Genomic DNA, 57,671 nt, shown 5'->3' on the forward strand with positions numbered 1-57,671 from the left:
AAATTTACATTGTCCCTTGTTACTAATACATTGTCCCCCGTTTTAAAATGGTATACAGAAGCATGTGTCGGGTTAGTTAATGTGTATTCCTTCTTTTTGAGAACAATATTTTTGTCGCTGTTGGGATCATATTCAAAATCAGCTGTACTGAAAGGGAACTGACCTAATTTTGTATCATTTAAAAAACTGTATTGTTCAAGAATAGCAAAGACTCTTTCTTGATAAGCGTTTAGATTTTTCTTACCACTGGACTTATAAAGAGGGCTGTTTACAGGCTTTATGCCGTTGTAAGCCATGACAGGGAAGTACCAATTTTCAATTATCTCTGGTCCAGCAGCTTTTATTTTAGGAAGAGTCGTACTACGATACATGCTGTTAAGAATTTCAACGCCTGCTTGAATATTGTAGTAGATATCGTATTTCAATTTTTGTTGATCATATTTTGTTTGATTTGTAATTTGCATAATGCCGATTCCGCCATCTTGTGCGATTATAGGCTGGCCATTTCCATCAAATTGTTTCCAACCACTTTCTTGTGTGGCCACGGCTTTTACAACTTCGGGAGGTATCTTTGCTTCTAATGCTGCATTTGTCAGCAAGCAATTCATATGTTGGAGAGAGGGATTTTGATTCGGCTTAATTTCACCATACGGTCCGCATTTGGATGACCATGTTGACTCTGCAGAGGCTTCTTCATAAGACCAACTCAGGAGCATTAAACAAGTCAATAACCCTGCTCTCAGTAAGAGTGATTTCATTCTTTTATTCTCCAATCTATTTAATTTCAATATTTATATAGTTCATTTTATCATAATAGATTGGTATTTTTCTATAATTTGAGGGGGCACTGTAGAAAAAAGGAATACTATCCCATAGTGTGATGTGGTGATTTTTGTATCCCACATTAACGGGTAGTAATCTCCCGACCTCAAAGTTCGACAAGAAGAAAAGAAGTTGGGTGGGGGATAAACTGTCCAAAAAACCCCAATTGGTGAGGACTAATTTTCAGTAGGGATAAAGAAAATCCCACTGATTAAAGTTTCACTTTATAATCATCAGTTTCTTTTTCAACATTAAGAGGTAGCGCTTCGACATTTTTTAATAAACGATTGGTGTTAGTGGATTGATTTCCGTTAACATGGATTATGTGAATGAAAAAAACCTTCAGTAATCAATCTGAAGGGTTTTTTCTAGATACATTGAATATCAATACGTGACCTGCACTCGTTTTCTCTCTTTGTTTTCACTTGGCATGGGACAGGAAAAGGATCTAACCGTTTCTATGCATGGCCGGATGCTCTCTCCCACCTAAAAAGAAAGGTTTTATGTCGGTTTTTTAATTTGTATTTATATAGGATATATAGTCATTAATAAACAGAATGTACTATTTAAAAATACATAAAATATATTAAAAACATAGTACAAATCTATTATCCACTTAATAGATTTAAAATCCTATAGGTTTTGGAGGAAGACATATGCAAAAAAAAGTTCTTTTGTTTACGGATTTAGGAATTGACGACGCATTTGCTATTTTATACACCTTTTTTCGTAAGGATATTCAACTGGTAGGCATTGTAGCTGACTATGGAAATGTATCAAGGGAAAAGGCTATATGGAATATTAACTATTTAAAGTATATTGGGGGAAGGCAGGAGATACCTGTTTTTCTTGGTGCTTCTGTCCCTTTAACAGGTATAGCTGTTAAGTCTTTTCCAGAAGTGCATGGGGAAGCTGGGCTAGGACCTATTATTCCTCCTCAGATCACTTCGTCTGTTTATCCTATTCATGATATTTATCAGATTATAGATTCCAACTTGGACAATCTAACCATTATTAATCTAGGAAGACTTTCTTCTTTGGCAACCGCATTTGTTTTAAACTTAGCTAAGATGCAGGATGTGAAGGAATACATTTGTATGGGAGGGGCTTTTTTTTATCCCGGAAATGTGACAGCTGTGGCAGAAGCTAACTTTTACTCAGATCCTTATGCAGCAAATCTAATTCTGCAGTATGCTAAGAATTTGACAATTATTCCGTTAAACGTTACGCAAAGCGCGATTGTTACACCTGAAATGGTACAACAAATCGATGCGTTTCATCGTAACACACAGGATCCAGTAGGACTCATCATTAAACCTATGTTGGATTACTATTATAATTTCTACTCTAAATCGAATCCCGATATACAAGGAAGTCCTGTGCATGACTTTGTAACAATATGGTATCTGTTAAACCCAGATGCGGTTCGCCTCTCAAAAGTACCTATTAAAGTAATACCTGATCAAGGAGAGGGGTTCGGTCAAAGTATTGCCGATTTTCGTTTTACGACAAATCCAGGTTATAAAACACATAGTGTGGCTTTTCAGTTTGATTATGAAAGATTTAGGAGAGATATTATGGAAACCTTCTTAAAGAAGAGACTGTAGCGCATGTTAGATAAAGTGAAGCTTTCGATAACGGGCGTTATGTAAAATACATACAAATAGGAGAGACTGAATGACACAAGAGTATAATCTGTTACGTTTGTTAGAAATAATTCCAAAGGTCAAAACGGGTACAAGATTTATCTTAGGGATAGATGGCCTAAGTCGCTCAGGAAAGACAACACTTGTGAAGAAACTTAGTGAAAAACTTCAGGAAGAATTAATTCATGTATCTATCTTTCACATAGATGATCACATCGTTGAGCGAAAAAAATGTTACAATACTGGTAATGAAGAGTGGTTTGAACATTATTACTTACAATGGGATGTAAAATGGCTGCAAGGCAATTTATTTAAAATCTTAAAAACATCTAAAGGGATCCGTCTTCCTTTCTATGAAAGTAAAATGGATACACATGAAATTAAGAATATAGCACTGCCTGAAACAGGAGTTATCATAATTGAGGGCGTCTTTTTACAGCGTAAAGAATGGAAAGACTCCTTTGATTGCTTAGTTTATTTAGATTGTCCACGAGACCAAAGGTTTTCCCGTGAAAGTAAATACACACAAGAAAATCTTGCAAAGTTCAAACAAAGGTACTGGACGGCGGAAGAGCATTATTTAAAAACTGAATTCCCTAAGGAACGGGCTAATTTAGTTTTAGAAGCATAGTAAAATCGATATAAAGAGCTAATTGCCGAGAGTGAGGTCTTATGTAAATTAACTTTGTATATCCTGTTCATTTTGGATTGGTGATAAAAGGAAGGGGCTGATTTGCTATGAGAATTCAAGATTCTATTTATGGAGATTTTGTTTTAGAGCCAGTTCTTGCAGAATTGATCTATACTAAACCCATTCAAAGACTTAAAAATGTTCATCAAGGTGGAGCAAGTTATTTAGTAAATTCAAAATGGAATGTAACTCGGTTTGATCATTCTGTTGGTGTCATGTTATTAATCAAAAAGTTAGGTGGCTCTATGGAAGAACAAATAGCAGGATTATTGCATGATATTTCGCATACAGCTTTTTCTCATGTAGTAGACTTTGTTTTAGATAATGCAGAGCAAAATTATCATGAACAAATATTTGAGGAAATTCTTATGTCATCTGAAATTCCTTCCGTTTTAAAGGAACATGGGATTAAACTTGAATCTATATTACCGATAGAAAGATGGTCTTTATTAGAACAGCCACTCCCTTTGCTTTGTGCAGACCGCATAGACTATACACTTCGTGATTTGGCTACGTATAACATGATTCCTTTAGACAAAGTTTCCTATTTTGTAGATACCTTAAGAATCATTGACCAAAAAATATGTGTGGAGTCTATTGATGCAGCAGAATGGTTTGTAGAAGCTTATTATACCGAAGTGATTGACTTTTTTCTGCATCCATTAAACGTATATGGATATGCTATGCTAACAGATATATTAAAAATAGCGATGAAGAAGCAAATCATTCAATTGAATGATTTATTATTAGATGATTTTACTGTATGGAAGAAGTTGCTTAATAGTCGTGATGATGAAGTTTTAAGTAGAATAAGGAATCTTGATAAGAAAGTGATAAGCAATGAAGATGATTATGACATACATCAAAAGAAAAAGGTCCGAATCATTGACCCTTTAGTTCTTGTAGGGAATAGTCAACTTAGGAAGGCTACAGAACTTTCTAATAAAGTAGTAGAATTAAACCAAAAAGCTTTGGGAAAATCATTAAAAGGAACATTTGTTAAAGTTCTAGATGCGTAGGGTTTCGTTACATGTATATAAATCCATTTTGATTTTTCGACATATAAGCCGCGGCTATGGATAACAAAAGGTGACCTGCACTCGTTTTCTCTCTTTGTTTTCACTATGTCTGGGCAGGAAAAGGATCTGACCGCCTCTATGCATGGCCAGATGCTCTCTCCCAACCTAAAAAGAAGGGTTTTATGTCGGTTTTTTAATTTGTATTTATATAGGTGGGGCCTTGATTATGAGACGAAAGATAGCCTCGTAAAGACTTCCTTTTTCAATGGTTGCATAAAAATATCGGTATTAACACAATCTATTAATAAAGCCATAATATAAAGAATTGAAACACATTTTTAAATTTTTTGTTGACTTTTTTATTTTTTTGTATAGAATAATCATTAATAAAATGTTTCAGAGATGTAACAACAAAACGACTGTGAAAGGAAGAGTAGTAATAGGACGTAGTCAAAGCGAATCGGGGGCGGTGTGAGCCTGATACGAAGCCTGTTATGAAGAACCTCCTGGAGTCGCTAACCGAAATCCTTTAGAGGGAAAGTAGACTTAGCCGGGTACTTCGCCGTTACAAGAAGAACAGTATCGAGATCTCTCTAATCTCCGTACTGAATAAGTGAGCAACCTCTGTTGCTAATTTGGGTGGTACCGCGGAACCAAAGCCTTTCGTCCCAGTTTTTTGGGAAAGAAGGGCTTTTTTTATTGGTTTCTTTCCACTACATCCAAACATTTTAGGAGGAAAACAACATGTATCAATCATTAATGACAGTAAGAGAGACACAAATCGCAATTAAGGAAGTTAAAACATTTTTTGAGGATCAATTAGCAAAACGCCTGGAGTTATTCCGCGTCTCTGCACCGTTATTCGTAACGAAAAAGTCAGGCTTAAACGATCACTTAAACGGTGTGGAACGTCCAATTGAATTTGATATGCTGCATTCAGGAGAAGAGTTAGAAATTGTACACTCACTAGCAAAATGGAAACGATTTGCATTACATGAATACGGATATGAAGCTGGTGAAGGTTTATATACAAACATGAACGCGATTCGCCGTGATGAAGAACTTGATGCAACACATTCCATTTATGTTGACCAATGGGACTGGGAAAAAATCGTCCAAAAAGAATGGCGTACAGTGGATTACTTACAAGAAACAGTACGAACAATTTATGGAATATTTAAAGATTTAGAAGATCATTTATTTGAAAAATATCCGTTCCTTGGTAAGTACTTACCGGAAGATATCGTATTTATCACATCTCAAGAGCTAGAAGATAAATACCCAGAATTAACACCGAAGGATCGTGAACATGCAATCGCAAAAGAACATGGCGCAGTCTTTATTATCGGAATTGGAGATGTACTTCGTTCAGGTGAAAAACATGACGGACGTGCCTCTGACTATGACGATTGGAAATTAAACGGAGACATCTTATTCTGGCATCCAGTATTACAAGCTTCATTTGAATTATCATCGATGGGTATTCGCGTTGATAGTAAATCGCTTGACGAACAATTAACAAAAAAAGGTGAAGATTTCAAACGTGACTACGATTTTCATAAAGGGATTTTAGAAGATGTACTTCCTCTTACACTAGGCGGTGGTATTGGACAATCGAGAATGTGCATGTACTTCTTACGCAAGGCACACATTGGTGAAGTTCAAACTTCTGTATGGCCTGATGATTTGCGTGAAGCATGTAAAAAGGAAAACATTCATTTGTTTTAAAAGAGGAAAGAAATCTCTTAAGTAAAAAAGATTTATTTTAGATGAGTCGTTTTCTATTTCTTAAAAAATAAGTAATAATTCTTACAAGGTTTGTACAGCTAAGATTTAGTAGTTTTTACTATATAATGAAGTAACTTAACGTTGTTTTGTGGAATCAATATACAAAACACCCAAAATATCCAAGAATGTCTTTTCTCATACCGATGAGATTCTCTTCCGTTTTTCTGTAGAAGGATGAACAATCGAGACGAGGCACTTGATTATTTTGGGTGTTTTTTGTCGAGTTTTATAAAAATGAAACATGATAAGGGGTCAAAAGATAAGGAAGACAATTGTATGATAGACTGGAAATTGATAGAAACGGATGTAACGTTAAAATATATAAATCCATTTCGGTTTTTCGACATATAAGCCGCGGCTATGGATAACAAAAGGTGACCCGTACTCGTTTTCTCTCTTTGTTTTCACTTGGCATGGGGCAAGAAAAGGATCTGACCGCTTCTATGCATGGCCGGATGCTCTCTCCCACCTAAAAAGAAGGGTTTTATGTCGGTTTTTTTAATTTGTATTTATATAGATATAATGTGTAGTATGCCAAAACGGTAGAATAAAGGGAAAACAATAAGCATATTAGGGAAGCGGGCTAATTATTTGTTTCATTGATGTTTCTAAATGTTAAATATGGAAAGAAATGAGGAGAAGAATATGTTACACAGTTTACGAGCAATAGAAGAAGCACAAAGGGGAAACTTACATGTCAAAGAAGCGAATTTATGGTTGGGATTTTTATTAGAAGAACACGGAACTGTAAGTGTAGAACGGAATTATCGTAGTGCATTAGATTATGTGGAACGAACGCTGCGGCATTTGGAAAAGATGGATGTGTCATATGGTATTCGTTTACGTGTGGAAACTGTTCTATGCTGGAGCGAAGTATCAAAGTGTGGTTCTGTTACACAACGTAATAAGTGGAAAGAATTAGGGGTTTCGTTTTTGGCGCATAATGAAGACTCAGCTTGGATTTATAGACGTTATTTTCCATATGATGATGTAACGGTTGCTCTCATCCGTACACATGGCTTGGTAGGACAAGTTCTGCGAGGAGAAGTATCCATGAGTTCCCATGAAGAATTGGTGAGATTATGGAAGCAGGGAATGATTCAGATAGAGGAACTTCGAGAAGTACTTCGAGTTTTAAATGAGTGCATTATTACTGGGGTATCGTCTGAGCTATGGGGGCGAGTACAAGGTGATGTATATGAACGTATTGATCAGATTCTCTGCGGAGAACTTGTCGAATATAGTGTGAAGGAACGAATTCGCCGGTTACGTACCGTTGCTTCTCCCAATGATAAGCACTTTGAACAAGAATATGCTGTAATCATGAATGATGCGCTGGAAGAAATGTTTACTACTTTATTTCATTATGACCTTTGGTATGTAGAAGCGGCATTAACTCACTTCAATTTTGAAGAATTCGTAAAAGTATTCGCTTTAACATATCAACGTGCCATTCATACGAATGTGGACCATATTAGTTTTCAGCCTCTTATGGATGCACTGTATTATGAGAGAGACGGAGAGAGACACTTAAATATATATGCCAAACGTGCGATTGAAAAGGTACTTCGAAGTGTATCGCTGGTCGAATTGCTGAATATAAGTCATATACCAAAAACAGAAATGTATCCAGAATTAACAGAAACAGAAAATGTGTTGACAGTTGGGTTTGGAACGAGTGAAGTTGGAAAAACGCTAATTGAATTTTGTTTAGCTTGTAAAAAAGAAAATAATGCTCATTATGAGCAAGCTGTCATGATGTTATGTGAAATATTTGGTTTACGCCGCGATGCGTTTGATCGCTTGGAAAATGAAGAAGAGTATCTTGCACATATGAATGGAAATGTAGATGAAAAAGCTGCTGTTCTTCCGTATGTTGTAGGAGATACGATAGTAGAAATTGGTCCTGGCGGGGGCGCCATGATGAATAAATTCAAAGAGGCTTATCCTGATAAGTCGATTATTGGTGTGGATTTATCACAAAACGTAATTGAGAAGTTAACAAATGATAAATACGAAAAGGGACACGGTTGGGATGTAACGTTAGGGGATGCTTTAAATCTTGCGGATACCTTCGAACCAGAAAGCATTTCTACTGTTCATTGCGGTTCTGTGAATCATGAAATCTTTTCATATGGAGAAACAGACGGCAAGAAGTTCAATATTGCCACAATGAAAAGATTAGTGGAGAGTGTCTTTCAAGTTTTAGAGCCTGGTGGGCGTTGGATTATAAGGGATGGAGTAAAAACAGAAAGTGATGAATGGTGTGAACTGCATTTTCATGATGAAACGGCGATGCCTTTCTTGCGAAATTATCAACGTGATTTTAAAGGGCGCCAAATTGCTGTAGAGGTGTTGAGTGTGGAGAGAGTACGTATGCCGATAAACGATGCAATGGAATTTTTATATACATATACGTGGGGACAAGAGGCGTATCCGCATGAAGTACAAGAACAATTTGGTGTATTCACACTTCAAGAGTATATTGATTTTATAGAGGATGTCGTAGGTTCAGAGAATGTAAAGGTGATAGAATCGAAACAGTATCTCTTAGCAGGTTACAAAGAACATCTCTCTCCCAAGGTCACACTGTATGATAAACATGGTGAACAGAAGTCATTACCAAGTAGCACATGTTTACTAGTGTTTGAGAAAAGCTAAATCGAAAAAAATTTTGTGAAAGAAAAGCATGTCTAATATTCCTTGTTCATCATCTACTAAAAGGATATTTTCTGTGCGCATTATGTATCCGCCTTTACATATTTTTTATTGTAATTTATCCCGCTATTTGCGTGTAGTAAGGCCTCTACCTCAAGATTATAAGGAAACTAAAGAAGAGAGGTGAGAGCTAATAATCAGTGGGGATAAAGAAAACCCCCACTGATTAAAGTTTCACTGCATAAAAGAATTGGGAATTGTTTGAGAATGTGTGTAAGAAAGTTTTTGTCCCGCTACTCAAGATTCAGAGAGAAACAAAGAAGGTAGGCGGGGGATAACTGCCCGTAAAAAACCGATTGGTGAAGGCTAATTATCAGTGGCGGATGAAGAAAAAAATCACTGATGGAAGTTTCATTTTATGGCATAAAAATAACAACAAAGAAGATACTCTTTGTTGTTATATATGAAAACGATTATAGAGTTAATTTGTTTGTAACATTGGATGAATTTTTGCCATAAACGATTGATGAAGTGCTTCTACACCATCCACTAAATGAAGGCGATCAATAACGACAGATACTTTAATTTCAGATGTACTTACCATTTTAATATGAATATTTTCTTCTTTTAATGTAGAGAACATGTCAGCAGCAACACCTGGATTGGACACCATACCTGATCCAACGATTGATACTTTTGCTAAATGATTTTCATGCTCTACAGATTCATAGTGAAGTGCTTTTTGAGTTTGTTCTAATACTGCTAGTGTTTCTTTTAAGTCATTGGAATGAATAGAGAAGGATAAATGTACAGTTCCTTCATTTGTAATGCTTTGAATAATGATATCAACATTAATGTGAGCATTAGCTAATGTAGAGAAGATGGTTGCAAGTGAGCCTTGCTCTAATCCTTTAATAGTTACGCGTGTAATATTATCTTCAAATGCAATACCTTTTACGATTGATTGTTGTTCCATGTTACATTCTCCCCTTACGATTGTTCCGTTTTCTTGTTCCATACTTGAGCGAACTTCTAATATTACGTTATGATTTTTCGCAAATTCAACTGCACGTGGATGAAGTACGCCAGCACCGAGATTTGCCAGTTCTAGCATCTCATCATAAGAAATTTCATCTAGTTTATAAGCGTCTTTTACAACGCGTGGGTCGGTCGTGTAAACTCCTGTTACATCTGTATAAATATCGCATTTTTTTGCTTTAAGTGCAGCAGCTAATGCAACGGCAGTTGTATCAGAGCCACCGCGGCCAAGTGTTGTAATTTCTTTTTCTTCACTTAATCCTTGGAAACCAGCGATAATTACAATTGTTCCTTCTTGTAAATATGATTGAATGCGTTCTGGGTTAATATCAGTAATCCGTGCACTACCATGTACAGATTCTGTTGTAATACCAGCTTGCCATCCTGTTAGTGAAATTGCCGCATAACCTTTTGCTTGTAGTGCCATTGTTAATAAGGAAATGGTTACTTGTTCACCAGTTGTCAGAAGTATGTCCATTTCACGTTTGCTAGGATTTTCCGTAATAGCAGTAGCTAGTGAAACTAATTCATCGGTGCTTTTCCCCATTGCGGAGACAACAGTGACAACACCGTGCCCTCGCTCATATTCTTCAATGATTAAATCTGCTACATGTTGAATGCGCTGAATACTTCCGACTGAAGTACCACCAAATTTTTGAACAATCGTTTCCATTGCATATTCCTTCTTTCGTCCATATTTGTTAAAAGGTCAGGAAAGGTGTGACAACACATAAGAGAGAAATCTAGAAATCCCCTTTATTCCTGTAGTTACCGGAAAGAAAATAAAAAAACACCATCTCAAATAAGTGAGGATGGTGCTGTTACAGGAAAAGGGAAACAGAAAAAGGAGCTAATAAAAAAACCGCCAAAAAAGGGAATATCATATAAAATGTGATATCTCTTTTTTGTAGATAGCTCTTCATACATACACGTCTGTATATATGACAGTTCTGTTTCTATTCGAAAACAGCCCCAATTGATATGTGCAGAGAAACTTATCAATTTCGGCAACACTTCCTTTCTTCTAAATTCATCGACATCTCTGTGTCTCCTTTAGAATACTTATAAGCGTTGCAACCTCTATCTCACGTTTTGGGCGAGAGTGTTTGGTTTATGAAGTTATTGGTAACATTTGTTTTATAATAATGAAAATATTTCAGGAAATCAAGTGGTTCATTAATATTCAGAATATTGAACCTATTATTATTGAAAAAATAATAGGTTTATCACTGAGAAGCTGAACTATATAAATACAAATTAAAAAACCGACATAAAACCTTTCTTTTTAGGTGGGAGAGAGCATCCGTTCATGCATAGAAGCGGTCAGATCCTTTTCCTGCGCCAGACATAGTGAAAACAAAGAGAGAAAACGGGTGTAGGTCACCTTTTGTTATCTATAGCCGCGGCTTATATGTCGAAAAATCAAAATGGATATATAGAGTAATAAGAAATTTCTATGCATATCCTAAGCTAATAGGGGAATGAATATTTCTTCACTATGCATAATATTAAGCAAGCACTTGTAAATCAAGCGTACTAAAGAGAAACGGTGATTTTACATACGCTATTTGCGGGTTAATAATCAGTGGGGGATGAAGAAAACCCCCACTGATTGAAGTTTCACTTTATAAATAACTCAACTTTTGCTAAGACGGATTATGTAAATACAAAATCCCTTCAGCACCTCCGTTTTGCTTTGAAAAGCTGGATAAACTGCATGGCAGAGTGACGCATTCAACAATGGTTTGACAGCTTCACATTTGGACCGAGTGCCGTTATGAGGAAGATTGCGAAAACACTTTTGAGTCGAAAAGAAGCATTCCTTGCCTGTGCCATCCATCCTTATTCAAATGGGATTACAGAAGGAACAAACAATAAAATCAAGCTACTCAAGCGTCGAGATTACGGCTATCGCAACATGGAACGATTCAAATTGCGAATTCGTCTTGAAACTGGTAGCTTATTCAAACATGTCAACTACAACTTATGGTGATGAACCAAATAATAGAAAGTATGTTAAAAAAGTTTAGCGGAAATATAATTTTACATATAAATGAATTATATAGATAATATGAATGGAGGGGTGTAAATGAAAAAGAAAAAACCAATTTATGTTCAAACTGAAATGGCAACATCAATGGACGAACTTTGGAAATATACACAAGATCCGAAGCTACATACAGAGTGGGATGCACGTTTTACCGGCATATCATATTTAGAGAAAAAGGAAGGCGAGCCACAACGTTTTTTATATAAAACAAAAATCGGTTTTGGGCTTGAAATAGCTGGAGAAGGAGAATCGATAGGAGAATTACAAAAAGAAACGGGAGAGCGAATTTCTTCGCTGAAATTTTGGACAGACAGCAAGTTATCATTGATACAAGTAGGAAGAGGCTATTGGAAGTATACGCCGAATGGAAAAAACATTAGCTTCGAAACGCAGTATGATTATGACACAAGGTTCGGAAGTATAGGGAAATTCATAGATTTATACATATTTCGCTCGCTATTAGGTTGGGCAACGGCATGGAGTTTTGATGCTTTAAAATTATGGTTAGAAAAGGGATTTCATCCACGCTTATTATTACGAAGAGCGGTTACGTATTGGCTCGTTTGTTTCTTATTTTCATTTGTTTGGATCTATCAAGGGCTAATTCCGAAAGTGTTGTTTGCTCATCCGGAAGAGGTACGGATGCTTTCTGTTCTTATTGGTTCAACTGATAATAGTATATTAGCTATTAAAATGATTGGATTTTTAGAAATATTGTTTGGAATCATGTGGTTGTTACCTTTTCAAAAGAGGAAGTTATTTTTATTTCATATGACCATTCTATTGGTTTTGATAGCTGCAGCAGGATTCACAAATGTTGCTAGTTTTATACAACCATTTAATCCAATTACCTTAAATATTACACTAATTGGATTATCAATCATTGGCTATATGAATAGTAGTGACTTACCACGAGCAAAACATTGTAAGAGAAATAGAAAGGGGTAAACATGTGCCTAGCATCTATGAAACATTATTAGGAGAATCCTATCATCATTTACACCCAAAATTACAAAAACGTTATGCAATTACGGAAGAACATAGCTTTATAGGAGAAGGGCGAATGGATGAAATTACAGAAGGTTCTGTTGTTGCAAGAACGATCTTAAAAGTTGCAGCAAAGTTCCGGATGTTCTTTTCAGAAAGAGGCGAAGAAGTGCCATTTACGATTCATAATACTGCAGAGAAGGATCATAAAGGTGAAGTATTTGTAAGGTGGAACCGTATGTTTCTATTTGGAACAAAAAAGCGTTATTTTAATGCCATTATGTACTTAAATGATGAACAAGATGAAATTGTTGACTATTTTGGTGAACCGCATTTGCTTGTATCAACGCTTGCGTTTCATGTTGATGAAAAAGGAGCGATTCATATTGCATCGAAAAAGCAATGGTTCTACTTATTTGGAATGAAAATACCATTGCCAAAGTTCTTATACGGAGAGGCAAAGATTACAGAGAGCTATGATGATGAATTGGATTGTTATCGAATTCATGTACAAGTCCGAAATCCATTGTTAGGACCGCTTTTCTCTTATAAGGGAACGTTTATGGAAAGGGATACAAATTTATGAAAAATATAGCTATTGGACTTATATGTTACATCATTTTTCTGATAGTGGAATGGCCAAAGTTACATCCCGTTGAATCCATCATTTTATTATCGATTCTTCTATTTATACCAATGTCATTTTGTATTGTTGATAAGTATAAAAGAGATGGATCTATATTACCATTACATAGGTTTGTATCGCTCCTATATCCAGTGGCAGCGATTAGTGCAATGCTTGCTTTTGTAACAAATCAATTTTTCTTTGCGATTATTTGGTTCTTATATACAGGTATCATTGCTTTATTCGGATTAAGTAGATTGCTAGAAAGAGGATGGAGGCCGCTAGAAGAAACGGCAATTGATAGTGGTTTTATCTACTTGTTTTTAGGTGGTTTTTGGTTCTTTGCCTCGGTAGCAAACATACCAATTATGCAGTTTAGTTCAGATATTGTTTTGCTAACAGCAGCTCATTTTCATTATTCTGCTTTTCTACTTCCTTTATCTGCAGGTTTGCTAGGTAGAAAACAACAGAAGAAAAATAAACTGTATGTGGTCATTACGTTTATTATCGTCATCTCTCCGATGACAGTAGCACTTGGTATTACCTATTCGAGGACATTTGAATTTTTTGCCGTACTTATTTATCTTATTTCGCTTTACGCTTATGGTGTTTTCGTGTGGAAAACGAAATTTACCTTTATGAGTGCGGAAATTCTTCTTATTATTTCGTCTAGTACACTTATGATTACGATCTTCTTTTCGCTTTTATACTCATATGGGAACTTCCGGCAAGTCATGACCATTACGATTGCTCAGATGGTTTGGATTCATGGAGTGGTGAATGGAATTGGTGTGGCATTGCCTGTGTTTGTTGGCTGGATGATTGAAAAAAATGCTCCGATATACATACATTATGGAAAACCGATGAGTCATATCAAAGGGAAAAGGAAAGTTGGAGAGAATGTTTTGTTACAAAATGATCTAGTAGAGAAGAGAGAATATACAGGTCTTGTAAATAAAATGACAGACTTTCATGGTAAGCAGTTTGATGCAAGGAACGTATTACCACGTATCGTTGATTTTTATGAGCATACGAAAAACTATGAATTAAAAGCGAATATTCATTGGGCACGTTGGTTTCAGCCTTTTGCCTTCCTATACGAAAAAATAAGTCGACGTGTGCAGCAAATTCATTTAGGAACGGGGAATCAGTGGGAAACCATGCACGGTAACATCGTTGCTATAAAAGATGATAAAGACGGTAGAAAAGATGTAAGAGCGTGGGTTCGGAAAAATGAACAAGATGAAACGATCTTTGTCGCGCTCTATTCTCTGCACGAATATAATGGGGAAACGTATATGAATATTGCGCTGCCATTACCATATTCGAATATGACCGGTATTTTAAAACTACGTAATCATAACAAGGATCTTATTATTACGAGCCGACTAAGAAAAAGTGCAAGAGGGGACGAAGGCATTTATTTACATAGTCGTTTCTTTACGATTCGCTTACCGTTATCCGAAACGTTTACGATAAAAGAAAAAGATGAAACAACTTTAACAGCACATCATCAAATGTGGATATTTGGTGTGAAATTTTTGGAGATTGATTATGAGATTGAAAGAGTGAAAAATCTTCGTTAATGAGGATGGGGTGTGTAAGTTGGATAATTTATATAAATACAAATTAAAAAACCGACATAAAACCCTTCTTTTTAGGTGGGAGAGAGCATCCGGTCATGCATAGAGGCGGTCAGATCCTTTTCCTGCCCCATGCCAAGTGAAAACAAAGAGAGAAAACGAGTGCAACCTTTTGTTATCCAAAACCGCGGCTATATGTCGAAAAATCAAAATGGATTTATATATAAGTAAAGAGCCTTCGTATACTTCAACATAACCTAAAAAATGCCTTTGGTATCAGACCATAGGCATTTTTTATTTGACCATCAGTAATTCTTAAGAATTCTTAAGAAATTCCCCACAAGAAACTTAAAAAATTTCTGAGAAGATAATAACAGATACTAAGAGATAGGGGATGAAGTTATGGGGAGTGCAGTAGTAGAGGTAAAACAGGTAGAGAAAGTATACGGAAAAAAGAATGAAAATCAATCGAAGGCATTAAAGGGTGTAACGTTATCAGTAAAAGAGGGAGAGTTTGTGGGGATTATGGGACCTTCGGGTTCTGGTAAAACGACGCTTTTGAATGTGATTTCGACACTCGATCAGGCGACTGGTGGTACAGTTACGATTGCTGGAACAGATATTACGAAAATGAAGGGAAATACATTGTCTGATTTCAGGGCGCAAAAACTAGGTTTTATTTTTCAAGACTTTAACCTTCTTGAGAATCTCTCCATCTATGAAAATATTGCATTGCCGCTTTCATTGCAAGGAGTACCGTCCAAAGATATTGGTGGAAAAGTACAAGAGGTTGCTAAGAAACTTGGGATACAAGAAATTTTAGAGAAATATCCAACTGCTGTTTCCGGTGGTCAAAAACAGCGCACTGCCGCAGCGCGCGCACTCGTACATAATCCGGCAATTGTTTTGGCAGATGAGCCAACAGGTGCACTTGATAGTAAAAATGCCAAAAGCTTATTAGAAGCAATGCAAGACTTACATGAAAATCATGAGGTGAGCATTATGATGGTAACACATGATGCGTTTAGTGCAAGCTATTGTCAGCGTATTTTGTTTATACAAGACGGATTGCTTTATAAAGAAGTTCACCGCACTGGAAGTCGAGAAGCATTTTATCAAGATATTCTAAGTGTGCTTGGAAAAATGGGATCTTCCCAGGAAGCGATATAAGGAGGTGAGAACATGTTACTGAAATTATCCGTACATAGTATACGAAAGATGATGAAAGACTATCTTGTCCTTTTAATCGGTCTTGTGATTAGCATTAGTATTTTTTATATGTTTCAAACGATGGCTTTAAATACTGCGTTTACAAAAGAAAACAGTATCATTAGTAGTATTCGTCTCGTCTTTGGTGTAGGAGCTGTATTACTTTCCTTTATTACATTGTTTTACATACTATATGCCAATTCGTTCTTGCTCACATTACGCCGAAAAGAGTTAGGGATGTACATGATGCTTGGTGCAAAAAAGAAAAAGGTTGCACAGTTACTATTTATTGAAACGTTAGGGCTTGGTACTGTCGCTCTTATCATTGGAAGTGCGGTAGGTCTCGTATTAGCAAGTACAGTGGGGAACTTTCTTATAAATGGGATGGATGTATCAGCGAAAGGGTACGAGGCGTTTTATATGCCTGCTTTACTCACAACGCTCCTTTTCTTCTTTGTGCTCTTTGTAGTTACAGGTATCGTAAATAGTATCCGTCTCCTGCGTAAAACAGAACTAGAGCTCATACGAGAAGATGAAACGCAAGATACGGTAGAAAAAAGTAAACGTCGTATTACAATCTTTACGGTTCTTGGTATTTTGATGTTAGGAATTGGGTATTACTCCATTGTTCATGTGGAGAAGATGCAGGAAACTGGCCTTATAGCTGCGACAATTTGTACGACTATTGGAACTTATTTTATATTTGGTTCGCTGCTGCCTTTATTTGTTACGATGCTAAAGAAAAATAAAAAAAGAAATGAGACAGGGCTTAATAGTTTTACATTTGCTCAGCTACGCTTTCGTATTAACAGCTTATCGAGAGTACTAGGTACAGTTGCAATGCTAATTGCATTAGGTGCTGGTGCGATGACAGCGGGGATGGCGTTTCAAAAAAATGTCGGGATGACGACAGAGTTTTCACGTGTGTATGATGCGACGATTCATGATCCAAATGTAGAAGATGTACATGCGTTAAAGCAAATGAACATTACAGAAGAAAAAAAATATGCCTATAAAGAAAATGAAGAAGCTGTTTACTTTTTACGTGATGATTTACTTGATCACCCACCACTTATTTCTGAGCACCAAAGTGCGAAAAAAAGTAAAGAACTAGTTCGTGTCCGTGTGAAAGAGGTACTTCCTGAATCGGTATACACTTCACTTGAGAATCCAGACACGCGGAAACACCCAGGTATGCCAGATCAATGGGAAGAAGCACTCATTCGAGAATTTCAAATTAGCTATAATCAATTCGGAGGAAAACCACTTCGTATTGCGGACAAAGAAAACTATGACAAAGTACAAGGGACATCGCATTCACTTCTTTTAGTTCGTGTCGATGATTTGCAAAAATATAAACCGTTACTTACTAAAATTGATCAACGACAAAAAGAAGTTGCTGAAAAAAATGTTGGTGAAGAAGTAGAGATGCAAACGAAAATGACGACTTATCAGTTTATGTATTCCTTTATGAGTGGCACGATGTTTATGGGCTTTTTCCTAGGTATTGCCTTTCTTGCAATGATGGCAAGCTCACTCATGTTTAAAATTTTAACAGGAGCATCTAGAGATACACGCCGCTATGCAATGCTACGAAAAATTGGTGTAAGAAAAGGGATGCTCTCTCTCAGCATCTATAAAGAAGTATTTTTCATCTTCTTATTCCCTGGTCTTGTTGGAATTGCTCATGTACTTGTCGGTATGAATCTCTTTTCATTCATTCTGCTTGATCCGTATGTGAAAATTTGGGTGCCAATTAGCTTGTTTATACTCATTTATCTTGCATATTACTGGATTACAGTAGTCTTGTATAAAGGTATGGTATTGCCGAAAGAAAGATGAATTTCCTATATATATTGGTACATCACTGATTTGGAGTGATGTACTTTTTGCTTTTAAAGCCTTTAATACATTGAGATGAATGTTTTTTCGGAAAATTCTCACGTTTGAGTGCTATAATAAAAGAGAATATTGTGTTATTTCATTTTGAACAAGGAGGAAAAGTATGCAAGGGGAGATACAAGAGAATAAAAGTCCAAGTTATGTAAATCAATTGTTATTACCAATTACAAAATCGCGCCATTTTACTTTCTTATGGATTGGTCAACTACTTTCAGTCCTTGGAAGTTCCATTACAATGGTCATTCTTCCAGTGGTTGTATATAACTTAACAGGGTCAACAGTTGTTATGGGAATGACGATGGCGATGTACATGCTTCCAAACGTACTGGTTTTACCGTTTTCAGGGCTAATCGTTGACCGTCTCAACCGTATTAAATTGATGTTATTCACTGACATTGTTCGATTTATATTAATGATAACGCTCACGGTACTTATTTTTTCAGATATTTTAACAATTACAATTCTATATGTATTAGTAGCAATATATGGCCTTATGGATGGTTTGTTTCAACCTGCCTATTCAGCGGTGCGAGCGAGAGTATTTGTGCCAGAAATTCGTAATGCGGCTAACGCATTGACTCAGGTGAGTAATCAAGGTGTACGCTTAATCGGTCCAGCGCTTGGGGGGCTCATTGTTTCTGTTACATCAGCAGGTTTCGGGTTTGGTTTAGACGCGTTAACATATTTGCTCTCTTTTATATGTTTATTATTTTTAAGAGATTTGAAAACAAAAAAAGTGCAAGAATCTGCGGACAATACATTTAATATAAAAAAAGATTTTACGGAAGGGATTGTCGTATTAAAGAGTCATCCTTGGTTATGGATCACGATTTTAGCGTTCTCATTTATTAATATTTGTTACGCGGGTATCGTCGTTGTATTAATTCCATGGTTATTCAATATTCACCATCACTTTGAACCTTTTGTCTACGGTCTCGGCATGGCATTCTCTGGAGGGGGTGCAGTAGTTGCTGCCCTCATTTTCGGTGGGAAACAACAATGGCATAAGCGAGGGTTATTTGCTTATGGCGGTGTTTTGATCAGCGGCCTGGCACTTTTGATCATGCCTTTTGTTTCGTGGGCTCCGGGATTAATTGGATTGATGGCAGTTGAAGGATTTGGTATTATGATTTTTGGATTGATTTGGGAGACGAGTTTACAAGAGCTTGTACCGGAAGAAGCATTCGGGAGAGTTGCTAGTCTCGACATGCTCGGATCCTTTGCGTTATTACCGCTAGGGTATTTGGGAGTGGGCTGGTTGGCCGATGTGATCGGCGGAACTTTGACCATTGCGATTTTAGCGATTGCAGCTATTGTAGTGGTCGTAAGTGCTCTATCTGTTCCAAGCATTCGTCAATTTGATTAAATGTGGAGTTTCTGAAGCGGTTCAATTCAAATACATAAAAACGAATAAATATTTTGGTATTCAGGCAATGGGTACCAAAATATTTATATTTGAATCTTTTCCTTTGCAATATTTGTAGAAGTATCTTTGAGAATTAAGAAAAGGAACGTAAGAACTTTTTCTACCATATAGCCATGGTTTGACGTGAAAAAATAGTAAGCTCTGCTTAAAGGCAGAGCTTACTGCTCGTTAAATACGAATGTTTGCTTGTATTTTCTTCCTGCATTTTCTGGGTGTCCATTATAAGTAAACTGTTTTTCTTCCCATTTGATTACAACCTCAAATTTATTTGCTTTCGCATATAACGGGAAATTCATATGCGTAAAACTTGTTCGACTCTTGGATATACTCATATCAGAAACGCTAAAAAGTTCGTAAGCCTTTCTTGCCTGAGGATCATTTCGATATACTTCAACGGATACATTGGATACGTCTTTCCCGATATTTTTTACAAATAAACTGTATGTATCAAATTCACCATTTTTGGGTTGCAGTGCTTTTAGATTTTCACTTTTGGATTTATCAATTTCGATATACCATTGTTTAGACTTCGATGCAACTGGCAGTTCTTGAAATGTAAAAGCGCTTGTTTGAAGAGGGAGTGCAAAGCATATGAAAGCAAGTAAGAGCAGTACTTTTCTTTTCATGTATAGGTCTCCAATTTATTAATAATGTTAGCTTTTATTCAGTTAGTCTGTGCGATATTTCATAAATTATGCAGTGAATCATGAAAGCATAGTAAAATGGTGATGAATATTCAAAAAGATAGATTGTTTAGTATGTATAGAACGAACTATTATACCAGGAGTGAACAGGGATTAAATATTATTGGGTATATAGACAATAATATGCAGGTAACGCTAGAATTTTGGTTAGATAACATAGAGCATGCCATGCTATGGAAATTCGCTTGGATGATGCAAAAGTACAATAAACGGTAACTAATATTAGGGATTAAAAAGGGACAATTCTATGATAGTTCCTTTTTTGTTTGAGTGAACATTAGGTGGTGGTACTCAGAATTATAGATTGACTTATATTATCTGTATAAATCCATTTTGATTTTTCGACATATAGCCGTGGCTATGGATAACAAAAGGTGACCTGCACTCGTTTTCTCTCTTTGTTTTCACTATGTCTGGGCAGGAAAAGGATCTGACCGCTTCTATGCATGAACGGGTGCTCTCTCCCGCCTAAAAAGAAGGGGTTTATGTCGGTTTTTTAATTTATATTTATATAGTTTCTTTGTATTTGAATGGGGGGTATAATATTTGAATTTATTGTATTTTTATACCACATATTAACTGATAAAAAGAATTGCATAAAAATACTTAATTATGCTAAAATAATTAAAATTTGACTTATTTATTTTATTTTTCAAGGTCATAGTAGGAGGAAATGGAATGAATGCTTTCATTAGAAGAAAGTCTATAGACCAATTGCAAAAAGAAGGCCGCAAAAGTAATGGATTAAATCGAGTTCTAGGATTGTGGCAACTTACTGCAATTGGTTTAGGAGGCATTATTGGAGTAGGCATCTTTGTGTTAACTGGTGTAGCGGCTTCTGAACACGCAGGACCTGCAGTTATTTTATCTTTTATCATTGCAGGATTAGCTAGTGCAGCAGCTGCGTTATGCTATGCGGAATTTGCTGGATTAATTCCTGTTGCTGGAAGTGCTTATACATACAGCTATGCTGTACTGGGAGAAGGTGTAGCTTGGCTAATTGGGTGGGATCTTTTACTCGAATATATTTTAGTAGTTGGGGTAGTCGCCATCGGGTGGTCTGGTTATATGCAAGAATTACTTCAACAAATTGGAATTCATATTCCCGTCTGGGCTCAAGGAGCTCCAGGTACAGGTGCTGGTCATAGAGTAGATTTAATTGCAATGATCATAAGTCTTGCTATTGCGGGTTTGTTGACATTGGGTATGGAGTGGGGATCTAAATTTAATAACCTTATGGTTATCATTAAGTTAAGTATTATTTTAGTAGTAATTGCTGTAGGAATTTTCTATATTGATTCTGCTAATTGGCATCCTTTCATGCCTTTTGGTTTCAATGGTGTAATGAGTGGTGCTGCTCTTGTATTTTTTGCTGTATTTGGCTACGATACATTAACTACAACGGCAGAAGAAGCAAAAAATCCACAACGTGATTTACCGAAAGCTGTAGTAATTTCTTTGGCTATTGCGTTATGTCTATATATTGGGATGTCTTTGGTAATTACAGGCATGGCACCATACGATACATTGAATAATGCCGCACCGGTAGCTAAAATTTTTAGTGATGCTGGATTAAAGTGGATTACTTTATTCATTTCTGCTGCTGCCATTACCGGTATTCTTTCTGTTTTATTTTCCTTTATGCTTGCTGGTTCACGAATATGGTTTGCTATGAGTCGAGACGGTTTGTTACCAAAATGGTTTACAAAGTTACATCCTAAATATAAGACACCACATCGTCCAACTTTAATAATTGGAGTTATTACTGCAATTATCTCGGGTGTTACTCCTATTAGTGAAGTGGCAGAACTAGTTAATATTGGTACTTTGTCAGCGTTTATTTTAATTTGTGCATCTATAATTGTGTTAAGAAAAAGGCGACCAGAATTAGAAAGGAAATTTAAGACACCTTTAGTTCCGTTAATTCCTTTAATTGGGATTGGTTTTTCATTTTATCTTATTATGAGCCTTCCTGTAATTACCTGGATTCGCTTTATAGTTTGGATGATTCTCGGACTAGTTATTTATATGTTATATGGAAAAAATAAAAGTAATTTGGCTGGAGATAAAAAATAATTGTAAGTTTTTGTTGATATGAGTAATTTTGTGAGTTTTTCTTTTGTTACGACTTGTAATATTCGCTATGTCTCTTTTTGACTGAATATTAATGGAATTATACTTATTGAAGTGAAAAGTTAATCTTTTAAAAATGGATAAATAGTAATTTGAATATTATTCTCATAGAGACATTGCTATTATGTTTGTTATCAAAGCTACAATGTGATGTGTAGTGATTACAAATTAATCAAGAAGTATATATTTTTTTAATAATGGCTACATGAACTAGTTTTTTATAATTAAATTGAAAAGCAATATGAATAAAAGTAGGATGATACTCAAATTCTTCTTTAGTGAATTTTGAATATCATCCTATTTAATTTATCTTTGTATTAATATTGTGCAATTCATTGTTTGTTATCAATCAGAAAGGATGTAGTTATTAGGTCCTTTTTTATTACCATCCAGTTCCGTGTTCAGATTCAGAAACTACAATTTCTCCACCATCGTCATCAGCCATACCTACACCCCAAGGTTGTCCATGGTCATATGCCACGTTAACATTAAAAAAATCAGGTTATATGTATAAAAATAAAAATGGATTTATATAGTACCTGTTGTACGACTGATATTAATATCTTTACAAGCTTGTGATATGTGCAGGAGAGAACGTGGAGTACCAACAGGAAAAGCATTTAATGTATGGAATTCATAGAGTTGGGTATTATATTAACGAAACCTTTTTCATCAAAGTTTCTCCTTTTGGGAAGACTGCTTACGTATCAAGTGGTCTTCTTTTTTATGTTTACCTCGACATTAGTGCAGGAATTGATTCTGTGCTAAATCTTGTGGATTTGAAAGGTACTCCCAATTCGGGATCATACAAGTTTGGAGGTAAAAAAATGTGGTAATTGCAGGATATTTGGAAAGAGATTGATGAAAATGACTTTTCGGTTTTGAGAGAGGGGCAAGCACTAACAAGCTATACCAGTTTCGGTTTTGGATGTATAGATGTAAAGATATAGTTTCAAAGTTTGATAGCGATTGTTGAAGTAAACCAAGTATGTATGTTGTAGAAATGAGAATGCAGTAGAAAAAATTTTGGAATCATTAAAGAGAATACCCCTGCGTAAATTTCTTTTAATATAGATGTCATATAACCTTTATGACATGAAACTTCTCTTTTCACAAGATTGTTATGATGTTTGTTATTTTATCCTTCTTACATCACGTTTGTTATATAAGAAAGTAAACATTGTATTTTTTTACACGAACAAACAGCCGTCGATATATCGACGGCTGTTTCATTTCGTAATAGATGTTTTTATCGTATACATTAAGCACTTGGCATTGGTGTTGAAGTGGCTTTTATATCTTCTTTTTTGTATTGTTTATCTATATATTGACGAATTTCTAAAGTTGATGCTCCATTTTGTTTCATCAATACAGATTGAAAAGCGATATCTACACAAGCCGCGTGCTTCATTGCATGAGAGCTCCATATAACCTCTCCGTTCTGTTTTACTTCACGGATAAAGCAATCTTTATTGCTTCTATGCTCTGAGTTTTCTCCACAACCACAGTAACAAGGAATCCATTCTAATAGTTCAATGTTTTTTCCTGCCATTCCATAAATTTGAGAGACCTGACCATTTTTAGATGATGATAGGAAAGAAGGGAGTGTTTCTACACTAGTTGTCGTCTCTAGAATATCGTCTTTGTAATGATCATCTTCATTTTTTTGCTCGTTTTGTTGATTCTGTGTCTTGTTGTTCTTATTGGCTGATGAATCATTAGCAGAACTACAGCCAATTAATACCACAAATAATAGGCTTACCAATAAAACTACAGGCATGATCTTTGACATCATACTGTCTCCTCTCTGTAGAAATACCTTTATATGTAATAGTACTTCCTGCATAATGCTCTATAATCATTTCGTTTTTGATCTTGTTAGTAACATGAACAAAGTAATCAAACAAAAAGCAATTAAAGCTAAGAAGGGAATTGTAATAAAACCTAGCCAATTAATATAATCTACATTACAAGGAACACCTTGGACACATGGTTTAATCTCTGAAAAACCCGGGATTTTTTGTATTGCATAGTGATAAAGCGAAATACTTCCACCGATAATAGAAAGTGGTAACACATATTTTTTGATTTTCTTTTCGTTATAGAATGTGGCAACGCCTAAAATGATACTGAGTGGATACATCATGATTCGTTGGAACCAGCATAATTCACATGGTATGAACCCACGAACTTCACTGAAGTACAGACTACCTAGTGTAGCAACCATTGAAACGATCCAAGCCATATATAAGGTATAGTTACGCCATTCAAAGTTTTTTTGTACGGTATTCATCATTTCTTTTCCTTCAATGCTTTTTCGATTAAATTTTTGATTTTTTCATAATCATAAGGATCGGATAGCATCGTGCCATTAATAACAATACTTGGTGTTTTTTCTACGCCATAATCTTGTACCAGCTTTTCATCTCTGTTTACTTCTTCTTGCTCCGCTTGTTTGTTTAAATCCTCTTCTAGCTTAGTTACATTTATATTTGGTGTATATGTTCTCGCGATTTCTAGCAGCTTTTCCGAAGTAATCCATGGATTATCATGATTTTGTGGCTGTGCTTTAAATATTTCCTTATGGAATATCCAATAAGATTGCGGATCTTGTTTAAAAACAGATTCGGCAGCCAAAGCAGACAATTTAGATTCTGTTCCATGGAATAAAACATTAACATATGAAAATTTAACTTTACCAGTATCTATATAATCTTTTTGGAGTTGAGGGAAGATTCGTTCACCCCACGCTTTGCATGCGGGACACTTATAATCACCGAACTCTACAATAGAGACCGGTGCATCTTCTTTTCCTAAAGTAGGCTGATTTCCTATAGAAGGTAACTCTTTCATAACTTTATTGCCTGTTGCTTTTTCTTCTTTGTTATTCATCACAACAAAAGCTGTAACTACAGCAAAGATTAATAATGTGATAACAAGTAATAGCTTTACGTGAGACGCTTGCTTTTTCTTCATGTGAACACCTCAATTTTTTAGAATTTAATAAGACAATACTAACAATCTTCTATTCTATCGAATTCGTTTAATATCTCGGATGATATCTTCATATGGTGTGTTTTGTAGACCTGAATATTTCTTCACAACTTTTCCACTTTTGTCGACAAGATAAAAACTTGTTCCATGTATAACTTGTGTATTGTTTTCTGGTTTGGTCACAAGAGCTTGAAAGTTCTTTTTTGCAAATTTTTCAATTTCTGGTCGTGTATAGCCTGTTAGGAAATGAGTCCTAGTTGCATCCATTTCATAGACTTTCATGAACTCTGTTATTTTTTCAGGTGTGTCTACTTCAGGATCTACACTAAATGATACAAATTCTACATCTTTAATTCCTTCTGCATTCAACATTTTCTGAAGTTTTGCCATATTGGCTGTCATAGGTGGGCAAACTGTTTGGCAGCTTGTAAAGATAAAATCAGCTACCCATACCTTTTCTTTTAACTCAGATGAACCAAACTTTTTCCCGTTCTGATCTGTAAATGAAAACTTTTCCACGTCCCAATCTAGTGAATCTCTTAGTTTGTTATCGCTACATGCTCCTAAGATCGTAATTACGAAAATAAGCATAAGTAATCCAATTAAACGTATTTTTTTCATATGTATACCCTTTCAATTTGTATTTAAGATACGGAGCTACTAGGTAGGGTAGTCCCGTATAATATTATTTGTTTCGTAACAAGCGCATACTGTTAAGTATTACAAGAAGTGCAGCACCTGTATCACTCAGTACAGCAATCCAAAGTGTGAGCCAACCTGGGAAGATAAAGGCAAGCGCGATAAATTTAATAATCAATGAGAACCAGATGTTCTGTTTAATAATGTGTAATGCTTTCCGGCTTAGTTTCATTGTATAAGGAAGTTTTTCAAGGTTATCTGCCATCAATACAATATCTGCTGTTTCCATTGCAGTATCGGTTCCTGCACCGCCCATGGCAATCCCAAGGTTTGCTGTGGCAAGGGCAGGGGCATCATTAATGCCGTCTCCAATCATGGCTATCGTTTTTCCTTCAGATTGGAGTTGTTTCACAGAATGCACTTTATCTTCTGGCAGTAAATTAGCGAAATAACGATCAACTTTCGCTTTCTGTGCAATGTGCTCAGCTGTCCCTTCATTATCTCCTGTTAACATAACGGTTTCTTGAATGCCTGCTCGTTTTAATTCTTGTATTGTTTGATAAGTAGTGGAACGAATGGAATCTGCTACGGAAATCATCCCTAGAATAGTATGGTTTGTTCCGACAAGTACCACCGTTTGACCAATTCGTTGCATTTCTTGAATCGGTTCTTTCCACACTTGAAGGGAGACACCTAAATCATCGAATAGGGCGGCATTTCCAGCATAATAGGTTTCTCCATCGATATTTACTTGTGCACCTTTACCTACAATTGTACGGAAGTCTCTTCCTTCTTGAACGGGAATTTGCTGTTCCTTTGCATATGCTGTAATTGCTCTTGCGATTGGATGATTGGAGTATTCCTCAATCGTTGTCGCAATTGACAATAACTCGCTTTCAGAACAATCTAGGCTTCTCGCGTGCATTACTTTTGGTTTTCCCTCGGTCAATGTTCCTGTTTTATCAAATGCGATAGCATTTAACGCGCCTGCCACTTCTAAAGCTGTCCCACCTTTAATGAGTACACCGTTTCTCGCAGCATTTCCAATAGCAGATACAATTGCGACAGGGGTAGAGATGACCAAAGCACAAGGACATGCGACAACGAGGAGTTCCAGTCCTTTATAAATCCAATCCATCCATGTTCCCATACCGAGAAGAGGAGGGATTACCATTACAACAAGTGCTAATAGAAAGACGATTGGTGTATAAATTTTTGCAAAATGATCAACAAATGCTTCGGTCGGTGCTTTTTTTTCTTGTGCTTCCTCAACAAGGTGAATAATCCGCGAAAGAGTAGTATCCTCGACAAGTTTGGTTACCGTGATCTCTAGAGAGCCTTCTTCATTAATCGTTCCAGCATACACTGAATCACCAATTTGTTTATCTATAGGGATGGATTCACCTGTAATAGGTGATTGGTTTACAGTAGAAGCGCCTCCTACAATCGTTCCATCCAATGGGATTTTTTCACCTGGCTTCACAACAATTGTTGTGTTTACTGTAATATTCTCTATGGATTTTTTTACAAGTTCTGTTCCAACTTTCACCCATGCTTCTGAGGGTGCTAAATCAATAAGTCCACGAATTGATTCACGCGTACGTTCAATAGATTTGTTTTGTAACGTTGCACCTAATGCAAATAGCCAAACAACCGTTGCACCTTCTAACCATTGTCCGATTAGAGCAGCACCAATAGCAGCAGATATCATGAGAACATTCATATCCAGTGCTTTACTTCTTAAAGCATAAAAAGCACTTTTTGCAGGTTTATATCCTCCAATTAGAATACTGGCTGCATAGAGAAGTGTAATGAGGAGGGGTGGTGTATTTGCAAAACCACCGAAAAATCCTAAAGCTAAAAACAATCCTGAGAGAATCAAAGTTGTATTTTTGGATTTTGGAGCTGGTGTTGCTCCTCTATGAGCTCCTGCTAAGGATGCTTCAAACCCTGCGTTGGACACTTCTTTTATAATGTCATCTACGTTTCGTTCATGACGAATATGCATTTTTCCAGTAGCAAAGTTTACTCGAACTTCTTGAACACCGGACACGTTTTGTAAATGTTTTTCAATTGTTAGGGCGCAAGCACCACAATCCATGCCTCCGACCAGATATGTTTGTACGCCATCTCCTGTTACTTTCTGAGTATCACGAGGTGATGTGTCTTCACATGAGCTATCATTACAACAAGAAGAAGTTTTTGGTGTTACTTCTTCTTTTGGTGTGGCGGATGTAGAAGAGCCACATGAAGATACCTTTTCTGGTTTGGGCCCACAACAAGAATCAGAAGAATCACTTTCTGTTTTTACAGTATTGGTGTTACTACTGCAGCAGGAAGTCTTCTTAGCAACGGGAATGATCGGAATCTCTTTTTTAGAAGAACAACATGATGATGTTTCCTTTGCTATTTCTTCTTTAACAGGAGTTGGTGAAGAATCACTGCACGAAGAAGTTTGACAGGTCTGTTTCTCTTTCTTATCCGTCATGACAACTCTCTCCCTTTTGAGATAAGCATGCATCGTTTTTATCACATGATGCTACTTCGTTCTGTACTTCATGAAATACAACATCAAACATTGTAAGTAACTGTTCGATTTGTGCATTTCGTAAAGAATAGTAGACGTATTTTCCTTCTTGTCTTCCAAGTATAATGCCGCATCCTTTTAAACAGTTCAGATGTTGGGATATATTTGACTGATTTCCTTTGATAATTTCTACAATTTCAGATACCGTTTTTTCGCCATCCATCATACATTGAAGAATCTGAAGCCTTGTTTTATCAGCAAAGCCACGAATAAATTTGGCTTTTACATCTAAATCATTTGTATTGCACAATTGCATTCACTCCATTCATATTAGTCAATACTAATATGTTTATTCTCCATTCATATTAGCATTGACTAATATGTGTGTCAAAAAAATTTAAAAAAGTCTGAAAAATATTCGTTTGCTCTATTTTTAACTTGAAGGGCTAAGGATAAATTTTTGCATAATGTGTTTTTATGAAAAATTGGATAAAAATCCCTTGACGTGTAAAAAGGGAATGCTATAATGAACGAAAATATATGAACATATGAACAATTATTCATATGAAATTTAAAAAGTAGGTAATGGAGGTGGAGGCGTGTTAGATGTTATTGTGATTGGTGCTGGGCAAGCTGGTTTAAGTATGGGTTACTTCTTGCAACAAGGACGCTATCATTTTGTAATACTTGATGGAGAAAAAAGAATTGGAGCCTCATGGAGAAACAGGTATGATTCTTTGATTCTATTTACACCTAAGTCATATAGTTCACTGCCAGGGATGAAGTTAGAAGGAAATGAAAATGCATTTCCTACAAAAGATGAAATTGCAAACTATCTTGAAACGTATACTAATCGTTTTTCATTACCAGTACAGGTGGAAACAACTGTACATAAAGTACAAAAAATAGGAAATACATTTGAGGTATCTACCAATAAGGGAGTTTTTCTGTCCAAACATGTCATCATCGCATCTGGTGCTTTTCAGAAACCGTTTATTCCCTCAATTTCTCAAGGACTTTCACAAGAGGTGTTTCAAATTCATTCTTCTCAATATCAATCACCAAAGAAAATCCCAGATGGTCCTGTCCTCGTGGTAGGCGGCGGGAATTCTGGTACACAGATTGCAACCGAACTTGCGGAAAGTCGCGATGTAATCATTGCTATTAGTCATCCGTTTAAATTTTTACCCCTCAAAATTATAGGTAAAAGCATCTTTCATTGGTTAGAAAAGCTTGGTTTATTATATGCCGGAACCAATACAAAGCGCGGAGCATGGTTTCAAAAACAAAGTGACCCTATTTTTGGATTTGAATTAAAAAAATTGATTCGTGAGGGGAAAGTGGAAACCAAACCGAGAGTGACACAAACACAGGAAAGAGAGGTAACCTTTGACGATCACAGTAAAATAAACGTGCAAAATATTATATGGTCAACAGGTTTTGTTCCTGACTACAAATGGATAGACATAAAGGGGATTTTAGATGAAAAAGGTTTTCCTCTTCATAACAGGGGTGTGAGTCCAATCCAAGGGTTATATTATATTGGATTACCGTGGCAACATCAAAGAGGTTCAGCGCTTATTTGTGGAGTAGGGAGAGATGCTGAGTTTATATATTCAGTTATAAAAGGGACTTAAAAAAATAATTTAAATAACATTATTAACCCAAATAGGAAAGGTAGCTGTTTTAGCTACCTTTTTTATTTTGAAAATGCCATTTGATAATTTTTATTTCTACAAAATAGATTGTATACTTCCATGAATCATACGCATAACGCTTTGAGTAGCGTGTTTAGTTACCCCTTTATTACAGTAATATGGGAAAACTTTTTTGTAATTTCAAAGCAACATTGACGAGTGCAATTAAAACAGGAACTTCTACTAATGGACTGATAACGGCTGCGAAGGCTGCACCTGAATGAATCCCCAATACTCCTACTGTAACAGCAATTGCTAAACCAATCATAATCAAATCAATCATGTATTCTGGATACCCTTGTAAAAAAACGATTGCTAATACAAACATTAAAATCGGTCCGATGACCCAATTTTGAAATAAAGATAATAATAGCACTTTCCAGTCTTTAAATACGCGCTACATCTCTTCGTAGCGAACCTTTGCTAGTGGTGGATACATCATAATAATTAATCCAATTGCAATTGGAATGGAAGTTGTTCCTACTTGTAAGGAATTTAGATGATCAACAAGGTTCGGTGATACATAACCAATTAACACACCTAATGCCATAGCCAAATCCATAATGTTAAATAACGATCTAAAAAAGATAAGTTCTTACTGACATTACCCAATTTATTCTTCTCCTTGATAGATATTGTCGTTTGATTATATGGTTTTCAAGTATTTTGAATGAACGAAGGTTGTTCTTTATAAAGAATAAGTGAAATGTCATATGTATGAGTTGTGTTTATGGCGTAGGAAAAAAGGAAACCTTATAAAAGAGAATTTGTTGCTTAAGTTTTTGATCTACAAGTATTTTTCAGTTGAACATATAAGTTAATGCTTATATACTTATGGTGAGAAAAGGAGGTTGAGATATGCAAAAAACAATATTAGAAATTGAAAAGGTATCAAGTATCCTTAAATTATTAGGAGATAAAACGCGATTAGCGATGATGCGAATGGTATATGAACAAGAATATTGTGTTTGTAATTTTGTAGATATATTCAAAATGAGCCAACCTTCTATTAGTCAGCATGTACGCAAGCTGAAGGATGCAGGGCTTGTGAAAGAAGAAAGACGTGGACAATGGATTTATTACTCCATTAATAACGAAAGTGAATATTACGAATTGATTCAAGATGTGATTCGTCATGTAGCTCTTCCGCAAAGTGCAGCTACTTGTGATGATAACTGCTGTAACTAAAAGAAATAATAGGAGCTGAACAGACATGACAAAGAAAACAATCTATTTCTTATGTACAGGTAACTCTTGCCGTAGCCAGATTGCTGAAGGGTTTGGGGAAAATTATTTAGGTGATACATGGAATGTATATTCTGCAGGGATTGAAGCGCATGGCGTGAATCCAAATGCAATCAAAGCAATGAATGAAGTAAATATTGATATTTCAGGTCAAACATCAGATATAATCAACCGTGACATTTTAAATAAAGCAGACCTTGTTGTGACATTATGTGGACATGCACGAGACGTATGCCCAACAATTCCTCCACATGTTAAACATGAGCATTGGGGATTTGATGATCCAGCAGGACAAGATTGGTCAGTGTTTCAACGTGTGCGTGATGAAATTGGTACACGCATTAAGAAATTTGCGGAAACAGGTGAGTAATCAAAAATATAGCCGAGAACTTGTTCTCGGCTTCTTGTATATAGGAGGGGGAAAGAAAAATGAAAAAAATTGAAATTTATGATCCAGCAATGTGTTGTTCAACAGGCGTTTGCGGACCTAGTGTAGATCCAGAATTAATTCGTGTTTCTGTTGCTGTAAATAATTTAAAAAACAAAGGGTTCGATATTACACGCTATAACTTAGCAAGTGAACCAGATGCGTTTGCTTCCAATGAGATTATCAGTAAATTATTAATGGAAAAAGGTCCTGATGTACTTCCTGTTACTCTTGTTGATGGTGAAATTATGAAAGAAAAAGGACACTTATCAAATGATGAATTTGTTGCATTAACAGGACTAACAGAAGAAGAGTTAAGTCAAAAGCCTCGTGTACGTTTAGGTTTAAACGTGAAAAAGTAAAGAGAAGGAAGGAATAGACATGACTCGTTTATATGATCCGCAGACAATGGAATTTACACCATTTCTATTTTTTACTGGAAAAGGTGGTGTGGGGAAAACATCAACTGCTTGTGCAACCGCAGTCACATTAGCTGATAAAGGAAAGCGTGCTTTACTTGTAAGTACAGACCCGGCTTCGAACTTACAAGATGTGTTTGGTATGGAACTGACAAATCAACCAGTAGAAATTCCAAATGTAAACAATTTATTTGTAGCCAATTTAGACCCTGAAACAGCAGCAACTCAGTATAAAGAACGTGTTGTTGGTCCTTATCGCGGAAAACTTCCAGAGGCGGTCATTAACCAAATGGAAGAACAACTTTCAGGAGCATGTACGGTTGAAATTGCAGCATTTGATGAGTTTTCATCTTTACTAACGAATAGAGAACTAACAAAACAATATGATTATATTATTTTTGATACAGCACCAACAGGTCATACGTTACGTCTTCTTCAGCTTCCAACGGCATGGAGTGGGTTCTTAGAAGAAAGTACACATGGTGCTTCTTGTCTTGGGCCACTTGCTGGATTAGGAGATAAGAAAAAATTGTATGAAGAAACCGTTACGGCTCTATCAAATGGAGACCAAACAACATTGGTGTTAGTAACACGTCCAGATATATCTCCATTACAAGAAGCTGCAAGGGCTTCAAAAGAGCTTGGGGACATTGGTGTACAGAATCAATTGTTACTTATCAATGGTATGATGCAAAATCATGTAAAAGAGGATGAAGTATCAAAAGCCTTTTATGAGAGACAAACAAAGGCTTTAGAACAAATACCAAATGAGTTAAAACAGGTTCCAACCTATCATGTTCCTTTGGCACCGTTTAATTTCACTGGTATTGAAAACCTTCGGAAATTATTTATCAATAGCGCAATACCTGATATGGTGGCATTAGAATCCGAAGATATGGAAACAGCTCCTTTAAAAGATTTGATTGAAAATATACACGGGGATGGTCAACGTGTTATTTTCACCATGGGGAAAGGCGGCGTGGGGAAAACAACGGTCGCATCTACCATTGCGGTTGGTTTAGTAGAAAAAGGACACAACGTTCATTTAACTACTACCGATCCAGCGGCACACCTGGATCATGTCATGCACCATGAATTCTTACATGGAAACTTATCAGTAAGCCGTATTGATCCAAAAGTCGAAGTGGAAAAGTACCGAGAGGAAATTCTGAATCAATCAAGGGAGTTGTTAGATGAGGAAGGATTAGCATATTTAGAAGAAGATTTACGATCCCCTTGTACAGAAGAAATTGCGATCTTTCGTGCGTTTGCCAATATTGTAGAAAAAGCAAGTAACGAAATTGTTGTTATCGATACAGCACCAACGGGACATACATTACTATTGCTTGATGCAGCACATTCGTATCATAAAGAAATTGAACGTTCGGCTGGCGTGGTTCCAGTTTCGGTGCAACGATTATTGCCACGTCTTCGCAATCCGAAAGAAACAGGTGTTGTGATAGTTACATTAGCAGAAGCAACACCAGTGTTTGAAGCAAGTCGTTTACAAGAAGATTTAAAACGTGCAAACATTACACCGACTTGGTGGGTGATTAATCAAAGTTTATATGCAACGCATATTAAAGACCCTATTTTACATGGCAGAGCTATGTCAGAAATGGAATGGATGCGTGAAGTTGAGAAAAGATCGAATGGACAATTTGTAGTGATTCCTTGGAAAGCACAAGATATTGTTGGCTATGAAAATTTAAAACATTTAACAGTGTAAAAATAGAAAGGAAGAGGAGAGAATAACATGATTATTACAGATGGAGCAAAGGCATATATTGAAGAGGTTATGAAGGAACATGGTGTATCAACATTACGTTTTTCATTTGAAGGAGCAGGATGTTGTGGACCAAGCTGGGGAATGTCATTAGCTACGGCACAAGAAGATGATGTTGTACAAACGATTAATGGGCTAGAGATTGCAATAGATAAAAAGATTCTAGATACAGTAGATAAACTTACCCTTGATTTTGAAGGGAAAGGTGAAAAAGCAGGGTTAGTCTTCCACGGAGGAGAAAGCTGCTGTTAATAAAAAAACCATAATGATTAAATAGGGAGATATGGATATGAGTAGCTGTTGTAATAAATCTGTTAGCAAAAGCAAAGTTGAAGAACAACGGTGTCCGAAATGTTCAAAAGTAGGAAAAATAGTTTCTATAATAACGTTAAAATCATTGTTAGTTCCAGAAGCCCTATCAAATTTAAACAGCGAAATTGAATATTTCTTTTGTTTAACAAATGATTGTGATGTAGTTTATTATACTGCATCACAATTGAACTATAATAAAGCGGATTTAAAAGTTTCTGTTTATCAAAAAGACGAGAAAAGTAATGTACCTGTTTGCTACTGTTTTGGCTGGACAAGAGAAAAACTTAAGCAAGGTGCAATAAGTTCTGATCAGCCCCACTTACAAATTAAAGAACATGTGAAAGCAGGACGATGTGGATGTGAAGTTAACAATCCACAAGGTAGTTGTTGTCTTGGCAATGTAACTACCTACATGAAAACAATAATGAATTAAAGTTATAAAAAACAAAACCTAGCTACAATGATTGTAGCTAGGTTTTACTCTGTTTATTTACAGCATTGTGATTTATTATCTTTGTCTTTAGATGTTGAATTATTTTGATTTTCTTTTACTTCTTCAATTTTAATGCTACAGCAGTCCTTTTCTTTACTTTGAAATATTTTTTTGAAGATACTCATTGTACTTCCTCTTCTATATTAAATGAAATAAAATAGAAACCCAGAAAGCGTTGACATACTAAATACAGAAAGAACGAAAGCAACTACTAATTTCTTTTTAAAGATACTATTTAATAATGTTAGTTCTGGTAAGCTTGCACCTGCTGAACTAATCATTAGCGCCATAACAGGACCTAGTGCTATTCCTTTTGCAATCAACACCTTATGAGAAAAGAAGTACGGAAACTTTAAAAGAAAACCTAAAAGATGTCAAAGATACTTATAACGAAGATGACTGGTATTATGTGGGCGAAGAGATTTCAACTAAATTAAATGTAATCCTTCGAAATGATGGTGATAAATATTTAGAGGATGTATCTATTCGAATAAAAATCCCCAAAGAAGATGGGATTATTGTGGTGGACTGCATTCATTCAAAGCCACTTCATGGTATTGAAAGATTACATGCTGCGGCTATTTCTAATGCGACAATCAGTACAGTTATGAATTATCCAAGTGTGCAAACAGAAGAACATTACTTTATTGTTGTGTTTGTATTTCATGATATTTAAGGAATATTGATTACATAAGGTACTGTAATTACTTTTCCTTTATGCTGGAACTGCCCCCATATTTTATAGGTGCCACTTGTTGGGAATTCTGTATGGAACATTGCTTCAGGTCCCATGGTTTTTGAATCAGCTGGATGTACATGAAGGTATTTTTCAGTATCTTCACTTAAAATGACAACATGCCCAATTGCACCTAGATATGTTTCAAGATCAGTAATTGGTTTCTTGGTAGCTGCATCTTTTATGTTGAATTTGAGCATGACCTCTTTGTTGGGTTTTAATTCACCGTCATAACTTAATGTGATTTCTTTTCCATCCACAACTTTTACCAATGATTTGTCGGCTTGAAGAGGCTCTGTTTTTTGTTCCTTACCTTCTACTTTTATCGTATGTGTTTTCGTGGTTTGTGAACTTCCTTTTGGAATAAAGTCAGAGATGAGTTTATATTCTCCGCCTTTTGGGAAGGTTACGTCCACATTAAACTGTCCATTTTCATCATATGTAGGATGGATGTGATTGAAATAGGATAAATCTTTACTCACTACAATTAAATGCATTTTCTTTTCATGATTGATTTCATATTCTTCTATAGGTTTATTTTGGTTATCTTTGATTTCGATGGTTAATTTTTCTTTTTCGTTTTCTTTTGGATTGGAAGAAGATAAATGCCATGTGACATTCATATTTTGTGATTTCTTTTCGTTATGACCTGCATGTTCATTATCTTTACTTGTTTTTTCATTCTTTGTCTCGTGTTGATGAGACGTATTTTTAGAATCTGATTGATTCGTACATCCCGCGAAAATTCCCATAGTAAGTATCATACTTATACCTGTGGCAAGTGTTTTTTTCTTCATGTTATTACCCCCAGTTATATATTGTGTAAGCCAATCAGCTAGAAAATTTTATTTATTTATCATTTGTATATGAAGCATTCATATACATCATACCTTCACCTTCTTTTTTAATATACCCCCATTAAGTATGGGAAAAACAATATTTATTTTTTGTGTTTTTCTTTGTTATAAAAAGGTTTTGATAAGTAGCAAACAAAAAAATATTTACATACCCTATAGGGGTATGGTATTATAATTTTTGAAAGGGGATGAATATGATGGAAAAGGTAAGTTTAAAGATAGAAGCTATGACTTGTGGAGGGTGTGCCAACAAGATTAAAAAGGCAGCTGAACAAGTTGGAGCAAATGTTACGGTAGATATTCCGAATCGATCGGTGGATGTACTATACAATAATCAGGAAACAAGCTTAGAAGTTATTAAAAATGCAATCGAAAAAATCGGATATAGAGTTTTATAGGATTCAGAGTATAGAATAGCAATGAATTGTCGAGGAATTAAGGAGATTCAAGATAGTGAACATGAAGTAATAGATGAGTTATGGAAGATGGTTAACTAACGAATAAAAGTGGAAAGAGGGAAAAATATGAAAAATATCGTTTTACAAGTAGAAGGTATGTCTTGTGGTCATTGTGTTGCAGCGATTGAAGGAGAATTAAACGAATTAGGTGTAGTTGGAAAAGTTGATTTAACTTCTAAAACAGTATCAGTCACATTAAATGATGAAGTATCTGTTGAGGAGATCAAAAACGCAATTGAAGAACAGGGGTATACGGTTTTATAAGAATATAAAATTTTCTCGCGTCATAATCGGCGCGAAAAAATTTTAAATAAAAACATACCTATACAGGGTATGTGAAAGGGGAGATTTCTTATGAGTAACAAAAATGCAACGCTTCAATTAACAGGTATGACATGTGCAGCATGTGCCAATCGGATTGAAAAGGGGCTTACTAAATTAGAAGGTGTTCAAGAGGCGAATGTCAATTTCGCTTTAGAAAGAGCGTCTATCACATATAATACAGAAGAATTAAGTGTTGAAAAGATTGAAAAACAAATCAGTAAATTAGGGTATGGTGTGAAAAAAGAATCGGCAGAATTAAATATATCAGGCATGACATGTGCAGCATGTGCCAACCGTATTGAAAAAGGTATAAGTAAGATGGAGGGTGTTTCTACGGTTAATGTTAACTTTGCTTTGGAAACAGCACATGTTGAATATGCAGGGAATGAAGTTACATTAGAAGACATCATGCAAAAAGTAAAAAAACTAGGGTATCAAGCAAAAAGAAAAGAAGAAGCAGTCCAGAATGAACAACATGATCGCAACGATTTTATTAAGCAACAAAAGAAAAAATTAATCTTATCCGCTATTTTTGCGCTTCCATTACTGTGGACAATGGTTGGTCATTTCTCTTTTACTTCTTGGATTTGGGCTCCTGAATTTTTGATGAACCCGTGGGTACAACTTGCATTAGCTACTCCTGTTCAGTTTTATATCGGGAAACAATTTTATGTAGGAGCTTATAAAGCACTTCGGAATAAGAGTGCGAATATGGATGTACTTGTAGCACTAGGAACATCCGCAGCCTATTTTTATAGTTTGTATGTAACGATTGCAAGTATTGGGAAACCGCATCATCAAGTTGAAATGTATTATGAAACAAGTGCGGTATTAATTACATTGATTTTACTAGGAAAATTGTTTGAATCATTAGCGAAAGGAAAGTCCTCAGAGGCAATTAAAAAACTAATGGGACTCCAAGCGAAAACAGCGATCGTAATCCGAAATGGGAATGAAATGAGCATTCTATTAGAGGAAGTAGTTGTAGGAGATATTTTAATTGTAAAACCAGGTGAAAAAATACCTGTTGATGGTGAAGTAGTAGAAGGGACATCCGCAATAGATGAATCGATGTTAACTGGGGAAAGTATTCCAGTTCAGAAACAAATAGGTGATGAAGTCATCGGTGCAACGGTAAATAAAAATGGGTGGCTGAAAATTAAGGCGGTCAAGGTTGGTAAGGATACAGCTTTGGCACAAATTATTAAAGTAGTTGAAGATGCACAAGGATCAAAAGCGCCAATTCAAAGGGTTGCAGATGTTATTTCAGGTATTTTCGTACCTATTGTCGTTGGAATTGCTATTATTACATTCTTAGTATGGTTCTTTATTGTAGAACCTGGTAATTTTGCGAGCGCACTTGAAAAATTAATTGCAGTTCTTGTTATCGCTTGTCCGTGTGCGTTAGGACTCGCAACGCCTACATCTATTATGACCGGTTCAGGTCGTTCTGCCGAGTATGGCATTTTATTTAAAGGCGGAGAACATTTAGAAGGTACTCAAAAAATTGATACTGTTTTAGTAGATAAAACAGGAACGGTGACAAAGGGGAAACCAGAACTTACAAATATAGAAATTGAAAAAATAGCTGAAGCGGAATTTTTGTATCTAGTAGGAAGTGCAGAGAAAAACTCGGAACACCCGTTAGCAGAAGCAATTGTGGAAGGTGTGAAAAATAAAGGTATTGAATTAGGAAACACAACAGAATTTGAAGCAATACCTGGATATGGTATACGGGCTGTGGTAGAAAATAGAGAAGTATTAATCGGTACAAGAAAGCTAATGGAGAAAGACAATATAAAAGCAGCACATGCATATCAATTGATGGAGCAACTTGAAAACGAAGGGAAAACAGCTATGCTGGTCGGAATCGATGGAGAGTATGCTGGTCTTGTTGCAGTAGCAGATACGATCAAAGAAACATCGAAAGAAGCTGTAGCGAAGCTGAAAGAAATGGGAATACAAGTCGTTATGATTACGGGCGACAATGAAAGAACAGCACATGCGATTGCGAAACAAGTTGGAATTGAACATGTTCGTGCAGGGGTGTTACCAGAAGATAAAGCAAATGAAGTGAAGAAATTTCAAGTTGCCGATAAGCATGTCGCAATGGTAGGAGATGGTATCAATGATGCGCCAGCTCTTGCAGTAGCGGATATCGGTATGGCAATGGGAACGGGTACAGATGCTGCGATGGAGGCAGCTGATGTGACGCTCATGAGAGGCGATTTAAGAAGTATTGCGGATGCGATCTTTATGAGTAAGAAAACGATGCAAAATATAAAACAAAACTTATTTTGGGCGTTATTTTATAATGCATTAGGTATCCCAATTGCAGCAGCAGGTTTCCTTGCTCCATGGTTAGCGGGTGCTGCAATGGCATTTAGTTCTGTATCAGTTGTGCTAAATGCATTACGACTTCAACGAGTAAAATTATAGACGGCTTTCGAGCCGTCTTTTTCTATTGCTTTTTTAATCAATATATCTATTAGGAATATATTCCTAGCTTCTTGCCCTTTTTATTGTAAAAAATGGATTAATGGAAATGACTTTTGGGTTTTGAGTGTACGGATATTAAGATATAGTTTCCAAGATCGAAGAAACGAAGACACAATTCAAAAAATTGAGAGTTTCTCAAACAAAATCTGTGATTATCATTAATCACATCAAGTTTGTATAAATACAAATTAAAAAACCGACATAAAGCCCTTCTTTTTAGGTGGGAGAGAGCATCCGGCCATGCATAGAAGCGGTCAGATCCTTTTCCTGCCCCATGCGAAGTGAAAACAAAGAGAGAAAACGAGTGCAGGTCACCTGTTGTTATCCATAACCGTGGCTTATATGTCGAAAAATTAAAATGGATTTATATAGATACTCGAAGTTTTTCGAGAGATTTAGATTGAATTCATAGATTTTAAACAGCAACTTTAATAAGGAATTAATAAATAAAACAAGGAAAGCGTCGTTTAAAAGATAAAACGGTGCTTTCCTTGTTTGAACATTGTAAATGCAGAGAGTTGAAGATAAATTATTTAGTAACAAGAAAGCTTGTCCGTAATTATATCAACAATGTGACGTGTAGTATTTGCGAATACATAAGCTCTCGTTAAGGATCAGAAGTGAACGCAGTTGATCGCTGTTTTGTTATACTAAATAGAGAGTTTTTCTCTTTAAAAACTAAAAGAACGGATGGAAAAGCTATTGAATACGAAACATTAATCATAGTACATTTAAAAAAGAGGAAATTTTTCATAAAGAAGGTGTGAAAATGCTTGATAAAGCTGATGATTCAATAAGGAGTCATATGTATACAGTAGAAGAACAAAAAATGTTATATAAACGGACGTTAGTAATCGTAAGTATTTCACAAATGTTTGGTGGTGCGGGGTTAGCTGCTGGAATTACGGTAGGTGCACTTCTTGCACAGCAAATGCTTGGAACAGATGCATTCGCAGGATTGCCAACTGCTATATTTACAATGGGGTCTGCAGGAGCCGCTTTAATAGTAGGAAGGCTTTCTCAACGTTATGGACGTCGAATAGGACTCGCGACAGGATTTATGGTAGGAGGGCTTGGGTCTATTGGTGTGGTAATTGCCGCTTTAACAAATAGTATTATTCTCTTACTTGCTTCCTTACTGATTTATGGTGCAGGTACAGCTACAAATTTACAAGCTCGTTATGCCGGTACGGACTTAGCGAATAAGAAGCAGCGGGCAACTGCTATTAGTATTACAATGGTTATGACGACCTTTGGTGCGGTTGCAGGACCAAACTTAGTGGGTGCAATGGGGAGTTTTGCTCTTTCTATTGGTATTCCTAAACTTGCTGGTCCGTTCATATTATCAGCAGCCGCATTTTTTTTAGCAGGTCTCGTACTTTTCGTTATGCTTCGTCCAGATCCATTAATTATAGCGAATACGATAGAAACATATAAACAGGAACATAAATATAAAGAGCATTCAATATCTACGAAATCAATAACAAATAAAAGAGGCGTTACAGTTGGGGCAATCGTTATGATACTTACTCAAGTTGTCATGGTTGCTATTATGACTATGACTCCAGTACATATGGAACACCATGGTCATGGATTAAGTGAAGTGGGTCTTGTCATCGGGTTTCATGTAGGTGCAATGTATCTTCCATCACTCGTTACAGGAATCCTTGTTGATAAGCTTGGTCGAACGGCAATGAGCATTGCGTCCGGAGCTATACTACTTATTGCGGGTGTGTTAGCTGCCATTGCACCAAGCGATTCTTTAATACTCCTGGTCGTTGCTCTTTCTTTACTTGGATTAGGCTGGAATTTTGGTTTAATAAGTGGTACTGCTCAAATTGTTGATTCAACAGAACCTTCGACACGGGCAAAGACACAAGGGAAAGTAGATGTTTTTATTGCGTTGGCAGGGGCTTCTGGTGGAGCAATGTCCGGCATGGTGGTAGCTAATTCAAGTTATACATCATTATCATTAGCTGGAGGGGCTTTAGCCTTATTGCTCATTCCTGTTGTGATATGGTCTCGAAAAGATAAAGAACATTAAATAAAATAGAAGTCCAGAAAGTGTTGCTGATTTATCTTTTACAGGCAAGAAGACCCCCACTGATTAAAGTTTCAATCTATTAAAAAGGCTTGTATGTAGTCATATCTATAATGTAATGTAAAAACATAGAGTATTCAAAAACTTCCAACACAAAACATATTCCCATTGTACAACTAACTTACATATGCTAAACTGTAGGTAACTTTAATGAACGGAGGGGTCTCCTTTGATTTTAATCAGATTACGTCTCAATACTTTGTGCCGATAATTGAATAGCGCTCAAAGGCTCTGTCTGTGTACAGAGTGAACGGGATTGGTCTGCCTATTTTAAAGGAACCCTTATTGAACTGATATGTGAAAAGAGGGAGGGACGAATATACCCTCTTTTTGTTTTACCCTTTATAAATAGAATGATGTGATGCAGGTACAACATTTCTTTGGAATTTTGAAAGTTGTTTCGTGCCGTGCGTCATGCGGGATTTGACGACCAGTGAACAAGCTGAAAGCTATGCTTTCTTTTTGCTTATTTGTCGTACTCTTATCCGTTTACGAAAAACACAGGCAGTGACCTGTGTTTTTTATTTTGCGTAATCGAAATGGAGGAATAAATATATGGAAGAACTAGTACAAAAAGCGATATTGGTTGGAGTTAATTTAAGTAGTCAAAGTGATTTTGAGTATTCGATGGAGGAATTAGCGAATTTAGCGGAAGCATGTGATGTGGAAGTAGTTGGGCAAGTCACACAAAATTTACATCGCGTAAATCCATCACATTATATAGGAACAGGTAAGATTGAAGAAGTGTCAGCTTTTGTGAAGGAAGCGGATGCCAATATGGTGATTTTTAATGATGAGTTATCGCCTTCACAAATTCGAAATTTAGAAGCAGATTTAGAGTGTAAGGTGATTGATCGTACCATTTTAATTTTAGATATTTTCGCGCAGCGTGCAAAGACGAAAGAAGCACAGTTGCAAGTAGAAGTAGCGCATTTACAATATATGATGCCTCGTTTAATTGGCCTTCGTGAATCGTTAGGTAGACAGAGCGGCGGTGTTGGTACGAAAAACAAAGGTGTCGGTGAGAAGAAATTAGAACTAGACCGTCGTAAGATTGAAGAGCAAATCGCAGTGTTAAATAAAGAGTTAGAAGCTCTTGTTGCGCAGCGTCAAACGCAGCGTAAACAGCGCAAGAAAAATGAAATGCCAGTTGTTTCGTTAGTTGGGTATACAAACGCAGGTAAATCAACAATGATGAATGCGATGCTTGAAATCTTTAATGGATCTGTGGAAAAACAAGTGTTTGAAAAAGATATGTTGTTTGCGACGCTTGAAACGTCTGTGCGAAATATTCAATTGCCAGATAACAAAGCATTTTTACTGACGGATACGGTTGGTTTTGTGAGTAAGCTACCGCATCACCTTGTAAAAGCATTCCGTTCAACGCTAGAAGAAGTAGCGGAAGCAGATTTATTGATTCATGTGGTGGACTATGCAAATCCAAATTATGAACAATTGATTGAGATTACAAATCAAACACTAAAAAAAATTGGTGTTGAAAATATCCCAACGATTTATGCTTATAATAAATCAGATATGATGGATGTTGAGATTCCACAAGTACAGGATAATCGTGTGTATTTGTCAGCAAAACAAAAAGTGGGCATTGAGGAACTCGTTGAAATGATTCGTTCGCACATTTATAAAGAATATACAAAGTGTGAAATGTTGATTCCTTACGATCAAGGGCAAGTTGTTTCTTATTTCAATGAACATGCACATGTTATATCGATGAGTTATGAAAATGAAGGTACGAAGATTTCGCTTGAATGTAAGACGAGTGATTTTGAGAAGTATAATCGTTTTGTAATTTAAAGTGAAAAAGGCGATCCTAATATTTGATTAGGACCGTCTTTTTCTTTATCCTTTGTCTAAGTATAGAGTAATAGAGAGGAAATTTCCGCGATTAAATCATATAAAAACGATGAAAATATAATGTTATTTTAAAGTGATGGGGAAGTTGTGTTGCTGGAAAAAGAAATGAAATCAGTATAGAATAGGAAATGTTTTAAAAGTCAGAAATTAATTCAGTAAGTGTAATGATGAAGGGCTACATTTACGATGTTTTCGTGTAGAGAGGAGAAAGTAATATGCAGGCAGTTTCAAAGCAAAATACAATGGCCACACCGACGATTTATCGTATTTTATTTGCGATTAGTTTTGGTCATTTTTTAAATGATTCGATGCAGGCTGTTGTACCGGCGTTGTTTCCTATTTTAGAAAAATCGATGAATCTGTCCTATATGCAAGTAGGATGGATTGCGTTTGCCTTAAATATGACTTCATCAATTATGCAGCCGGTATTTGGGATGTATTCAGATAAGAAGCCATCACCATTTTTACTGCCGCTCGGTATGTTTTCAAGCATGCTTGGAATGATTGGACTTGCGTTTGCACCAAACTTTATTATTGTTATTATCTCTGTTTTATTTATCGGTTTAGGTTCAGCGGTCTTTCATCCTGAAGGGGCACGTGTTGCGTATATGGCAGCTGGTGCAAAACGTGGTTTAGCTCAGTCAATTTATCAAGTGGGAGGAAATACAGGGAATTCGCTTGCGCCGATTTTTACAGCGTTAATCTTTGTGCCACTTGGTCAAATAGGATCGCTTGGATTTACAGGATTTGCGGCGGTTGGTATCGTATTATTAATGTTCGTTTCAAAATGGTATAAAAATGAATTAATAAACGGTGCGGTGCGAAGAAAGAAACGTGCGGCTTTAGAAGCTGAAAATGCAATTATTAGTACCCATATTAAATTTGTTGTTGTACTTCTCGTTTTTCTAACATTTGTTCGTTCTTGGTACGGCGCAGGTATCGGGAATTTCTATCAGTTTTATTTAATCGAACACTACGGTCTGTCTATTCAAAATGCACAGTACTATGTGTTTGCCTTTATGATTGCTGGTGTGCTTGGAACGTTCTTTGGCGGGCCACTAGCGGATCGATTTGGTAAGAAAAATATTATTGTATTTTCGATGCTAGGTTCAGCACCACTTGCTTTATTATTACCACATGTTTCTCTTACATGGGTTGTACCACTATTTATATGTATTGGATTTATTAGTTCCAGTAGTTTTAGTGTAATCGTTGTATATGCACAGGAGCTTGTGCCTGGAAAAATTGGTATGGTGTCAGGTTTAATTGTCGGCCTTGCTTTTGGCCTTGGGGCATTAGGGGCTGTTGTACTTGGAAAACTGGCCGATGTGTATAGTTTGAATTTTATTATGGTATTATGTAGTTGTTTACCGTTAATTGGTCTTACGTCATGGTTACTGCCAAGCGATCGAAAACAAATATAGAATAGGAGATGCGATATGAAACGATGTCAAAACGTTACAGAATTAATTGGAGATACACCTGTCGTACGTTTATCTCGCTTCGTTCCAGATGATGCAGCGGATGTATATGTGAAATTGGAAATGTTTAATCCTTCGCGCAGCGTCAAAGATCGTGCAGCTTATAATTTGATTCATATGGCAGAAGAGCAAGGCTTTATTCAGCCAGGGGATACGATTATTGAACCGACAAGTGGAAATACAGGAATTGGTTTAGCGATGAATGCAGCAGCAAAAGGATATAAAGCCATTTTGATTATGCCAGATAATATGTCAAAAGAACGTATCAATTTATTAAAGGCATACGGAGCAGAGGTTGTCTTAACGCCAGCGACAGAACGGATGCCAGGGGCAATTGCAAAAGCGGTTGAACTGCAAAAACAAATTCCAAATAGTTTTATTCCGCAACAATTTGAAAATCCAGCGAATCCAAATATCCATCGCTATACAACAGCGCTTGAAATTTACGAGCAAATGGATGGAGAATTGGATGCCTTTGTAGCAACGGCCGGCACAGGTGGAACGATTACAGGTACAGGGGAAACGTTAAAAGAAAAACTACCAAACTTGTATATCGCAGTTGTTGAACCGAAAGGATCTCCTGTGTTATCTGGCGGTGTTCCAGGACCTCATAAATTAGTTGGAACAAGTCCAGGGTTTATTCCGAAAAACTTAAATATAGAAGTTTATAATGAAATTATTCAAATTGCAGATGAAGAAGCATTAAGTACGATGCGAAATCTAGCAAAGCAAGAAGGTATATTAGTAGGTCCATCATCAGGTGCTTCTGTCTATGCAGCAATTAAGATTGCAAAAAGATTAGGTGCTGGGAAGAAAGTGCTATGTATTGCACCAGATACAGGGGAGCGTTATTTAAGCATGGGATTGTTTGAATAATTGCTATCGAGATATAGGGAGATAGAGAAAGAGGATGTATGCGTCATATACATCCTCTTTTTTTTACTGTCTATTGTTTTAGTTTTCTCAATACCGGTAAACGATTAATACGATCACCAAGAATGTGTGAGGCTAGTCCACTTGTAAATACGAAAGTGAGGTAGACAAGACCACCAATTACACCACATATGATAACGATTAGTAATGATTCGATGTAAGGTTGTCCAGGGATCAACCACTGTATGATGGATTTCAATCCTATTACAACAGCTGACATTGCAGCGGAATAAAGCGTAATAAGAAATACGGTTTTACCTGTTTCAATGATATTAAATTTCGTGAATTTAACGATGCAATATAGCATAATGATATCGGAAACGAGGTATCCGAGAATGGTCCCGAGTACTGCACCATGTCCACCTAATAGATACAGAAGCGGTGTATTCACAATGACTTTTACGAGAATACCAATCGAGAAGGCGATCATTGTTTTTCTTTGATAATCAATCCCTTGTAAAATAGCTGCTGAAACGGTGAAAATGGCACTAAGTACTGCTGAAGGTGCATAGGAAATTAAATATTGTGACCCGCCTAGAGCAGTATCAGGGCTCATATATACCATACGGAACGCATCGTATGCGATACTAGCGAGTCCGAATGCAGCAGGGATGGTAAAGAATAATAACACTTGAAAAATCTTTGTGATTTGTTCTTGTAATTCTTCTAATTTTCCGCTTGTAAATGATTTTGTAATCGCAGGGATAATCGTAAGTGAAAATCCTGTTGCGAGTGACGCGGGAATCATAATTAATTTTTGAGCATAGTTCGTGATATAAGCGAAAATAGCATTTGCTGTTTTAAGTGGTGTTCCAACTGCCCTGAGTGCATCGGCAACTGTATATTGATCCACTAATGTATACAGTGGAATGGCAATCCCAACGAATACGATTGGAATCGCATAACGAAGTAATTCCATATAGATGTTTTTTAATGAAATACTAGATGAACGTGATTTAAGCTCGCCTTCTGGTGGCTTTAAGCTATTGTATTTTCTCCAGTACATCACTAAAATTGAAACACTTGCAATCGCCCCGATTACAGCTCCAAATGTTGCGACTGCAACTGAAGAAGCAACAGAACCACCTAACAATTTTGAAACGACAAAACTTCCAACTAAAATAAAAACGACGCGTGCAATTTGTTCCACAACTTGGGAAACAGCACTTGGTTTCATATGCTGGAAACCTTGAAAATAACCGCGTGTTACACTCATCGCAGGTACGATAATTAGAGCGAAACTTAATGCCCGCATTGTAAGTGTCACGTCAGCAATGAACTGTGGGTCAGGTGTTTCAGAACGAATAATAAACTGAGATACGTAAGGTGCTCCAATAAACAAAATTAAGAAGCCGATAAAGCCCATAAGCATCATGAGTTTTACACTGGAATTATACAGTTTTTTACTTGTACTATAGTCACCTAGTGCATTATATTTGGCAACAAATTTCGAAACGGCAATCGGAATACCAGCCGTAGAAAAGCTAAGTAAAATGCCATACCAAGAATATGCATACGCATATAGGGCAACCCCTTGTTCCCCAACTAATAGTTGAAAAGGAAAGAAGTAAATAAAGCCTAAAATACGCGAAATCATTGTGGCACCGCTTAGTAAAGCAGTTCCTTTTAAAACTTTTGAAGTAGACAAAAACGGTTCCTCCTACTCATGTTGCTAAGAATCATCTTTTCTTACTATAAACCTGTTGGTGTATTTAATAAAGTATTAACCATAAGCGATTGAATAGTATTCATAGAAAAGTCATATTTTAGATTTTTATAACGAAAAATAGTAATTTTAAGCGTAATAATACATAAAAATTCAAAAAAATCAGTTGACACTGTTTTTAATGTGTGATAAAAATGATAGTAATCAATTCGGAAAACATATAGTTGAGCAATGAAAGGGTATAGTAGTGAAAATCTCCCTATGTCAGAGAGCTGATGGTTGGTGTGAATCAGTATATAGATTATTCATGAAGTTCGTCCTGGAGCATCTTTCATAAATCTCGTTAAGAGGAAATGAAAGACGGTAGTGTATACCGTTATCAAATAAAGTGGTGAAGAATGTTTTCACAGCTAGGGTGGTACCGCGATATATATCGTCCCTACGTTTTGCGTAGGGGCGTTTTTTTATTGAGGTAGTATTCTTTGTGTATCTTCATAACTAGGGTGGTACCGCGATATTCTATCGTCCCTACGTTTACGTAGGGGCGATTTTTTTATTGAGGTAGTTTCTTAGTGTTCTTCACAACTAGGGTGGTACCGCGATAATTTCATCGTCCCTACGTTACTGTAGGGGCGATTTTTTATTTTTGAAAGGAAGTGGTTGGATTAGCAAAAGGGGAAAACAATACTGGTAGTTGTTACATGATTTTCGTATAAGTAGATATTTAAAAAGAGGGAAAACAGAAGAGAGGAGATAGAGAGATGGATTCACAGCAATGGACATCAAAACTTGGTTTCATTTTAGCAGCAGCAGGTTCGGCAATTGGTCTTGGAGCGATTTGGAAATTTCCATATATGGCCGGTATTGGAGGGGGCGGTGCGTTCTTCCTTATTTTCATCGGTTTTACATTATTAATTGGTTTACCGTTATTACTTGCTGAATTTGTTATTGGAAGAAGTACGCAAAAAGAGGCCGTGGATGCGTACAGAGAAATTGCACCAAAGACATTATGGCCGTGGGTTGGTAAGTTAGGTATTGTAACATGCTTCATTTTACTGTCATTCTACAGTGTTGTAGGTGGTTGGATTTTATTATATTTATGGAACGCGATTACAGGAAGGCTATGGGAAGGAAATGGAGCATATGAGGCAACGTTTGGTGAAATCATTTCTAATCCGTATTTAGCAGTTGGTTCTCAGCTATTATTTATCCTTATTACTATTTTTATCGTAAGTAAAGGTGTGCAAAACGGCGTTGAAAAAGTAAATAAATACTTCATGCCAGCATTATTTGTTTTATTCTTTGTATTAATCGTTCGAGCTCTCACATTAGACGGAGCAGGTGAAGGGGTTCGTTTCTTCTTACAACCTGACTTCTCAAACGTAACATCTGAAATCATTTTATATGCAATGGGTCAATCTTTCTTCTCATTATCTGTCGGTGTAGCAGTAATGGTAACGTACAGTTCTTATTTACCGAAAGAAGAAAGTTTACCGCGATCAGCATTTTCAATTGTAGGTTTAACACTTGTGATTACATTGCTTGCTGGACTTGCCATTTTCCCAGTCGTCTTTGCGTTTGGAATGGAACCATCTCAAGGACCAGGACTGCTATTTATCGTATTACCAGCTATTTTCAGTAAGATGGCATTTGGAAAACTATTCTTCATTGTTTTCTTATTATTGTTCTTCTTCGCGACTATAACATCAGCAATTTCTATGCTTGAAATTAGTGTTGCGTCACTTACAACAAAAGGAAATAAAAAACGTGAGAAAATGGCATTAATCGTTGGCTTATTAATCTTCGTTGTGGGGATTCCATCAGCATTATCATTCGGTGTGTTAAGCGATGTGAAACTATTTGATAAAACAATCTTTGATTTAGCGGATTTTGCAGTAAGTAATATACTTATGCCGCTTGGCGTATTATTGGTTGCTATCTTCGTTCCGTTAAAAATGAAGAAAGAAGTATTAATGAAAGAACTTGGAGTAAGTAAAAACAAAGGATATAAATTATTTGTGTTATGGTTATGCTTACTTCGTTATGTAGCACCACTTGCGATTATTATCGTATTTTTAGATGTTATTGGAGTTATATAAAAAACTCCTAAGAAGGCCTACATGTTAACAATGCCTTATCGAGAGATTACGAAAATAAGTGTTTGTTAATGACGTAAATATAGAAATAAAAAGGATGATATTATTTTTTCATCCTTTTTATGCTGCATAGCATTAATTATTCGTTTGTGCATAGGTAGAAAGTGCATATATAAGTAATTGATAGTGAGTAATGGTTTGTTTCTGTTTGGTATGATTTTTGCATTGTATAAAAGAAAAATAGTCTTGTGTATGTTTTCATAAAGGAAATTTCTTTTTGATGTTAAAAATCATGTTTATAAAGGGGAAATGACGAATGAAATATCCGCTCACACCAGATGTAAAACCAGAATTTTGTACGACAGGTTCATTTATGAGACTACCTTCTAGCAATGATCAAGCGAAGGTTGCTATTTTAGGAATGCCATTTGATACGGCTGCGTCTTTTCGAGTTGGTGCACGGTTTGCCCCGCAAGCAATTCGTCAAGCATCCATGACATTATTTCCGTATCATCCAATTCATCATGTCTATCCGTTTGATGATACGAACGCGATTGATATTGGAGATGTGTCTGTTATTCCGCATAATATCCATCGTAGCTATGACTTGATTGAAGAAGCTGTTGTCGGTTTAATGCAACAAGGAATTATCCCGATAGGCCTTGGAGGAGATCATTCTGTTACATTAGCCAGCCTTCGTGCGGCAGCTAAAGTACATGGACCTGTAGCTCTGATTCATTTCGATTCTCATACGGATACATGGGATACATACTATGAAGAGAAATATTGGCATGGTTCTCCATTTATACGAGCACATGAAGAAGGCCTATTACAACCAGATAAAGTATTTCAAATTGGAATCCGCGGAACGTTGAATCATCCAGGAGATATACAAGCTAGTGATGATTTGGGATATAACGTCATTACGACGGCGGAATTATGTGAGCGCGGTTTTGAAAGCGTTCTTCAGCAAATGCGACAAACAATTGGTGATACACCTTGCTTTTTAACATTTGATATTGACTTTGTGGATCCTTCTTGTGCACCCGGTACTGGCACGTTAGAAGTAGGCGGATTTAACAGTCGTGAGACATTGAATATGGTACGTTCCTTAAGTGGTTTTAACTACATCGGTTTTGATTTAGTTGAAGTATTACCGCCATATGATCAAGCACAAATTACTTCTCTTTTGGCAGCTACGCTCGTGCATGATTTTGCTAGTTTGATTGCTTTAAAGATAAAAAAAGAAGAGAATAAGTAGATATAGATACTGAAAGAACTTGGAGTAAGTAAAAACAAAAACAGCTTGTTTATCAGTCTATATAAATACAAATTAAAAAACTGACATAAAACCCTTCTTTTTAGGTGGGAGAGAGCATCCGGCCATGCATAGAAGCGGCTATATGTCGAAAAATCAAAATGGATTTATATACATAAAATCTCATTATTGGTATTCAATGTATCTAAAAACCTATAAAAGTCCCTTCAAAAATCTGAAGGGACTTTTCGTTCACATAATCAATTTTATCGGAAATTCACACAACATGCCCAAACCATATAATTTTGCTTAGCATATGATATATGAGAGAGAGAAATGTATAGTTTGCCTTATACGTACAAACATCCCCACCCTACATGGTATTAGCATTCGAACAAGCCTCCAATCTGGGAGGCGTTAGAGCCCTTTCTCGTTTGCGGGAAAGGTTTTTTTACTGTACTGTATTATATGTATATGCTAAATAATTTGGTTTCAATTGCGATAAATATGTGATGATAAAAAACCTCACCGATCTTTCAAATAGTAGAAAGAGTAGTGAGGATTTTTATTATTTCTTACGCCAGTTTTCTTTAATAAAATCTTCTCGGCCGGATTCTTTATGCTCTTGCGCATATTTCTCTGGATTCTTTTTATAAAAATGTTGATGATATTCTTCGGCCTCGTAAAATGGAGCAACTGGACGAATTTCTGTTACGATTGGCTCCTTAAGCATACCGCTTTCTGCCACTGCTAGCTTTGACTTTTCAGCTAGTTCTTTTTGCGTTTCATTATGATGAAAAATCGCTGTACGATATGATGGTCCGCGGTCAAAAAATTGTCCGCCATCATCAGTCGGATCGATTTGTGGCCAATATAAATCTAGTAATTTTTGATAAGGGAAAATAGAAGGATCGAATGTAATTTGAACGACTTCTAAATGTCCAGATGTTCCTGCTTTTACTTGTTCGTATGTTGGGTTTGGGGTGTGACCACCGGCATAGCCTGAAACCACTTTTTGAATACCAGGAAGTTCGTCAAATGGTTTTACCATGCACCAAAAGCAGCCGCCTGCAAAGGTTGCGAGTTCAAATGTTTTTTCTGCCATTACTGTAATCCTCCTAAATAGATATGTTTTGTTCAGTATCATATAAAATGTTTTATTGCGCAATAAAAAAGATTTGCAAATATATGTTTTTAAGTAGGAACAAGAGAGTATTACAAACAAGAACCACCGCTAACATCAATCAATTGACCAGTGACCCAGCGACTGTCAGAGGATGCAAGAAATGCAGCAGTATCTGCGATATCTTCAACTTCTCCTAAACGACTAAAAGCGGATATATTAGTAGCATACTGCTTCATCATTGGATCACTTAGTAGTTCAGCGTTCATATCTGTTTTAATAAAACCTGGGAGTATGGCGTTAACCGTTATTCCTCTTGCTCCAAGCTGTTTTGCTAGCGTAAACGTCATTGTATTGATGGCACCTTTTGTCATACTGTATGCGACGAAATCTGGTAAAGAAATTCGCGTTGCAGCAGATGAAATATTAATAATACGACTATTGTCACGTAAGCGTGGCAGGGCTTGTTGTATTAAGAAAAATGGTGCTTTTGCATTTACGGAAACAATTCTATCAAAAAAATCTTCAGTCGTTTCTTCAATAAAAGATCCAGGGCCGATTCCAGCGTTATTTACTAAAATATCAAACTTAGTTTCACCAGTACGTTCTTGTAATTTAGAATCTAAAGATTCGTAAAGAGCTTCTACACCATGTAAAGATTCAAGATTCGCTCCAATAGAAAAAGCTGAACCACCATTCGATTGGATTTCAAGTACTGTTTCTTCCGCATCACTCTTACGATTTCCATAATGAACAGCAACTAATGCACCATCGTTTGCTAAACGCTTTGCGATAGCGCGTCCAATCCCTCGGCTTGCTCCAGTAACTAATGCAATCTTTTCTTTTAACATACTCATATCATCTCCTTATGATTTCACATATGTATTTTAGTAATGCTATCTTTTCTTATGTAAGAATAGATAAGCATACTTAAGTAATATATGAGTGTTTGATTTATATTCATTCCTTTTTTTGTTTGATAAAAATTCTACTGGTGAATCTTTATTTGTTTAGCTGAGAATCGTTCGAATTATAATTTAAATATAAATTTTCAAAAAACATATTGACAATTAAAAGGGCTAAGTCCTATAATACGTTTAACAACTAAAAGTTAATTCTAAATTTTCTAACTTTTAAATAATTTATGAGAAAAGAAGAGGAAAGTAAATGATTATGAGAGTTATAGAGAGCTGCCTCGTGGCTGGAAGGGCGGTAACGATCGATTCATTGAAAATCACCTCGGAGCATCGCTTGCGAAAGGGTAACTCAGTAGAGAGCGACGGAATCGTCCCCGATAAAAGGACGGGAGTCTGATAGGACTTACAGAGCTTATATTTCGTGAGAAGTATAAGGAAGCTGAGTGGTAACGCGAATCTCTCGCCTCAGCAATCAAAGCTACAATGATGTAGTGATTGATTGCTGAGGCGAGAGTTTTTATTTTGGAAAAAGAGAATTGAAGAAGCGAAGAAGAGGAAAGTAAACGATAAAGAGCGTTTCAGAGAGCTGTCCCAGGGGCTGGAAGGACGGTAACGATCGCATCGTTGAAGATCACCTCAGAGCACTGCTTTCGAAAGGAAAACTTAGTAGAAAGCGGCGGAGTTGTTCCCGATAAAAGAACGAAAGTCTAATAGGACTTACAGAGCTTGTATTTCGTGAGAAGTATAAGGAAGCTGGGTGGTACCGCGATTCCCTCGCCTCAGCAATGGGTTGCTACAAGTTTGTAGAAAATCGATTGTTGAGCCGAGGATATTTTTTATAATTCGTATACAGAATATTGAGAAAATATTTTCTTCTCAGCAATCGATATAGAGATGGATTGCGTATAAAGAGATAAAAAAGAGGAGCGATGTATGATGAAAAAACAATATATCTATATGAATGGGGAATTAGTAGAAAAAGAAAAGGCAGTTGTATCTGTTTATGATCACGGATTCTTATACGGGGATGGCGTATTTGAAGGGATTCGTAGTTATGGAGGGAATGTATTTTGTTTGAAAGAGCATTTGAAGCGTTTATATGAATCTGCGAAATCTATTTTACTTACGATTCCAATGACAGTTGAAGAGATGGAACAAGCAGTTTTACAGACACTACAAAAAAATGAATATGCGGATGCATATATTAGGTTAATTGTTTCAAGAGGAAAGGGAGACTTAGGGCTTGATCCAAGAAGTTGTAAAAATCCAAGTGTCATCATTATCACAGAACAGTTAAAGCTGTTCCCGCAAGAGTTTTATGATAACGGTCTTAGTGTGGTATCAGTTGCATCACGCCGAAATATGCCGGATGCACTCGATCCTCGTATTAAGTCGATGAACTATTTAAATAATGTGCTTGTGAAAATTGAAGCGGCACAAGCTGGCGTTCTAGAAGCACTCATGCTGAACCAACAAGGATATGTGTGTGAAGGATCAGGAGATAACGTGTTTGTTGTAAAAGATGGGAAAGTATTGACACCTCCTGCTTATTTAGGAGCGCTGGAAGGAATTACACGTAATAGTGTAATTGAACTTTGTGAGCGACTAGGCATTCCATGTGAGGAAAAACCATTTACACGTCACGATGTATATGTAGCAGATGAAGTCTTTTTAACCGGAACAGCTGCGGAGTTGATCCCAGTAGTTAAGGTTGATTCAAGAGAAATCGGGAACGGAAAACCAGGATGTGTAACAAAACAGTTAACAGAAGAATTCCGAAAGCTAACGCAAGAACGAGGGGTACGTGTTCCAGGACTTGCAGGAAATTTAGTTTAACTATGAAAGGATTTGGGAAAATGAGAAGTGACATGATTAAAAAGGGATTTGATAAAGCACCGCACCGTAGTTTATTAAAAGCGACCGGTTTAAAAGATGAAGATTTCGATAAACCGTTTGTAGCGATTTGTAATTCTTTTATTGAAATTATTCCAGGTCATATGCATTTAAATGAATTTGGCCGCCTTGTGAAAGAAGCAGTTCGTGCGGCAGGAATGGTTCCGTTTGAGTTTAATACGATTGGAGTTGATGACGGAATTGCGATGGGACATATCGGCATGCGTTATTCACTGCCAAGCCGAGAGATTATCGCTGATTCAGTTGAAACAGTTGTAAATGCTCACTGGTTTGATGGAATGATTTGTATTCCGAACTGTGACAAAATTACACCTGGTATGATGATGGCTGCGATGCGCGTTAACATTCCAACTGTGTTTGTTTCAGGTGGTCCAATGGCTGCAGGGAAAACTTCAAAAGGAGATGTAGTGGATTTAAGTTCTGTTTTTGAAGGAGTTGGAGCCTATCAATCTGGAAAAATTTCAGAAGAAGAGTTAAAAGATATTGAAGATCATGGTTGTCCGTCTTGCGGCTCATGTTCTGGTATGTTTACGGCAAATTCAATGAACTGTTTATGTGAAGTGTTAGGGTTGGCACTTCCGGGAAATGGAAGCATTCTAGCCACTGATCCGCGACGTAAGGATTTAATTAAACAGGCAGCAGAAAAATTAAAAGTATTAATAGAACGAGATATTAAACCGCGTGACATCGTTACACAAGAAGCAATTGATGATGCATTTGCATTAGATATGGCGATGGGTGGTTCGACCAATACTGTATTACATACGCTAGCAATCGCTCAAGAAGCAGGGCTAGACTATGATATGAATCGAATTGATGAAGTTTCTCGCCGCGTTCCTCATTTATGTAAAGTAAGTCCGGCATCGAATTGGCATATGGAAGATATTGAGCGTGCTGGTGGCATTAGTGCAATTTTAAAAGAATTAAGTAGAAAAGAAGGGGTACTTCATCTTGACCGGATCACAGCTACAGGTCAAACGTTACGAGAAAACATTGCTCATGCAGAAATTCAAGATAAAGAGGTGATTCATTCTCTTGAAAATCCGCATAGTGAAGAAGGGGGCCTGCGTATATTAAAAGGAAACCTTGCGAAAGATGGTGCTGTTATTAAAAGCGGTGCAACAGAGGTAAAACGATTTGAAGGACCGTGTGTCATTTTTCACTCTCAGGATGAGGCACTTGCTGGTATTATGCTTGGTAAAGTAAAAAAAGGTGATGTTGTTGTTATCCGTTATGAAGGACCAAGAGGTGGACCAGGTATGCCAGAAATGTTAGCACCAACATCAGCAATCGCGGGTATGGGCTTAGGAGCAGATGTTGCATTATTAACGGATGGTCGTTTTTCAGGTGCATCACGCGGCATTTCAGTTGGTCATATTTCACCAGAAGCTGCGGCAGGAGGCGAAATAGCTCTTCTGCAGCAAGGAGATATTGTATGTATTGATGTAGAGGAGCGTCTCCTTGAAGTAAGAGTAAGTGATGAAGAATTAGAAAAGCGCCGGAAAGAATGGAAACGACCAGAGTTAAAAGTGAAAACGGGTTGGCTTGGGCGATACGCACAAATGGTTACATCAGCAAATACAGGTGCCGTGCTGAAAATGCAAAATTTTAATTGAGTCACATATTAAAGAGATAAGGAATGATACGAGATGGTGCAAAATGTAAGGGAGAGAGTGAAAATCGAAGATATCCTTGTGGCTCATAATCATATGAAGGATATCGTAAATAAAACGCCGCTGCAACGGGTATCAGTTTTATCGGATTATTACGAGTGTGATGTGTATGTGAAACGGGAAGACTTACAAGTCATTCGGTCATTTAAAATTCGAGGTGCTTACAATTTAATTCAAAGTTTATCAAAGGAACAAGTACAAAACGGTGTCGTTTGCGCAAGTGCAGGAAATCATGCACAGGGAGTCGCGTATACGTGTAATTTATTGAAAATTTCGTCAAAAATCTTTATGCCAACGACAACGCCCAAACAGAAAGTATCCCAAGTGCAATTTTTTGGAGGTGACTTTGCTGAAATTATTTTAGTTGGTGATACGTTTGATAGTTCTTTCCAAGAAGCACAGCGTTATTGCGAAGAACAGGGGATGACGTTTGTTCACCCATTTGATGATCCATATGTAATTGCTGGTCAAGGAACTGTTGCCGTTGAGATTTTGCACGATATGGAGAAACCTGTTGATTACGTATTCACAGCAATTGGTGGAGGTGGTTTGGCATCAGGAGTTGGTACATATGTAAAAGGTGTTAGTCCTTCCACGAAAGTAATCGGGGTAGAACCAGTTGGTGCTGCATCGATGAAAGAAGCTTTTTTACAAAACGAAAATGTAGCATTAGACAATATTGATAGTTTTGTTGACGGAGCGGCTGTAAAACGAGTTGGGAAATTAACTTTTGAAACGTGTAAGGATGTTTTAGATGATATCGTACTAGTGCCTGAGGGGAAAATTTGTACAACGATTTTAGAGTTATATAAGAAAAATGCAATCGTTGCTGAGCCAGCTGGAGCTCTTTCTATTGCTGCACTGGATTTATATAAAGAAGAAATTAAAGGAAAAACCGTTGTTTGTACGTTAAGTGGCGGGAATAATGATATTGATAGAA

At 36.5% G+C, this 57,671-nt stretch carries 47 protein-coding genes, 2 pseudogenes, 1 riboswitch and 3 other annotated features (2 of these 53 only partly in view); of the genes and pseudogenes, 34 read left to right on the plus strand and 15 right to left on the minus strand.

What is annotated here, in order from left to right; all coding sequences use genetic code 11:
* Nucleotides 1-758, minus strand: partial view of an Ig-like domain-containing protein gene (locus QRE67_RS08450; protein WP_286124447.1) — the 5' portion only. 1,432 nt of this gene lie to the left of the window's left edge; the window shows 758 of its 2,190 coding nt (coding positions 1-758); the start codon lies at nt 756-758; the stop codon falls past the left edge of the window.
* 720 nt (nt 759-1,478) lie between these two features.
* Here QRE67_RS08450 and QRE67_RS08455 point away from each other — a divergent pair.
* The 5 genes from QRE67_RS08455 (at nt 1,479) to QRE67_RS08475 (ending at nt 8,627) form a co-directional block, all read left to right on the plus strand.
* Nucleotides 1,479-2,429, plus strand: a complete 951-nt coding sequence (locus QRE67_RS08455; protein WP_286124448.1) for a nucleoside hydrolase — start codon at nt 1,479-1,481, stop codon at nt 2,427-2,429.
* A gap of 70 nt (nt 2,430-2,499) precedes the next feature.
* Entirely contained in the window at nt 2,500-3,099 is a 600-nt protein-coding gene (locus tag QRE67_RS08460; RefSeq protein ID WP_286124449.1) for a kinase, read from the plus strand.
* Nucleotides 3,100-3,206: 107 nt separating this feature from the next.
* Nucleotides 3,207-4,178: an HD domain-containing protein gene (locus QRE67_RS08465; protein WP_286124450.1), complete on the plus strand. Its 972-nt coding sequence runs from the start codon at nt 3,207-3,209 to the stop codon at nt 4,176-4,178.
* Nucleotides 4,179-4,590: 412 nt separating this feature from the next.
* Nucleotides 4,591-4,852, plus strand: a binding site (T-box leader).
* Nucleotides 4,853-4,922: 70 nt separating this feature from the next.
* Nucleotides 4,923-5,906 (plus strand): aspartate--ammonia ligase, encoded by a 984-nt coding sequence (gene asnA / locus QRE67_RS08470; protein ID WP_286124451.1) that lies wholly within the window; start codon nt 4,923-4,925, stop codon nt 5,904-5,906.
* Nucleotides 5,907-6,611: 705 nt separating this feature from the next.
* Complete coding sequence (locus tag QRE67_RS08475) at nt 6,612-8,627, plus strand: class I SAM-dependent methyltransferase (RefSeq protein ID WP_286124452.1); 2,016 nt, start codon at nt 6,612-6,614, stop codon at nt 8,625-8,627.
* A gap of 478 nt (nt 8,628-9,105) precedes the next feature.
* Here the strand turns inward: QRE67_RS08475 and QRE67_RS08480 are convergent, their stop codons facing one another.
* A complete protein-coding gene (locus QRE67_RS08480) occupies nt 9,106-10,335 on the minus strand; it encodes an aspartate kinase (RefSeq protein WP_286124453.1) in 1,230 nt (409 codons plus the stop codon).
* Between the two features lie 231 nt (nt 10,336-10,566).
* A riboswitch (Lysine riboswitch) is annotated at nt 10,567-10,753 on the minus strand.
* Between the two features lie 641 nt (nt 10,754-11,394).
* On the opposite strand from QRE67_RS08480, the gene QRE67_RS08485 reads away from it, so the two are divergent.
* The 7 genes from QRE67_RS08485 to QRE67_RS08515 all read left to right on the plus strand — a co-directional run bounded on the left by QRE67_RS08485 (nt 11,395) and on the right by QRE67_RS08515 (nt 19,384).
* Nucleotides 11,395-11,655 (plus strand): transposase, encoded by a 261-nt coding sequence (locus tag QRE67_RS08485; protein WP_286125222.1) that lies wholly within the window; start codon nt 11,395-11,397, stop codon nt 11,653-11,655.
* A gap of 96 nt (nt 11,656-11,751) precedes the next feature.
* Complete coding sequence (locus tag QRE67_RS08490) at nt 11,752-12,660, plus strand: DoxX-like family protein (RefSeq protein WP_286124455.1); 909 nt, start codon at nt 11,752-11,754, stop codon at nt 12,658-12,660.
* A 4-nt stretch (nt 12,661-12,664) separates the two neighbouring features.
* Entirely contained in the window at nt 12,665-13,285 is a 621-nt protein-coding gene (locus tag QRE67_RS08495; protein WP_286124456.1) for a DUF4166 domain-containing protein, read from the plus strand.
* Nucleotides 13,282-14,910: a YndJ family protein gene (locus tag QRE67_RS08500; RefSeq protein ID WP_286124457.1), complete on the plus strand. Its 1,629-nt coding sequence runs from the start codon at nt 13,282-13,284 to the stop codon at nt 14,908-14,910. The genes QRE67_RS08495 and QRE67_RS08500 overlap by 4 nt, the downstream gene beginning before the upstream one ends.
* Nucleotides 14,911-15,309: 399 nt before the next feature.
* Entirely contained in the window at nt 15,310-16,077 is a 768-nt protein-coding gene (locus QRE67_RS08505) for an ABC transporter ATP-binding protein (protein ID WP_286124458.1), read from the plus strand.
* Between the two features lie 12 nt (nt 16,078-16,089).
* Nucleotides 16,090-17,958: an ABC transporter permease gene (locus QRE67_RS08510; protein WP_286124459.1), complete on the plus strand. Its 1,869-nt coding sequence runs from the start codon at nt 16,090-16,092 to the stop codon at nt 17,956-17,958.
* 163 nt (nt 17,959-18,121) lie between these two features.
* On the plus strand, nt 18,122-19,384 hold the full coding sequence (locus QRE67_RS08515; protein ID WP_286124460.1) for an MFS transporter: 1,263 nt from the start codon (nt 18,122-18,124) through the stop codon (nt 19,382-19,384).
* 218 nt (nt 19,385-19,602) lie between these two features.
* On the opposite strand, the gene QRE67_RS08520 is transcribed toward QRE67_RS08515, so the two are convergent.
* Nucleotides 19,603-20,070 (minus strand): YozF family protein, encoded by a 468-nt coding sequence (locus tag QRE67_RS08520; RefSeq protein WP_286124461.1) that lies wholly within the window; start codon nt 20,068-20,070, stop codon nt 19,603-19,605.
* Nucleotides 20,071-20,826: 756 nt separating this feature from the next.
* Here QRE67_RS08520 and QRE67_RS08525 point away from each other — a divergent pair.
* Both QRE67_RS08525 and QRE67_RS08530 read left to right on the plus strand, forming a co-directional pair.
* Complete coding sequence (locus QRE67_RS08525) at nt 20,827-22,224, plus strand: amino acid permease (RefSeq protein ID WP_286124462.1); 1,398 nt, start codon at nt 20,827-20,829, stop codon at nt 22,222-22,224.
* Between the two features lie 653 nt (nt 22,225-22,877).
* Complete coding sequence (locus tag QRE67_RS08530) at nt 22,878-23,117, plus strand: hypothetical protein (RefSeq protein WP_286124463.1); 240 nt, start codon at nt 22,878-22,880, stop codon at nt 23,115-23,117.
* Between the two features lie 425 nt (nt 23,118-23,542).
* Here the strand turns inward: QRE67_RS08530 and QRE67_RS08535 are convergent, their stop codons facing one another.
* From QRE67_RS08535 to QRE67_RS08560, 6 genes are all read right to left on the minus strand, one after another.
* Nucleotides 23,543-24,073 (minus strand): PCYCGC motif-containing (lipo)protein, encoded by a 531-nt coding sequence (locus QRE67_RS08535; RefSeq protein WP_286124464.1) that lies wholly within the window; start codon nt 24,071-24,073, stop codon nt 23,543-23,545.
* A 66-nt stretch (nt 24,074-24,139) separates the two neighbouring features.
* The gene (locus QRE67_RS08540) at nt 24,140-24,577 is read right to left on the minus strand and encodes a disulfide oxidoreductase (protein ID WP_286124465.1); all 438 of its coding nucleotides are present in this window, start codon (nt 24,575-24,577) and stop codon (nt 24,140-24,142) included.
* Nucleotides 24,574-25,257 (minus strand): DsbA family protein, encoded by a 684-nt coding sequence (locus tag QRE67_RS08545; RefSeq protein WP_286124466.1) that lies wholly within the window; start codon nt 25,255-25,257, stop codon nt 24,574-24,576. The genes QRE67_RS08540 and QRE67_RS08545 overlap by 4 nt, the downstream gene beginning before the upstream one ends.
* A 54-nt stretch (nt 25,258-25,311) precedes the next feature.
* On the minus strand, nt 25,312-25,896 hold the full coding sequence (locus QRE67_RS08550) for an SCO family protein (RefSeq protein WP_286124467.1): 585 nt from the start codon (nt 25,894-25,896) through the stop codon (nt 25,312-25,314).
* Nucleotides 25,897-25,960: 64 nt separating this feature from the next.
* Nucleotides 25,961-28,402, minus strand: a complete 2,442-nt coding sequence (locus tag QRE67_RS08555) for a heavy metal translocating P-type ATPase (protein WP_286124468.1) — start codon at nt 28,400-28,402, stop codon at nt 25,961-25,963.
* Nucleotides 28,392-28,751, minus strand: coding sequence for an ArsR/SmtB family transcription factor (locus QRE67_RS08560; RefSeq protein ID WP_286124469.1), 360 nt, complete (start codon nt 28,749-28,751; stop codon nt 28,392-28,394). The genes QRE67_RS08555 and QRE67_RS08560 overlap by 11 nt, the downstream gene beginning before the upstream one ends.
* Before the next feature lie 289 nt (nt 28,752-29,040).
* Between QRE67_RS08560 and QRE67_RS08565 the strand changes: the two genes are divergently transcribed.
* Nucleotides 29,041-30,078, plus strand: a complete 1,038-nt coding sequence (locus tag QRE67_RS08565) for a flavin-containing monooxygenase (RefSeq protein ID WP_286124470.1) — start codon at nt 29,041-29,043, stop codon at nt 30,076-30,078.
* Between the two features lie 289 nt (nt 30,079-30,367).
* On the opposite strand, the pseudogene QRE67_RS08575 reads toward QRE67_RS08565, so the two are convergent.
* Nucleotides 30,368-30,750 (minus strand): annotated as a pseudogene (locus QRE67_RS08575) (arsenic resistance protein); the annotation flags it as partial.
* 246 nt (nt 30,751-30,996) lie between these two features.
* Between QRE67_RS08575 and QRE67_RS08580 the strand changes: the two are divergent.
* Genes QRE67_RS08580 through QRE67_RS08605 form a run of 6 tightly spaced genes read left to right on the plus strand, consistent with a single transcriptional unit; the run spans nt 30,997 to nt 34,760 of the window.
* Nucleotides 30,997-31,326: an ArsR/SmtB family transcription factor gene (locus QRE67_RS08580; RefSeq protein WP_286124471.1), complete on the plus strand. Its 330-nt coding sequence runs from the start codon at nt 30,997-30,999 to the stop codon at nt 31,324-31,326.
* A 25-nt stretch (nt 31,327-31,351) separates the two neighbouring features.
* Nucleotides 31,352-31,753 carry an arsenate reductase (thioredoxin) gene (arsC, locus tag QRE67_RS08585; RefSeq protein ID WP_286124472.1) on the plus strand — a complete coding sequence of 134 codons (402 nt, stop codon included), beginning with the start codon at nt 31,352-31,354 and terminating at the stop codon, nt 31,751-31,753.
* A gap of 59 nt (nt 31,754-31,812) precedes the next feature.
* Nucleotides 31,813-32,172: an arsenite efflux transporter metallochaperone ArsD gene (arsD, locus tag QRE67_RS08590; RefSeq protein WP_286124473.1), complete on the plus strand. Its 360-nt coding sequence runs from the start codon at nt 31,813-31,815 to the stop codon at nt 32,170-32,172.
* A gap of 19 nt (nt 32,173-32,191) precedes the next feature.
* The gene (arsA, locus tag QRE67_RS08595; protein WP_286124474.1) at nt 32,192-33,958 is read left to right on the plus strand and encodes an arsenical pump-driving ATPase; all 1,767 of its coding nucleotides are present in this window, start codon (nt 32,192-32,194) and stop codon (nt 33,956-33,958) included.
* 27 nt (nt 33,959-33,985) lie between these two features.
* Nucleotides 33,986-34,267, plus strand: coding sequence for a HesB/IscA family protein (locus QRE67_RS08600; protein ID WP_286124475.1), 282 nt, complete (start codon nt 33,986-33,988; stop codon nt 34,265-34,267).
* 37 nt (nt 34,268-34,304) lie between these two features.
* Nucleotides 34,305-34,760, plus strand: a complete 456-nt coding sequence (locus QRE67_RS08605; RefSeq protein ID WP_286124476.1) for a putative iron-sulfur cluster-binding metallochaperone — start codon at nt 34,305-34,307, stop codon at nt 34,758-34,760.
* A gap of 203 nt (nt 34,761-34,963) precedes the next feature.
* Here QRE67_RS08605 and QRE67_RS08610 read toward each other — a convergent pair.
* Nucleotides 34,964-35,149, minus strand: a pseudogene (locus QRE67_RS08610) (permease); the annotation flags it as partial.
* On the opposite strand from QRE67_RS08610, the gene QRE67_RS08615 reads away from it, so the two are divergent.
* A complete protein-coding gene (locus QRE67_RS08615) occupies nt 35,134-35,496 on the plus strand; it encodes a hypothetical protein (protein ID WP_286124477.1) in 363 nt (120 codons plus the stop codon). The pseudogene QRE67_RS08610 and the gene QRE67_RS08615 overlap by 16 nt on opposite strands.
* Here QRE67_RS08615 and QRE67_RS08620 read toward each other — a convergent pair.
* Nucleotides 35,493-36,353 (minus strand): DUF8832 domain-containing protein, encoded by an 861-nt coding sequence (locus tag QRE67_RS08620; protein WP_286124478.1) that lies wholly within the window; start codon nt 36,351-36,353, stop codon nt 35,493-35,495. The two genes, QRE67_RS08615 and QRE67_RS08620, sit on opposite strands and share 4 nt — an antisense overlap.
* A gap of 254 nt (nt 36,354-36,607) precedes the next feature.
* On the opposite strand from QRE67_RS08620, the gene QRE67_RS08625 reads away from it, so the two are divergent.
* The 7 genes from QRE67_RS08625 (at nt 36,608) to cysK (ending at nt 46,027) form a co-directional block, all read left to right on the plus strand.
* Complete coding sequence (locus QRE67_RS08625; RefSeq protein WP_286124479.1) at nt 36,608-36,811, plus strand: heavy-metal-associated domain-containing protein; 204 nt, start codon at nt 36,608-36,610, stop codon at nt 36,809-36,811.
* A 126-nt stretch (nt 36,812-36,937) separates the two neighbouring features.
* The gene (locus tag QRE67_RS08630; RefSeq protein ID WP_286124480.1) at nt 36,938-37,135 is read left to right on the plus strand and encodes a cation transporter; all 198 of its coding nucleotides are present in this window, start codon (nt 36,938-36,940) and stop codon (nt 37,133-37,135) included.
* Between the two features lie 90 nt (nt 37,136-37,225).
* The gene (locus QRE67_RS08635) at nt 37,226-39,634 is read left to right on the plus strand and encodes a heavy metal translocating P-type ATPase (protein ID WP_286124481.1); all 2,409 of its coding nucleotides are present in this window, start codon (nt 37,226-37,228) and stop codon (nt 39,632-39,634) included.
* Between the two features lie 829 nt (nt 39,635-40,463).
* Complete coding sequence (locus QRE67_RS08640) at nt 40,464-41,738, plus strand: MFS transporter (protein WP_483298670.1); 1,275 nt, start codon at nt 40,464-40,466, stop codon at nt 41,736-41,738.
* A gap of 612 nt (nt 41,739-42,350) precedes the next feature.
* Entirely contained in the window at nt 42,351-43,610 is a 1,260-nt protein-coding gene (gene hflX / locus QRE67_RS08645) for a GTPase HflX (RefSeq protein ID WP_286124483.1), read from the plus strand.
* Nucleotides 43,611-43,885: 275 nt separating this feature from the next.
* Nucleotides 43,886-45,094: an MFS transporter gene (locus QRE67_RS08650; RefSeq protein ID WP_286124484.1), complete on the plus strand. Its 1,209-nt coding sequence runs from the start codon at nt 43,886-43,888 to the stop codon at nt 45,092-45,094.
* Nucleotides 45,095-45,109: 15 nt separating this feature from the next.
* On the plus strand, nt 45,110-46,027 hold the full coding sequence (gene cysK / locus QRE67_RS08655; RefSeq protein ID WP_286124485.1) for a cysteine synthase A: 918 nt from the start codon (nt 45,110-45,112) through the stop codon (nt 46,025-46,027).
* Between the two features lie 70 nt (nt 46,028-46,097).
* On the opposite strand, the gene QRE67_RS08660 is transcribed toward cysK, so the two are convergent.
* Nucleotides 46,098-47,732 (minus strand): putative polysaccharide biosynthesis protein, encoded by a 1,635-nt coding sequence (locus QRE67_RS08660; RefSeq protein ID WP_286124486.1) that lies wholly within the window; start codon nt 47,730-47,732, stop codon nt 46,098-46,100.
* 240 nt (nt 47,733-47,972) lie between these two features.
* Nucleotides 47,973-48,194 (plus strand) — a binding site (T-box leader).
* 317 nt (nt 48,195-48,511) lie between these two features.
* Here QRE67_RS08660 and QRE67_RS08665 point away from each other — a divergent pair.
* Complete coding sequence (locus QRE67_RS08665) at nt 48,512-49,849, plus strand: sodium-dependent transporter (protein WP_286124487.1); 1,338 nt, start codon at nt 48,512-48,514, stop codon at nt 49,847-49,849.
* 313 nt (nt 49,850-50,162) lie between these two features.
* The gene (gene speB, locus QRE67_RS08670; protein WP_286124488.1) at nt 50,163-51,107 is read left to right on the plus strand and encodes an agmatinase; all 945 of its coding nucleotides are present in this window, start codon (nt 50,163-50,165) and stop codon (nt 51,105-51,107) included.
* A 565-nt stretch (nt 51,108-51,672) separates the two neighbouring features.
* Here speB and msrA read toward each other — a convergent pair.
* Nucleotides 51,673-52,209 carry a peptide-methionine (S)-S-oxide reductase MsrA gene (gene msrA, locus QRE67_RS08675; RefSeq protein ID WP_286124489.1) on the minus strand — a complete coding sequence of 179 codons (537 nt, stop codon included), beginning with the start codon at nt 52,207-52,209 and terminating at the stop codon, nt 51,673-51,675.
* A 110-nt stretch (nt 52,210-52,319) separates the two neighbouring features.
* Nucleotides 52,320-53,078: an SDR family oxidoreductase gene (locus QRE67_RS08680; protein WP_286125223.1), complete on the minus strand. Its 759-nt coding sequence runs from the start codon at nt 53,076-53,078 to the stop codon at nt 52,320-52,322.
* A gap of 604 nt (nt 53,079-53,682) precedes the next feature.
* Nucleotides 53,683-53,929, plus strand: a binding site (T-box leader).
* Nucleotides 53,930-54,080: 151 nt separating this feature from the next.
* On the opposite strand from QRE67_RS08680, the gene ilvE reads away from it, so the two are divergent.
* The 3 genes in view from ilvE to ilvA are tightly spaced (at most 33 nt apart) and all read left to right on the plus strand, a layout consistent with a single transcriptional unit that may run on beyond the window.
* On the plus strand, nt 54,081-54,980 hold the full coding sequence (ilvE, locus tag QRE67_RS08685; protein ID WP_286125224.1) for a branched-chain-amino-acid transaminase: 900 nt from the start codon (nt 54,081-54,083) through the stop codon (nt 54,978-54,980).
* A gap of 20 nt (nt 54,981-55,000) precedes the next feature.
* Nucleotides 55,001-56,674, plus strand: a complete 1,674-nt coding sequence (gene ilvD / locus QRE67_RS08690) for a dihydroxy-acid dehydratase (RefSeq protein WP_286124490.1) — start codon at nt 55,001-55,003, stop codon at nt 56,672-56,674.
* A 33-nt stretch (nt 56,675-56,707) separates the two neighbouring features.
* On the plus strand, nt 56,708-57,671 hold the 5' portion of the coding sequence (gene ilvA / locus QRE67_RS08695) for a threonine ammonia-lyase IlvA (RefSeq protein WP_286124491.1). Its footprint extends 299 nt past the window's final position; 964 of the gene's 1,263 nt are visible here — the first part of the coding sequence; the start codon lies at nt 56,708-56,710; its stop codon lies off the right edge, out of view.

The organism is Bacillus sp. DX3.1, assembly GCF_030292155.1.
Lineage (GTDB): Bacteria > Bacillota > Bacilli > Bacillales > Bacillaceae_G > Bacillus_A.

Coding starts and splice junctions, on each gene's coding strand:
- QRE67_RS08635 (WP_286124481.1), top strand. CDS start 37,226: ATGAGTAACAAAAATGCAACGCTTCAATTAACAGGTATGACATGTGCA.
- cysK (WP_286124485.1), top strand. CDS start 45,110: ATGAAACGATGTCAAAACGTTACAGAATTAATTGGAGATACACCTGTC.
- QRE67_RS08605 (WP_286124476.1), top strand. CDS start 34,305: ATGAGTAGCTGTTGTAATAAATCTGTTAGCAAAAGCAAAGTTGAAGAA.
- QRE67_RS08505 (WP_286124458.1), top strand. CDS start 15,310: ATGGGGAGTGCAGTAGTAGAGGTAAAACAGGTAGAGAAAGTATACGGA.
- QRE67_RS08535 (WP_286124464.1), bottom strand. CDS start 24,073: ATGTCAAAGATCATGCCTGTAGTTTTATTGGTAAGCCTATTATTTGTG.
- QRE67_RS08465 (WP_286124450.1), top strand. CDS start 3,207: ATGAGAATTCAAGATTCTATTTATGGAGATTTTGTTTTAGAGCCAGTT.
- QRE67_RS08510 (WP_286124459.1), top strand. CDS start 16,090: ATGTTACTGAAATTATCCGTACATAGTATACGAAAGATGATGAAAGAC.
- QRE67_RS08480 (WP_286124453.1), bottom strand. CDS start 10,335: ATGGAAACGATTGTTCAAAAATTTGGTGGTACTTCAGTCGGAAGTATT.
- QRE67_RS08600 (WP_286124475.1), top strand. CDS start 33,986: ATGATTATTACAGATGGAGCAAAGGCATATATTGAAGAGGTTATGAAG.
- QRE67_RS08550 (WP_286124467.1), bottom strand. CDS start 25,896: ATGAAAAAAATACGTTTAATTGGATTACTTATGCTTATTTTCGTAATT.
- QRE67_RS08490 (WP_286124455.1), top strand. CDS start 11,752: ATGAAAAAGAAAAAACCAATTTATGTTCAAACTGAAATGGCAACATCA.
- QRE67_RS08520 (WP_286124461.1), bottom strand. CDS start 20,070: ATGAAAAGAAAAGTACTGCTCTTACTTGCTTTCATATGCTTTGCACTC.
- QRE67_RS08500 (WP_286124457.1), top strand. CDS start 13,282: ATGAAAAATATAGCTATTGGACTTATATGTTACATCATTTTTCTGATA.
- QRE67_RS08620 (WP_286124478.1), bottom strand. CDS start 36,353: ATGAAGAAAAAAACACTTGCCACAGGTATAAGTATGATACTTACTATG.
- QRE67_RS08580 (WP_286124471.1), top strand. CDS start 30,997: ATGCAAAAAACAATATTAGAAATTGAAAAGGTATCAAGTATCCTTAAA.
- QRE67_RS08545 (WP_286124466.1), bottom strand. CDS start 25,257: ATGAAGAAAAAGCAAGCGTCTCACGTAAAGCTATTACTTGTTATCACA.
- asnA (WP_286124451.1), top strand. CDS start 4,923: ATGTATCAATCATTAATGACAGTAAGAGAGACACAAATCGCAATTAAG.
- QRE67_RS08455 (WP_286124448.1), top strand. CDS start 1,479: ATGCAAAAAAAAGTTCTTTTGTTTACGGATTTAGGAATTGACGACGCA.
- QRE67_RS08540 (WP_286124465.1), bottom strand. CDS start 24,577: ATGATGAATACCGTACAAAAAAACTTTGAATGGCGTAACTATACCTTA.
- msrA (WP_286124489.1), bottom strand. CDS start 52,209: ATGGCAGAAAAAACATTTGAACTCGCAACCTTTGCAGGCGGCTGCTTT.
- QRE67_RS08555 (WP_286124468.1), bottom strand. CDS start 28,402: ATGACGGATAAGAAAGAGAAACAGACCTGTCAAACTTCTTCGTGCAGT.
- QRE67_RS08475 (WP_286124452.1), top strand. CDS start 6,612: ATGTTACACAGTTTACGAGCAATAGAAGAAGCACAAAGGGGAAACTTA.
- ilvD (WP_286124490.1), top strand. CDS start 55,001: ATGAGAAGTGACATGATTAAAAAGGGATTTGATAAAGCACCGCACCGT.
- QRE67_RS08630 (WP_286124480.1), top strand. CDS start 36,938: ATGAAAAATATCGTTTTACAAGTAGAAGGTATGTCTTGTGGTCATTGT.
- hflX (WP_286124483.1), top strand. CDS start 42,351: ATGGAAGAACTAGTACAAAAAGCGATATTGGTTGGAGTTAATTTAAGT.
- QRE67_RS08640 (WP_483298670.1), top strand. CDS start 40,464: ATGCTTGATAAAGCTGATGATTCAATAAGGAGTCATATGTATACAGTA.
- arsC (WP_286124472.1), top strand. CDS start 31,352: ATGACAAAGAAAACAATCTATTTCTTATGTACAGGTAACTCTTGCCGT.
- ilvE (WP_286125224.1), top strand. CDS start 54,081: ATGAAAAAACAATATATCTATATGAATGGGGAATTAGTAGAAAAAGAA.
- QRE67_RS08625 (WP_286124479.1), top strand. CDS start 36,608: ATGATGGAAAAGGTAAGTTTAAAGATAGAAGCTATGACTTGTGGAGGG.
- arsA (WP_286124474.1), top strand. CDS start 32,192: ATGACTCGTTTATATGATCCGCAGACAATGGAATTTACACCATTTCTA.
- QRE67_RS08515 (WP_286124460.1), top strand. CDS start 18,122: ATGCAAGGGGAGATACAAGAGAATAAAAGTCCAAGTTATGTAAATCAA.
- arsD (WP_286124473.1), top strand. CDS start 31,813: ATGAAAAAAATTGAAATTTATGATCCAGCAATGTGTTGTTCAACAGGC.
- QRE67_RS08525 (WP_286124462.1), top strand. CDS start 20,827: ATGAATGCTTTCATTAGAAGAAAGTCTATAGACCAATTGCAAAAAGAA.
- QRE67_RS08460 (WP_286124449.1), top strand. CDS start 2,500: ATGACACAAGAGTATAATCTGTTACGTTTGTTAGAAATAATTCCAAAG.
- QRE67_RS08650 (WP_286124484.1), top strand. CDS start 43,886: ATGCAGGCAGTTTCAAAGCAAAATACAATGGCCACACCGACGATTTAT.
- QRE67_RS08665 (WP_286124487.1), top strand. CDS start 48,512: ATGGATTCACAGCAATGGACATCAAAACTTGGTTTCATTTTAGCAGCA.
- speB (WP_286124488.1), top strand. CDS start 50,163: ATGAAATATCCGCTCACACCAGATGTAAAACCAGAATTTTGTACGACA.
- QRE67_RS08680 (WP_286125223.1), bottom strand. CDS start 53,078: ATGTTAAAAGAAAAGATTGCATTAGTTACTGGAGCAAGCCGAGGGATT.